This is a genomic window from Serratia marcescens, from assembly GCF_006715005.1.
In the GTDB taxonomy this organism is placed as follows: Bacteria; Pseudomonadota; Gammaproteobacteria; order Enterobacterales; family Enterobacteriaceae; genus Serratia; species Serratia montpellierensis.
On sequence record NZ_VFMJ01000002.1, the window covers coordinates 1 to 55,801 of the forward strand.

The following is a 55,801-nucleotide window of genomic DNA, read 5'->3' on the forward strand; positions in this document are numbered from 1 at the left end:
GCGCAATATAAACGCCAAATACGCGGATCAGCGTCAGCATGGCGTTCGCGGCATCGGCCGCCACGCCAAAGGTACCGACATCCACATAGCTGATGGCGTCGAAGGTCGCCCCCTGCCACCCCACCTGTCTGGCGGCAGCCCCGATCATTTGATCTAACCCCGCCAGCCCGCCGCACAGCAGCAACCAGGCGATAACCTTCCCTCCACCGGCGGCCTGCCCCGGCGACTTGCGCGAAGCACTGGCGTGGTGGGCCAGAAAAGTTATCGCGCCCACCACGGCAAACAGCATGGCCAGCGTAAACCCCAAACGGGTAAACGCCCCCTGCACGTTGTGGGCAAGATTAACCAGCAGCTGGATAGCATCACTTCCGTTAGGCATAGCACTTACCTCACTTCAGTACGCCTGCGCTGGTGCTGACTTCACGCGCCTGCGCATCTATGCCGGTGATCGTCACTCGCCCAAGCCGATCGCCCGCTTTGACCGCCCAGGTTTTACCCTGCCAGTACACCCACGCCATGCCATTTTGCACCGCATCAAGCCGCATGCCGGCAAGCGCAGAACGGACCCGGGGAACCGCACGGTCGTTAACCTGCGACACCACGGCTACGGGCTTTGCTTCAAGCACGGACAACCGGACAAGCAGTTGGTTGTTCTGCGCCTGCAGGTCTGCCATTTGCTGTTTCATCGTGGCCAGCGCGGTACTCTGCGTTTTAACCGTATCCGACAAACGGGAAATCGCCGTGCGGTTGGTTTCAGCAAAAGAACGGACACCTCCGACCATGGTAGCGACGTCGTTTTGCAGTTGAACCGAATCCGCGCTCCCGGCAGAGGTAACGGGTGCCAACGTCACTGGCGCCGGAGATTGCACATACTCAGATTCACTAAATGCGTCCGGTGTTGCTGCCGAACCGCTATCACCGCCATTCAAATCTGGGGCAAACAGATAAACTGCCGACAGTCCCAGTGTAAGAACGGCACCAGCCAGCCAGGGCAATGTGAGGCCAAACAGCAACTTGCGTTGCATTAAGCCAGGCTTGGCGGGCATAGGATGTGTTGGCGGAGATTCAGGCGGGGTGGATACTGTCGGGGCAGTTGAAAATTCACTCATATCTATTCTCCCGAGTAATCTTCTGGACCAGATGCTCATGTGCACACTCTGCGGCTTCCGGCCACGGGTTCATCGACGCCGCTTGCTCGAGGTTTACGCTGGGCAGGCCGTTGAAGTAACTCTCGAGCGCAACGCGCCCCTTTTCAAACCGATGATCGGTATGCATAAGACGGTACAACTCGGACACCCTATCTGAAGATACCCAGTCCTGAAGCAACCTGGGGGATATCACGTCAGGCTCACAGGCGTGCAAGCAGGCCAGCGCACAGTTCAGCGCCTGCCGTAGTTGACCTTCATTTAGCTGTTTTCGAGTAATGCCCGGATCAATTTTTCGTGCCATGGGATAGCCCTTATTGCTGTTGCAGCCTGCGCTGCGCTTCGATTCGTGCCTGTGTCTGTGACCGCCAGTCACTCTCTGTCCGCGGCATGCTTTCCGTCGGTGTCACCACCGGTGATGTGACCATGGGCGCCGCCGTTGTCCCCGCGTTGACCGCATCGGTTGAGTAAACCCCGCGCATGAACTGGATCGCGACCACCTGTTGCTTATCGACAAGGACCTGTTTCGGCGGTAACCGTGCCGCATCACTGCTCAGCACGTTTGCCGCCTGGCTGGCGGCGCCGCCGGCAATAACACCGGCAACGGCTTTACCATCCGGGGTACCCGGCCGCGTCGTCACTGCATTGAAGCCGTTCGTTACTACCTGCGTATTGGCTTGCGCATACATCTCGCCGATACCGCCGATCCCCTTCATCACCGCCGGCAATACAATGCGCGAGAAGTAATGGTTATTGACGTGGGAGGCGACGCTCGGCACCAGGCTCTCATCATTCAACGCATACGCGTCAACCTGATAGTTGACGCCCCCAAAGGCCATTTCGGTGAAGTGGATCACGACCCCATCTCCCGCCAACTTCGCGCCGGTGGGAGCTTTAAGTACCGCGCCGGCATAAGGCCCCGATACAAACTTCCCCAAGACAGGCGTCGTGCTGTTATCCGAATCCACACCGATATCAATCACACCCGGTCCGCGCCAGTAGGGAGGGATGACCACAGAAGGCGTGACCAGTGCCCCCCCCTGACCGGTATTCAGCGAGGCCATTTGCACCGATACGTTGCCTGGCAAACTGGCACTCCAGCTGCCAAAGCCCGAAACATCATCACCGCGTCCTCCGGGTGCATTACCCTCCCCGCCGCCAAGTGCCTGAGCCAGTTGTATACCGGCGGGTGGTGTTGTCGAATCCGCTCGCGGCGTCATCTGTGCCAGTAACGCATCCAGCGCTTTCTGACGCCGCTCGTCCTGCCGTTGCCTGTCAGCATCGGCCTGACGTGAATCACTGCGTCCCTGTCGGACAGTGGGGGCTGCCGATGGTTTTCGCGTATTTGCAGTCTGTGAGGGCAGCGTTACCGGCTCCTGCTCCAGCGGGATAGACGCGATAAAGCTGCTGTTGCGTTGCTGCGCGGCCGTCACGCCTTCCTGGTTGTACTGGCGCAGTAGCTCTCGATACGCCGGTGTCTCAGTCCCTTTACTGTGTACCGACGCCCCGACGCGATTGATATCAACCTGGGATGGCGCCGGCGGAGGCGTCGCCAGCCAGCTCCAGAGAAAATAAGTCCCCCCCACCAACGCCACCACGGCAGAGGCCACCAGAGTCAATGTCAGTTTTTTATCCCTTCCTGCATCATTTTCACTCGCCATGTCTTACTCCAGAGAAATGTTCAGCGCGGTGGTTTTTCCCATAACGGAAAACGTCACATAAGGCGTTACCGGCAACTTCCACAGGTGAGTGCCATCGGCAGAGGAAAGCGTCGCTTCAAACTCATCACGAATATCCGCGCGCGATCGGATGTACAAATCATCCCCCAGTTGCCATACCGTCGTGTCCGGTACGCCCCCCGTCACTTTGAGCCGCCGCGCCTCTTTAGGCGGAATGCCGTCAAGGAAGGTCTGCAGCGTACTGTCATGCAGGCCAATGCGACTTTCCGGGATCGCTGTCGCTTTGGCCGCTGGGCCGCGCCGTGGAACACGCATATCGAGCCGGCTGTCTACTGTCCAGGTTTTGGCAGCCGTATCCGGTTCGCCGCTGGTGACATTCAGCACGATGGGCACGGACAGCCCACTCAGATAAACGGTGATATTGCCGCTGACAAAAGGTTGCTTGGCATAGACCACCATTACCGGGCTGTCGGGCACCCAGTAAATCTGGAAGGCCGGATTACCGCTGATCGGCGCTGCACCCAATTTCCAGGGAGCACCGGTGCTGTCGATAAACGTCAGCGAACTGGGGTAGTTCATTGCCGTTCGCACCAGAGGCAAACTGGCCCCCGGCGCCAGATCGACGGTCAGCGCGCTGATGCGTGGTACCACCGCCACGGGAGGTGATGTCATCGCCCGGTTCACCTCGGACTGACGCGCCCGCAACTGCCTGATCTCATCCGGCGTCAGTGGGGATACGGCCTCCTCAGCCTGGGCATACAACGGTGAAGGCGGTGGCAGTGGATCGTTACCAGATAATCCGGCGCCATTCGGTAATGGTGGTTCAGATATCGGCCTCGCAGCCGGTGCCGCCGGCACCGCGGCCGTGGGCGCTTGACTTTGTGACCAACCCGACGGCGCAGAGGCAGCAGGTGCCTCTGCCCAGGCCGGCGCCGTCATCAGCGCCAGCAAAGTGCACATAAGGGTATTTTTCATGGGGAACCTCAGTTGGCGTTTGTCGAAATCATTTGAGTGACTTCAAGTCCCGCCGGCTTTTCCTGAACATCGGCGCGCTGGATGCGCAGAGTGAAGATAAAACGTTGGGCCGGCGTGCTGGTTTGCTGGCCATCAAGCTTGAGGGTAACCGGGTACTGGAATTCCCAGGTAAAACGATCGCCAAGTAACCCTTTGCTGCGTATGACGCCAGGCGCCACATCAACCGACAGGTTCATCCGCTGATTTTTCACTGCGGCAAGGATGTTTGACGATGTCAGGGCCTTGTTATAGCCCTCAAACCCCTGGTCGTTAAAACGCGGCTCCACGCGCGTCATCTGTGCGCGATAGTGAACAAAATCAAGCGTAAAGCCTTGACGTAAAGTATCGGCGCCAAATGCAGCGACATCCTCCGAGCTAAACGCCGGAATGTTTGTCGGTTTGGCAGGCGTCAGCCGTCCTTTCTCAGTTGCAAAGTATTTGACCGGGGGGTGTGCAACCTGCCACCCCAGATACCCGTTGAGGGAAAGTGACAGCACCAATGCCACGCACAACCACACCACGACGTTCAGGCAGCGATGAGCAAAAGCCGCGCCCAGCTCACGCTGGCGCTGCATGGACAGGGCGTGTGCATAGGCACGCGCCTCATCGTCTGAGGCCGGGGGTGCCATGTTCGGCGCCAGTGCCACCTCGGCAGAACTCTGTTCTTGCGTTTGCATGGGTCTCCTTAACGCCCCGTGAACTCTTGCCACGGGTCAATGGTGCCGGGGATGTAGTCGTTGATCTTGTCAACGGCCGCCTGACAGACCTTCTCGGACACCTGGTTCATGATGTCGGCAAGGCTGGGGAACGTGGGCAGTTGGATAGTGGTTGTACGTATCCGCGACAAACAATCCTGTAACTGGTCAGAGGCATTCTGTTCTCGCGACGCCCAGGCTTCGGCGGCCCGTCGAGCCTGCTCATAACCGGCTTTGCTGCCGGCTTCAGCCGCAGCCCCCGCACGGCAGGTGGAGGCAAAACTGGTAGCCGGCAGACAGCACAACGCCGCAAGCAGTGCGGCGCACACGCTTTTTTTAAACATAAAGAGAGTCCTTTGCGGTCAGTGAGTTATATCGGGCGAGGGTCGCCCGGCTGCGCCTTTGGCGCTGCCGCCGGCGCGGCCTTTGGGGAAGCGTTCTCATCGCGCCAACGTTCGTCAAAACCCAGTCGGGAATGAAGCGCGGGCGGTAAGCTGGCAGGAGCATCCAGTTTGCCAATTCGAACCTGGCTATCACCTTCCAGCTTGAAGGCGATGTTCTCGCGAGGTACTGGCTGGCCACTGCTGCGGTTGATCCCATTCCCACAGCCTACAGGTCTCGCCCCCTCAGGGGTGATCGTGTTGAACACCATGGGAGGCGCATCGTCTCTGCCTGGTAGCGTCACCAGCACATGCTGATATTCCCCCTGATGGCGAACCACCCCCTGCAGATATGGGCCATCGCTGCGCACCAGGTATAGATCAAGATGACCATCCTGCGTCCAGCTGCTGGCAACCGGCTCTCCCGCTCCCTTATCCATGGATGGCCGCGGTGCAGATAACACATCACCGGGTGTTTGACTGCCCTGACCATCTGGCCGCAGCCAGTACACCCCTTCCTGAGGCACTGCCGGCGGTGGCATATCAAGATGCAGCTGGTTGATGATGGCCGACTGGATTTTGGCAAATCTTGCCGCATCAAATGCCGCCAACTTGACCCCATCATCCTGACCGGTACGTACCGTATCACCCCCGGTAGGGGTCAGAGACCACTGATTGCGATGCGCTGTTTTTGACTCAAAGTGGGTAACCACCCCCTGATCGTCTTTCTGCGGAACCTGCACGGTTACGGCTTCTTTCCCCAACCAGGTAAGCGTGGCCATTCGCCCAGGCTGAATACGGGTTTCACGTAACAGCCCCGCCAACTCCTTACCCCAAAATGTTTGCTTTCCTTCCCGTGTCCGCAGCGTAATGAACGAGCTTTGTGATTCTCCGGGTTCAAAACGGAAAGGGGCGGTTCCACATTTGAGGACTTTGCCGGTGACACCCGCCGCCGCGGCTTTGTAGCTTTGGTGAATAGCGGCAGGAATACCGCTGTCAGGCTGGGCGGCATTCTCTTGCTGCCTGGCTGCAGGATGATTCCGTGTCTCAACAACAGGCTCAGCTTCTTGCGGTGCGGCGGGCGGTGTGGCAGCTGCAGGGCCGGAATGGTGCACCGGCGATGTAGCCGGTTGCGATGCGGGGGAATTTTCCGGCATTGGCACGGCATCACCGGTGACAGCGTCACGAACTGGCACTGGCGTAGCCAACTTTTTCCGCGCATCTTCCAACATGGCCTGCTGGGCAGGGACCTTCATCGTCACATTGATTTCATGCCGGGCAATCAGGGCGATCGCTTTTTCCTGAAAAGCGTCACTGCCGGTCAATTCAATACGGCCGCGGTAATACTGTGCCGCCGTCAACAACGCCGCCAGTACCTTCTCATCGCTTTGGCTGGCCCCCTCCGCCATATCCAATCGGGAACCCCGATCGATGAACGCGGGTTCGTTATCCAGTTTGTAGAGAACCGCATTGTCCCCCTGCTTTTCCCATGACAGCCGCTGAAGTAACGCATCCTTGTCTATCAACGCCACATCAGGATCAGCCGCCTCGCTGCTCGGACGTGGCGGGCCCACCCAGATGGCATCGACTGTTGATGATTTCTGAGCCTGTTCGGACTCAGAACGATGGGCCCATTGTGACGCCGGTATGGCATTTTCTAGCTGAGGTTCACTGTGTTGGCGAGGCGGCACACCCTCCAGGTCACTGACCGTATCGAATGGTATCTCCCGTGTCGGTTCAACAGCCTCAGGAATCGGTGCAATGTGTTCTGCAGCATCAACCGGTGCAGGTTCTGGCGCACTTCCTTCAGGATTAAGCCGTCCTGCCAGAGAAATAGGCGTGTCGCCGGAACGATCGGCTACATCAGAAACCACAGGGCCTTCTACAGGTTCGGCGCCCATATCAGGTAACGGTACGCCCGATGTCTCGGCTTGCGCGGCCCAGTACGCATAATCGTTAATATCGATCGGCGTTTCATCGACTACGGGAAGGTGATCCACAATCGGCTCAACAGGCCCGACATCGGCCTGAATAGAGGGCGGTTCTGTCGGCATCGGCGGCACTGCCTCAACCGGTGAAAACGGTGGTTCTTCCGGAATGGGCAGCGGAGCGCCATCGGATGGATGGTTCATTTTTTCTCTTTCCTCTTGGATAATATCCAGTGCACGGGCAATGTTGGCGGTCACGAGCAAACGTAGCCCATCCAGCCCTCGCGACTGGTGAAGGTCATTGAAATCGGTCAGCCCCAGTTTTTTTTCAGCATCAGTAAAGTCAGGCACAATTGCAGCACCGTAAGTCACTGATGACGCGGCCTGAGTAGCCATCATCACCCCTTTGTTCACCTTCTTTGCATGATCCAAATCGGCAAGGAAGATATGGGGGGTATCGGGATAACGCGCGTGCAGCACGTTGGCAATTGCGGCCATGTTGCCGGCATCAATGGTCATTACGACCGGCTGGCCAGTAGCAAGATTCAGGCTTCTGGCCGTGGCATACCCCTCGGCATACAACACTGGGGCGTCAGGCGTTAGCGGGCCGCCCACCACCAAGAAATTACCCTGCTTTGGCGCATCGCTGTAAAGCCGCTTATCACCGTCAGGCGTGATGTACTGCAAGGTGCGAAATTCACCCTCAGCATTAAAAAACGGCACCACCAGGGCACCGTTTTGAGTTTGTCGCAGCTCCGGCGTCGGGGATATCCCCTTTCGCACCAGATAAGGATGGGCAGGGTCTGCGCCCGGAAGCTTGTCGTATAGCGCCTGTGCTTTCGCTGTCTGTCGACGGTAATTGACCTCTCGCGCCCGTTCAGCTTCATCGTGCGCCTGCCGGGCAGCCGCTCGAATGTGCAGCCGGGCAACGGGATCGGCTTCTGTTCCACTGGCTTTCCAATTCGTGACAGATTTTTCCGTCTCAGCTCGGTGATAGTTGATGAACCAACCGCCAGGGCGCCGATCGAGGAACCCACGATAAACACCGCTTTTTTGCCCCTTCTTGTCCTCCAGCGTAGCGACGCGATGCCGCTTCCCATCCATCACCGGCAACCCCTTCACGATTAACCCCGCCTGCGTAAGGGCATCATGAAATTCTGCCTGAGCATCACCGCCGCCAGTGCTGATGGTCTTGTCGGGTAACCAAGCCTTCACGCGATCGATATCACTCCCCGGACGCGCATACCACAGAACGGCATCTTTATCCCAGGCCAGCGCCGAACGGCCATCGTCAAGTAGCCCTGCTGCTTTGCGAGCGTTTTCGCGTTCTTCATGGAGTACAGCCAGCCAAAGGCGGTGTTTGATTATTTGTCCCACAGTGTTCTCCTTAACGTTGAAATATATTTCAGCGTTCTAAAAACCTATTTGGGTAGATGAAAGGAAGGACTACCATAATGCATGAATTGTCTCAGCATGCCGACCATCAGCATTCACTCATTTATCACTTTGATGGTTTCATTTTCACAGAAATGGAAATCCTTATACCTAAAATGTTGGCAGCATGAATAAAAAACCAACCAGTACTAAAGAGACAGCCATAATGATGAGCACCTCAATACTTCCAGCATCCTTGAGCACCAATAAAATACAAATAAAAAAACTTATCAATGAACCAAGAGTGATTAATATCGCTAATCCTGTCACATCAAAAAAACACATGGCAATCGCGGTTATAATAAGAATAGCTGCATATATCGACGGAAACACCGGAATTGCATAGGATATAGTTTCCCATTCACGTTGCCACCAACCTGGAGAGCAATGTTCAGAAATAGATGAGTCGTTCGGTCTGTCTTGTCCAACGGTGGCTCTGACTAGTTTTAAACGCGTAATGACCGACTGGATATCAGTTTCCACTGGTGACGGCGCGCTTCTGTTGCGCCGCAATCTAAACTTTTCAACTCTTAGTAAGTCGACAATACAAGATATTTTAACGTAACTCGGATTCCCGGAGAGGTGTGACTCATTCATAACCTCCTTAAACAAAGTTAAAATGACAGGGGCAGACTCCAAGTGACTGTAAGTTTCTGCAATTACATGATAAGTGCTGCGTAGTTCATTACATATAACGAACTCATCAGGTGATTTATTTGACATAAAAACCTTGGGATTTAGCTAAGCTTGAGAAACTAACGTTTTTAAATCCAGTTCTGACCGTCATTCGCCCTCCGTAAAACGGCGGTACCACCACGGTCGACCCGACAGCAGTTTTCCTCGCAGCAGATAGACCAAGCGCGCAATAAGCACCGTCAATGTCCAACCAAAGGCCGACAGAATGCGGAAAAAAATGATGATGCCGCTGATCACATAAATCGTGTCCCAGGTGGGGAAGCGGAACCAGAACAGGTAAAGCAAAAATAACGGGGCCGGAACACCGTAAACATTGAGTCTGCGAGAAGCATTGCGCCAATAGCCCGGTGGCAAAGGTTCCTGCTCATCATGCATGTGAATGACCTCGCTCCAGTTCACGCAACTGATGGCTCGTCAGGGCAACGGCCAATTCGCTGCGGGCAATGCGCCCTTGTAAGTACAGGTGCCAGGCATGATCGGCAATGCGTCGTTTCTCAGTACGAATAATACCGTCAATGTGTTGGCCCCATCTGACGTATGGCATTTCCGATAGCCGTTCTCGCAAAGGGTCATCAAAAATAATGTATTCGCGCACGGCTTGCCGTTTGCCATCAGTTGTTCTTAGCAACTTCTGCACCACGATATACTGCAGCACACCGAGCATGTCATGCGCAATTGCCTCACGGATCTCCGCCTGGAATAGGTTCAAACAGCGAGGAATGGCCTCTCCGGGGGAGTGAATATGCAGTGTCGATAGACACAAATGGCCTAGCTGGCCAGCCTGTATCCCCGCTTCCACGGTTTCTCGGTCACGCATCTCCCCGACGCCAATCACCGAGGGGGCACGCCGCAGGTCAGCACGGATACCTTCAGCAAAATTAGCCACATCGCGACGGATCTGCAGCTGAGTCGCCGGTAAAATATCACCGCTCTTACCCAGAACAAACTCTATCGGATCTTCCGTCGTCGTCACTTTCCGGTCAGGATCATGATCGATACAGTGCCGATAGACCGATGCCAGAAAGGTACTTTTCCCAGAGCCGGTTTCACCGCCAATGAAGGCCAACCCCTTATGAGGCAGAACAACACTGCGCAGGTCATCCTCGATGCCCAACGAATCCAGCTCGGGGATCGCGGTCGGGATGACCCGCATGGTCAGTGCAATCGTCGTATCCAACCGCCCAGCCGTGGCCTGCACAAAATTGCAGCGAAAGCGCAACCGTTCACCGCGTTCCAGACCATAACGCTGGTACATGTCGCCATCGAGCTGCAGCGCTCTGTCGACTGGATAGCCGCCCCCGGCCGTTGCCCGGACCTCCGGTTCAAAGATCTCATCAATCAGTTTGGACAGGGTATCGTCAGCCAGCACAAAGGTGCTGGCTCGTCTCAATCGACCGTGGTGGCTGACAACCAGGTGATTGCCGCCCTGGATATGGATATCACTGACACTCTGCTTAGCACACCAGACAAAAAACGTTTTAAGTGCATTACCATCCAGGCCGGTCTCGAAGGTATAGGGAATAAACTCAGCAGATTCAGTCATTTTCTCCCTCTCTGTGTATGACCGGCTTCCATTTCGTCTTATCAGGCACAAATCCAGCGTGCTCCTTAAGACGACGAACTCGATCACCCGTGGTCAACTTGCTGCGATCGCCACTGACGGTTTGTTGCTGCTCAGTCACCACCGGAGAGGTGATATACCCCTGTTGCAACAAGCGTGAGTAAACCAACATGCCGCGGTAATCTCGGGTAAGGCGATTGAAATTGGCTTCCAATGTATGGTCAGCACTCTCTCGCCCTTCTTCCCATCCCTTTCGTACCGCCGCCTGCCACAGCGCTTTCTGGGCGCCGTTGGCTGGAATCACTGCAGCTTCAGGCCCATCAACAGCCGAAGTGGACAAGCCGGCGTTAAGCCAACTCCGCCAGGATGGCGGGTTACTGACAAAACGCTCCGGTGTGAGAATTTCATACACATGCGTAGCGGTTCTTATCTGATTCGGTGTGATATGGGCCACATCCTGCGCTTCACTGATCACCGGTGGTAGCCATCCTTGACGACTGATCAAGGTTCGGAAGTCATATAAGGCATCCAAGTTTTTAGACACAGCATCAAGGGTTTGACGTAACTCCCAGGCACGCTGCGCTTTTCCTCCTCGAAACCCCAATGTACGTCCAGCTTCTTCGAGCAGTTGGCGACGGGTTTCCGAAATATCCGACGATGACGGTTGTGAAGGGCTGAGATAACTGCTCATATCTGGCGGAGCAGACTCTAAAGGGGGTTGTGCCGCCGCAGCCGCATGGCCGTACAGCACCCCATTAACGAAAAGCAGCGTCAGAAAAGATCTTTTCATCTGCGCCCCCTCGGTTTTTCGGGTTGGGAAAAGGCTAGAGTGAGTTGCCCTGGAAATTCATGCAGTGTGGCCCGCCAGGCGGTTTGGACTTCGAGCATTCTCAGCAGGTTCTGGTAGGTCACCCCGTTGACGTGCACATTGACCGGCAGGGGGAGCCGTACACCGGTCCAGTTAAAGGTCAATCCTCTCTGCCGGGCCAGATGAGAAAGCAGCTCGACAGCATCACCATCCCAGTTGACGGTTACGCGCTGAGAATTGGCACTGATACCGGGTGTCAATAAAGGCGTTCGAACTTGGTTTATCGCGCCAGACAAATACAAATTATTCTGAGCGTTACTAATCTGCTCAGCATTATATTGAATATCTGTGTTTTTTAGCGGCATGACTGCGGTACTTTTAGCCGGAAATTGACATCCACTAAGCACCACAGGCACAAAGAGTAACATGCAATAAAGTTTCATGTTTCTTTATCCTGTATATCTGACTATTTCGATTAATTTGAATTTAGAATGGAGTTAGCAAAGAAAATAAAGCAAAGGGGCATCGCGCCCCTTTTATTAACTACACTACCTCATGCCTTACTGGCTTTTGTTTTCTCAGACTTACTGGCCTTTCAATAAACTTATACGACAAGTAGGCCAACCCGATGGAGATAACGCATGACAAAACAAACCTTGGTAAACCGTCAGGCACACCAATACTTTCAAACCGGTTTCCTATACCACCATTCATTAGTGTGTGGATAAGATAGAGAGAGAATGATATCTCCCCCAAAGTAATAAAGAATCTCGGCATGTATTTCGTTATGACCTCATCATTTAAGACTACAGCAATAAACAAAATTGACAGATACCACCCTGACATCGTTAGTCCATGACCCAATGATGGCATAAAGAAAATGAAGTAGCCTGTAACAATTATTGCAATAACTAATATTACTAAGCGTAACTGACCATTTAAGTTTTTTGTATAGGGATAGATAAGACCAAACCCAACGCCCACCAAAAACTGCCATATGATAGGGTTGGTCATTAAATTCAAGTAAGCTGAATTGAATTGATAGCCACTAACCCCCAAGGTTGGTGGTTGCCCTGCTAACAAAGGAAAAACAATAAGGCTTAACGAAAACACGCCAAACAACAGTAGCCATCGGTATTTTGATATCAGACAAACTGCCATGACCAGGTAGAAAAAAACTTCGTAATTCAATGTCCATCTAATACCATAGACACCACCATCATCTACATAGAACGGAGCATTATTGGCATCAATTGGAGAGAAAGTGAGTGCGCTTGCAAAATTACTCACTTTCTCTGGGTAATGGAACGTGCTCATGGCCCCAGATAAAAGGAAAGTAATTAGCAGGATAATAAAGTAGGTTGGAAGTATTCTCCTTGCTCGGTGTTTCAAAAACACCCCTGTCGCCGATAATCCTGGTTTTAGTTTCTTCGCTGAAAGCGTGATAACAAACCCACTTATTATGAAGAAAACATCAACGCCAATAGCCCCCCAGCCGAATAACTCATCTCCTAAGCTAGGATAGGAAAGATTTATATTCCATCTAAAGTGAAATAACATGACAAAAAGAGCAGCCAGGCCTCGAAGAGCCTGAACACTATCCAACCTGTTGTTATTCATACAAATTAGCCATAATTGCAACAAAGAGTGGGAATACTACCAAATGGAGGAATGCAATAGCTATCATTTTGCGCATAGTGCAACGGCACGCATACAACCTCCTGCATCACCGGGAGGTGAAACACGCCATGCATTAATATATGGGTCAGAACTCGATGTGTCTGGTGAATTTCGACCTTGATCCCAAGACCAACGGGTCATCTCCCACCCACCGGATAATAGCTTATAGCCGCTGGGGCAATAGGCGATTGATTGACCACTTTTATTATCGCATTTACTATCACCGAATGCGTTTACGGTCTCCGTGATCGATGATGTTTTCCATATAGCATTGACACAAGATAACACTGCCCCTGCTGAGTTTCTGCCCTGCAAACCATTAGGAGAGCACCCCTGCCCTTCTGTCGCTACACCATCCAACTGCAGATATTCACCAACCGACGCCCGGCCATCTGCCCGAACGGTTCCGCCTTTAAGCTGGCCGCTGGTATAAATCCCCTTGCCGTTCACCGATTTAATCCAGTCATTGTCATCCATGTATAACCCACCTCCGTGGTCTTCATTGAGCCAACCCTTACCATGTTTGGTAATTAACCAGCCGGTGTCACTGCGAACATCTCCATGAGCAGTGATCCAACCGCTCGACCAGACACTTTCACTGGCGATGAGACGCTTGCCATTTACATCCTGGCCTGCCCAAACATTCTGGGCCTCAACATTCCCGCCAAAACGCCCCGTCGTTGCATTAACATTATTCGCGTTATTCAAATCATTGGCGCCCATATCAATCGCAGTATGCATCTTGTTAAGATCGGGACGGCCATTAACCTGGAAGCGATACAGGCGATCACTTTCTTCAGCGCCACCGGCTAATACATCCGACGTCAGGTAAGCAGCAAGGTGGCCACTCTGCCCACTGAGGCCCATGCTAGCCAAATTGACTTGCCAGCCCCCGCCAGCACCGTTGGCAACATTGACGGGATCGATATACCCCCCAAGGCCAGAAGTGTTCTGAGCGATATAGCGTTGGCCCTTGAACGTAATATTTTGACCGCCAGCGGTCAACACAAAGGCGACCAGTTTGTCGGTTTGCGCAGGATTGCGTGTCACGGCAAGAATATAGGTTTGGGCGTTATTGTTGGTCAGGGAAAAACCCGCCGGCAAATACCCTTTATCCCTTAGGGTCTGCCCGGTTACAGTGACGTTGCCGCCCCCTTTGACCTGATTCAGTAAGGTGTCGTAATTATCTTTGACGTATCGGCGTGCACCCTGGCTCACCGTGCTCAGGTGTGTGGCCGTCACGACCCAGGTTTGCTCCTCTATATAGTTGGAGTATCTTTCCAGCCCGATAGGGGCGGCAATCAATACGATCCCCAGCACGATGGCCATTGAGATCAACGATACCCCCCGGTTGATACGAGGGTTGGCAACTTCAGCAGTCATAAAGCACCTGATAGGGTCAGTTGAGGGAAGCTTCCGGCCAAGGTCGCCAGTAAGGCGAACAGCCAGGGAGCATAAGGTTGAGCCGTTTTTTTCGTCAGCAACGCACCAACGATAAACAGCAAGAATGCACATCCACTCAGCACGCTGGCCAACTGCCAGGGAAACCAGGCACACAGCGCGGCGATCAGATGAACGTCGCCAAGGCCAAACCCTTCTTCACCCCGCAGGCGTTTGGCACCGTAGTGAAAGGCATAGAGGAACATAAACATGCCGATGCTACCTGTGAGCGCCTCCGTCAGGGTGATCGTGCTCCCAGGCAGAAAGGTAAACAGCAGACCAGTCAGCCAAAAACCGGAGGTATACCGCAGCGGTAGCCAGTAATTGCGCATATCAAGCAGCACCATGGGAATACCCCACGCAAACAGCCCCAGAATTTTGACCGTTCCTAACCAGGGGAAACCCGCGAGTGATGTCGTTGCGATCAGGACAGTACCGGTACCGGCGAAAACGATTGTGACGCCCCTGACCTGCAATCGGGTGAGTGGCGGGCCATCATGCTTAAGCAAGAATTTTTTCACCCCATGAACCAACGGCTGGGCACCAATAAACAGAGTGGCGCCGGCGCATACCATCAGTAACGAGAACTTCAGGAGATACAAAGCCATCAGGCGGCACCGCCTTTAAGCTTCATGTACATCGCATACACTTTTCGCGCGTAAATCATACGCCGCGGGCCGTTGTTATCAGCGAATCCGGCGTTATAGGAACCGAGGCATTGCCAATTTACCCCGCATTGTTTGAGGTGCTTTGCCAATATCCAGGCCCCGATCTGTACGTTGAGACAGCTGTTGGTCAGCAAATCCTGCTCACTGCGGATGATGCCCAACGCGCGCAATTGGGGAATATGTCGGTCATTGATTTGCATCAACCCGAAGTCACGGCTGGTAACTCGTCCGGCTTTATCGCGATTTTTGCCAATGGCTTGAGGATTTAGGCTGCTTTCGACAGTCGCCATTGAGCGAAGTAATAAAGGGTCGACTTTATAGCGCGCACCTGCCTCGTTAAAACAGAACGCCTGTGCCGGCAGCGAAAATAATAATGCCCAGCCCAGCACCAGACAGGCCAGGGCTCGTTGAAAGGAAAACAACATGAGAATGCACTCCAGATGGAGGCCGGCAACAGAACGTTGCCGGCTGCGATGGGCATCAGGTGTTGCTGGTAAAGGTAAGGGTGTTCTGTCCAACAGATCCTTTATCGGCAGTACACTGCGCCCCCACGGCGCTGGCAGCGATCGCGCCATTCGTCGATGTGCCATTGACCATGGTGGTAACAACACTCGGCGCCGCACTCAGTTTGGTGGCCAGAGTAATGCACGCCTCTTGAGGAACGGCCGCGTAAGTCAGAGAGAAGGAAGATTTCTGCCCACCGGCCGTTGCCACGGGTTGCACGGTGACAGCGCCCCCCCACAGGTTTTGCAACTTGGCGCTACCCGAGGATTTGGTACCGACAACCGTCATGTTGGCCGGCGCGCCCCCGAACTGGATCAGGGCGCCGGTCATGGCGTCAGCGGCGGCAAAATTATAAACACCGGATGTTTTCAACATGGTGCGGGTGTTGGTCAGAAGTTCTGCGGCATTATTGTACTCCGTACTGGCGTCGTTACGGTTAAACAGCCCTCCGCCCTGGGTAATGGCGATAGCTAATACGACGAGGACAAGAACAAAATAAATAGCCGCTTCAAGCAGGGTAATAACCCCACGGTTGATTGCTGACTGTCGAGTTTGTGTCAGTTCCATTACTGTTTCCTTTAGGTTTTGATGAGAGTGGGCGGCTTAACGTGTGCCCACGAGGTCGTTGAGGTTTTGTGTGGCCAGGAGGATCAGGATCATGTAGCCAGCGTTGGTGCCCAATGCGATGTATGAAAGCAAAGACGCCGTCCGCTTGATCCGGGCTACAGTTTGCACAAGCCAGGCCCGTGCAAAATTTTCAATAATGATTTCAGCGTTATCGCCGTCGGTCAGCAGGACCAGTTTGTCGATAGCACGCGGAGAGGGGAATCCGTAGCCGGCATTGCGCAACGCCAACCCAAGGTGGTCACCTTGCCTAACCTGACGCTGGGTTGCGGCCAATCGCTCATATAACCAGGGCGGTGCATAACGGCTCAGCATGTCGATGGCGTCTTCCGTCTTCACCTGAGCACGCATCAACGCACTGAAATTAAGTAAAAAACCCACTCCCAGCACGTCGCGATACACGCTCCAGGGCAATAGACGGTCCAAAACATGCTGCCGCACCGTTCCCGTCAAGTTCGGCATTGACCAGACGACGAAGCCAATCAGCAGGAGTACCAGCCCACCAAGAATAATTGCATGATTGACAAAGAATTCTGAGATGGTGCTGAGCCACCACAACGCCCCAGTCCAATTATCTCGGGCAGACAATGACTCCAGGCGGGGAAGGAAATAGACAGTGACCATCTTCATCATGGCAAACGTGGTTGCCAGCAACAGCATCGGGTAAGCCAACGTGGACACCAATGCTGATTTCATATCCGACATGCCCTGCACCACGGTGATCGCCCGGTATAGGGCAGCAGCCAGGTTGCCGTCCTGAACGCCGGAGCTAAGGATGGCGGCCTCCTGCCGGGGTATCCAGGACGCCAATCCCTGGTCGACTGACCGGCCCTGACGCAGGGCACTGAGCATATCCTCCAGGCAATAGACGACCGGCGGGCGTTTATTGCCATAGCTCCCTATCATTGAATTGATGGCTTTCTCAACTTTGAGGTTGTTGTCGAGCAGGAAAGCCAGATCCTCGTAGAGCGTCAGGCGGTCTGCGGTGGAGAACGTCTTTTGCGCCAACCAGCGCCCTACCCCTTCATTCATTCTTTCCGATGACGGCATCCTGCCCCGTAGCGCCGTCAACCGTTCGCGCAAACGGGAAATCATAATGCAGCCTCCGGGGGTAATAATGTCAGGCTGTCCTCGTCCAGCGGGCTGATATAGTCCGCATCAATCGGGTCGACCAGTCCGTCATGGAGATAACGCATCAGGTGCTGACCGCGCGTGATACCGCCCAGCGCGTTCACCCAATAACTGCGCGCAGCCAGTTTGCCCTCATGGCGAAACAGCTCCATGAATCTGGCATCGGGACGAATGACTTCAGCAATGACCCGCCGGCCGATTACGCCTTTGTAACAGTGCTCACATCCCTCAGGATGGCGAAAAGCCAGCTTTTCGACCTGACAAAAGCGTTCAAGCAGCGCTCTTTTCTCCTCTCCCAGACTTGCTCTGACCGCCTCCCAGCGTTTCTTGCAGTGAGGGCACAACAGCTGCACCAGCCGCTGCGCGATCAAGCCAATCATGACTTGAGGATCGGCCACCTGGCCCATGGGGATACCCAGAGTATCGGTCAGGCGATCAAGAATGCCGACCGCATCATTCGCATGCAGCGTGGTTTCCACCAGGTGTCCTGACTTGGCCGCCGTCAAAGCAGACTTAACCGAGTTGGCATCACGAATTTCGCCGACAACCATGGCATCAGGGTCCAGCCGTAATGCGGCAGAAATAGACCTGACCCAGGCACGGCTAACAGCGTCCGGATCGTTTTTATCGGCAATGATGGGGGTTTGTACCGCGCCCAAAATCAACCCTTCTGGAGGGTCTTCCAGCGTCATCAGTCGTTTTCGATGGCCGGTAAACGACAGGTACATTTCGCTGAAGGTGCGCAGGGAGGTACTTTTCCCAGAACCGGTAGGGCCGGACAGGATGATGACGCCTTCAGGGCGCGCCAGCATACGGCGAATAAGGGTTTGCTGTTCCGGTAGAAAACCCAGTTCGTCGAGCGTAGGCGGCGTTTTACCCTCATCGGGCAAAATGCGCATGACCACATACAGACCGAATTCTGCCGGCGTATGCGCATAACGCGCCCCGAAGAGCTGAAGCCCTTGCAGAAACTCTTTACGCACCCGCCCATCCTGAGCGCGATTGGGGTTAAAACTCTTCTCGGCCACATCGCACATCGACATCACAATCGTTGACGCCAGCGTCATCCCTTCCGCGCAATCCAGCGTTGTCACCGTTTCAAGATCGCCATGAACACGAAATTGCACCACCGTCACATCATTCATCCCGATCAGCAGATGAATATCACTGGCGCCTTTCATCTTGGCATCCTTGAAGAAGCTAATAATCTTCGCCTGTTGAACGGAATATTCGTTAGCGTTGGGGTTCTCAGTGAGCTGGCTTTGCTGCATCTCTTTCAGCTTATCGAGCTGAACCCGTTTAACCTGCAGCCTGGGGTGTTTTTTAAACGCGCCGGCAATCTCTGACGTGACGGCCAGACTATTATTGTGTGCGTCAGACACATACAGCGTCGGGGCATCAGTATTGGTCAGATCTAAATGGATATAGGTTGAACCACGTTTCTCATACATATGGGTTACCCCGCAAAGGAAAGAGAGACCAGTGTTTGGTTCTTCCCGGAGACCACGACTTCATTGATGTTGATCCGTTTAACAACGAACTCCGTACCCGGGATACGATTTCCCACCTGCACCGTAACCTGATTGCCGTTGCTGAGTGCCAGCACGGCCGTGAAGCCTTTACCCGCGCCGGTGATCTCCACAATTTGCGGCGGTGCAGCATCTTTCACCGCGCCCTTGACCTCGGATTTGTTGTCCTGAGAAGGTGGCGCCGGGTTGAAAGGCTGATCCAGTGCACGGTCATACCCGTTCTTTTGCAGTTCATTCAGCGCCTTGGCCCTGGCCAGCTGGGCCTCATACAGCACTGTCTCTGCCTGGATGGCTTCCAGTTGACCAAGATTTAACGCTCGCCCAGCCTCCGCGCGCGCGAACGTGGTCGGCAGAGGAAGATCCGCTGTCGTGGGTGGCTTCACCGGCGGTGAAGCGGGCGGAGCCGCCGGTATATCTGCGACCGGCGCGGCGAAGACACCAGGTGCAATCAGCACCAGGCACAACGCCCAGGGCGTTACTCTGGATTTAGCGGTTGGCATACAGAAGTCCCTCAATGGTGTATTCCAGACGGTTGTTTTTGAGCGTGGTCGTGATGCTGGACGCCCGTATTCCACTGCTGTTGAAGCGCGTTGGCGCAAACAACCGATCGGGCGGAATATCGGTAATGAACGTGAAGCTGTAGGTACGCCACGGCAGATTTTGTACGTCGCCCTGCGTTAACTGCGTGCTTACGTCCATTTCGCTTAGGCGCAAGCGCGCATTGATACGCTGGGCATAACTGGTTAGGTGCTGAATTTGCTGGCTGCCCGGGAGAAGATCTTCGGGATGTTCTGGAGGAGAAAGTGGCACCGGTAACGCAAAAGAGGCGTCGTCTGCGCTACCGGGAATATTAAAAACGGGTTGAATATCTGAACCATAGAGCACCGGCAATCGCAAGGCAAAATCCCCTACAGTGCCACCGTTCGGCAAGGTGTAGTGCAGTATGATTTTTCCCTGCGCATCACACGTTGCTGTATTGAAAACCCAGCCTGCAATAGAGATCTGCGCGTCTTTCCATACGCGACTGCAGGCGCTGAGCATCGGTGGAAACCGCGGTTGTGTAGCCCAGGGTTTCAGGTTGTCGGCCGGCGCCTGTTGTGCCATCTGTTGCCTGGCCATCAGCGCGGCCTGAGCTGCTGCTATGCGCGCATCTTCCTGGTGTTTCTCCCAGGCCGAATAACCCACATACCCGGCCCCCAGGGCCACCACTGCTATGCCCCAAAGCCACAGTACCTTCGGATCATGAGTCTGACTCAGCCGGGCCCGGCGCAAACCGACCTTGCTATCGACCAAGTCCGTGAGCGATTTATCTTCCGTGTCTTCCCCGGGAAAGAAACCGCCAGGAGCATATATCATCCACCCCGCAGCAGGCGCTGAGGTGATAGCCAGAAAATTGGAAACCGCAATGCGTATAGCCGTTTCATCCCCGACAATATCACCGAACGGGGAAAGCATGCCGTCACTGACAGCGACGAACCAGTATTGCCCATTGGATAACGGGAAAACGCCATAGCAAGCCTCTGGCAATGCCGGCAGAACCGCCAACGCCATCGAAGCCAGCCCGCCTCCTTTTCGAACCGCCTTGCCGGCGAGATTGACAGTGCCCAGTAAGGTACCTTGTGCCTGGCCGTCACCGGTTGGCAATGCTGCCCAATGCGTAGCCTTGGCCTCCTTCGCACGCAAACGCATGCTGCGGCGCCCACGCAGCGGCAAATACTGCCAGTGCAACCCGGCCACAAGCCAGGCGTTCCCATTCTGCAGCGTGTAGGTAGTCTGTTGTTTCATGGCTTATCCCAAAATGACCGGAGTGATAAGAATGACCAGCATGGTTTTGTTATTTTCGCCGTTGGCACCGCCGCCGAGTCCAAAGAAGCGGAAGCTGCCGACGCCCTGGCGATTTGCGGTGTTGTTGAGAGATTGGTAACCACTGAGAACCAACGTTTGTCCGGATTGCATAATGACGCGCTGGGTAAAGGTTTTGAGGCGTGTTTTCATTAACTCAACCGACGTTTTTTCGCTGGTGAACGTGCGCATGGTCGGGTCATCTGACATATTGATCGCAAACTGCAGCTGCATTTTTGGCGACTGGGGCATCAGGAACGGCAGCACGGTCATGTTGAAACCGGTTGTGATCGTGGATTTGGTGATACTGCTCGATGAACCGACGTTGGCCGTGTTCTCCGTAGTGACGTTGGAGGCATAGTCCTGCTGCAGCGCAACTTGGATCGGCACCGCTGACAGGTTAGTGGTCATGCTCGAGGCCTCTGTCATTACGCTGACATTCGCCTGTTCCGACAGGGCTTTGATAAAGGCTTTGGTGCCCGCCCCTTTGCCATCAAGGATAGAAACCCCACCGTTCAACGCATCTGAAGCCGCGCCGGTAAACGCGTTGGTCAGTGACAAGCCGACGCTGCCACTGTTGAATACGGCGTTCCAGTCGATGCCGTACTGATCCTGAGTGCGTTTTTCGACGCTGTAGACCTGCACGTTGAGTACGACCTGGCGGTTGAGTTCTTTATTGCGGTCTTCCAGATAACGGCCTATCTGCTCAAGAACGCGTGGCGTATCCGTCACCGTCAGGACGCCGGCGGACAAATTCATGCGACCGGTACCGGGCGTTAACATCGACTTAATGGTATTGGTGACGTCCTCGTACAGGCTTGATTTGATTTCCATCTCAGTCGCCTGAGAGGTATTGGAGTCACCACTGAGCCCACCGCCGCTGCTGTCACCCGTTGCCCCCATCGATGAAGTGGTTCCGCTCACGGTTTTAGAGCCAAAACTCGCCTTGCTGTCCATGAACATGACCGGGAACGTCCGGGTGTCGAGATAGAAAATGGCGATCCGGCCCTGCTCATAGCGCCATGACAGCCCAAGACGAGTGGTGACATTATCAAGCAATCCGCCCAACTCCCCCTGCCAGAACACGCCCCTGAGCGCAGTGCCACCACTAACGACCGGCGCCGCGCGGGCAGATGAACCGCCCAACGCGGCTAATGGCACCAGCCCATTTGGGTCTGGCGCCGGAACCGGGCCACTTATCTGCTCAGTTTTGCCACCAGTCGGTGCCAAGATAGCCTGCGCATCAGGCGTCACCACAACCGGCAAGCGACAACGCTTACTGATGAAAGCACTGACTTCCGCCAGTGTGATACTCCCTGGACGATTGATGGCCACAGCGCAAGGAGGCAACAAACTATTGCCACCAGGCTGAGCATTTAACGGGTAAGGGTTGATCCACTGAGAGGTTAAATCCCGCACCACAGAGCCCTTTTTAAGAGCATGCAGATGTTTATCTGCCTGATTTTCGTCCCGTGAAACTTGATTATCGATCTTATCGATGCGCTCAAGCGGCGCACAGCCGGAAAGCAGCAAACACAACGTCGCCGCCAACCCGGTCAAGGGGAGGTGTTTTTTCATTGTTAACCTTATGAGGAGAGATTAGTTGAGGTACACCAGGCTGCCGTCAGTAATGCTCGCCGGCACATTGACCTGCATGTCATTGCCAACGCTGTCGATAAGTCGTCTTCCGACGACTTTGCCAACCAGCGCGGAATGTCGGCTCTGCGCCAACAATGCCGCCATCAACCCAGGTTGATCTGGCTGATAGACATACACACGACCAGCCTGCAAAACATTGCGCAACCCTCCAACGGATGACCAGCCGAAGGCGCTATCGGGGATCACACCGTCTTTTTGTGCAGGGTTGATATAGCGCCAGTCATTGATGTCATTGATGTAACGGACGGTTTGAATAGCGCGCTGACTCAGCGTGCTATCCTGCAGCTGAGTTCCAGCCTGGTCATGGGGAGAAATGTTGACCCACACCAGGAACCCCAGAAATACAGATAAAATCCAGTAAAACATCAGATTACCCTCCAAAGCACTATCCAGAATATGGTGCATAGGACGATCACGCCGACGTTCACTTTGCCGCGATAACTCATGCAAACCTCCAGGAGATAAGGCTGCGAATGCAACCTCTGAACAGAAGGGGAAGGGATCTTACTGAATGTCCATCAATGGATTTCCTTATCATCAACCGAGATGACACATTGGACATGGCGAATACCGGCATACAATGGCACTTTCGCCGTACCGTATAAGGTGAACAGACTATTCAACGCATCCCGGAAACTGCCTTCAAACTGGAGTGGGGCGTCGATGCGGTAATTCACCGATGTCAACCAGGCGACAGTCCAGTTAGCGACACCAGGGGTAGAACACTTCTCTGCCGCCGCCCAACTGAAGAGGGTATCTTTCAACGTGCTCCCCGCTTCGATCCGCCAAACCTTTGGTTTAACGACCGATTTGGGCAGTGTTAACGAAGCTGTAGTTTTTACCGCCGGGGTTGGGCTCGAGGTGACAACCGGCTTGCTGCCACCAAATGGATTACGGCCAGATACCACACTGCCTTTCTTATCGGTTACCGCTGGGGTTGAGGTCGGGGTAACTGATGCGCTTTTAGGCAAATTTGCAGCCACGGCGCCGGGAGTAAATTCAACAGATTTGGCCGCGACGGAAATCCGTTGGGCTGACCAATCGACCAGTGCGACCTTGCCCTGTTGCTGCAGCACTTCATCCAGCACAAACGGCCACTGATCGTTACCACGCCATTGCAGTGAAGTGCGGGCATCCGGTTTAAGCTCTTGAGAGAAAGTCACTTGCCATCCAGGCGGGGTGATCTGCCGTATAGCCTGACGGAGCGTTGAAGCTTTGCCCGGTTTGGCAAGCGTCAGACTGGCTGGCCGCTCTCCGATATAGCGGATAGCCTGCAGGGTGGGTACCGGCTGACCTGCAAGCGCCCTGGGCTGAATGACCTCCGGCTGACGCCTCAACGATGTGGCTGCTGGCCTGGACTCAGAAACCGCTCGCACCGGTTTTAAACGAACCCGGCTGGCTTGGGCCAGATCCGCCTGTGCTCGCTGAATTATCGGTATTTGCTCCTGGATCAACGAAGTCACAAACTCTTGAGCCGGAACGCGCGGCGGCGAAGATGGGCTAATAGCACATCCACTCAACACCACCGGCGCCAGGGCAACGGGGAGAAATATTTTCAATAGAGTCACCTCAATTACGCAGTGGGATAAACAGGAAAAAAGACAGGGGATATTGCTGAATAACGATGTCAGGAAGTTTATTTAGTAACACTTCGGCAAAGAATATTTGCACAGGCCACCGCACGCTCAAAAGGCCGGGTGTGCGATGTAGGTAGAGAGGGGGTTATAGCGGAGGATGAGAGCCTGTACTTTTTCTTAACCTGCACTTTTGTATTGCCCAGATAAAATAACGTATCGCGTCTAACTCGCTTTCTTTTACGCGATCTGTTTATTTTCTCTATATCAGGGGCAATTTGTGGCGATAGTTCGGAGAAATCACAGGAAAAATTTTGTGATGAGTTTAACTTTCCTTTTGCCATCAACATCTCCTTATCCGAATGTAAACTGCTGTTCAGGCAAGCCCACTCGTTAGAATGGACTTGCACAAATCTCTTTTGCGTCAGCACCCTTTCACTGCCAGTGTTGCCCGTTCACGCCCATTCACCCCGCCCTCGCGGGTGGTGCTAATCTTCTCTACAGGCAGATCGTACCCATAGATACATTGCATTTTTGCATAGGGGTCTTAACAGTTACAGAATGCTGTCCGACTTTCCATTCGGGGTTACTCCCATTGAAAAATAACATAACCGCTAAGCGGATAATGTGTATAAGTAACCCCGGTTGTTAAAAAGCGGGCACCACCTTTTTTCAAAGGCCACGAGCACCCCATCCCAACGGACGAATTATTCATTTCGTGATAATACCTCACGGGCAATCACCCAAAATTCAAAAGATTCCAGGTAAAAGAATGCCCTGCGAGTTAACGCCATATATTTTTATAATCACTAAACAAACTAATAAAATAGAGTTCCCTGGTGTTGGATCTCTATAGGGTGCTACTTGGATTCATCAGAAAGGAAACGGCGGCCAGGCACCGCAATATCTGTAACTGTTTTTAGATGATCGGCAAGTCGAATTGTCGCCTCTTTAACTTTGCTACGACCTGAGCGCTTTGCGGCCTGAGTCAGCAACCGATTAACATCAGGGCTCATTTCGATAACGGTCTGTGCGGCTTTCCATTGTGACTTATCAGTCATTTATTATAATTCCCTACATCTTCAAAAGAATTATGGCGAGATTAATCCTTTATCCTAAAATGCGAAACCCCCTTTAAAAGGGGGTTGACGTATTTGTTAAAATGTGAAACTAAGATTCAATTTGGTTGCAGGGTGTCAATGGCTATCAACAACTCAAGGTTTAGCTTAAGCTGGATCGCCGTCCCCATCGTAGATATCGACGTTAAGTGCATTCGATGACATGCAGCTTTGAGAGAATCTTTGACAGTGTCCTCGGATACGTCTCGAAGCTGTGCAATCGTTCCCACAGGGATTCCTGTCGAATACATATAGGCGGTGGCCAACTGTGTGAGTGTTAAATCCGGAAAATACTTGTGTAATGCCTTAAATTGGCTAGGATCGATGGCAGCCATGGCAGCCTCCCGTACAGGTTGTTATGGTTAGCTGGTTGTACAGGCCTTCAACCCTGTACAATCAGCGGCTAATAATATGATTTACATTAATTATCTCGCTTTACTTTTTATCTACTGCTCTGTTTAAGGACGTGGTCCCCAATACGAATTCACTGTTGGTGCATCATCGTCGCGATCGTCAGCTTGACGAGATCCAGCAGGAGCGTCATAACCCATTTCTGGTCTAACGTGGCGATGCTCGAGAACCTCGGAGCGACCGCGCTGCCAGTTGTCTGTCGGCCCGAACACCTCTTTTTCTTGCTGGTAATTCAGGCGACAGCCCTCAAGCAGTACGCGGTCAACGAAATCGTCGGTGCCAACAATTTCAACTCGCTCACCACTTTTCGTGCCGGCAATCTCTGCAGCCAGGTGGTAATTCGCGGTGTCCTCGTAATCCTCGAACCCCGGCTTAATCTCAACCTGGTCACCACGATCGACTACACCGACAACCCCATCCCGCAGGTATTCAATTGTACCATTCCGGTGCAAGCGAGTTGCATGGGTAGACCGTTCGAGCACCGGTGAGTCATCAGCAACACCAAACACCAATACGCTGTCTTTATGCTTATTCGGTACGGCGGCTTTCGCTTTACGCTTCTCACGATACGCCCATCCACGCAGTTGGCTAATAGCGGCAACATCACCCGTTAAAGCTTCGCGCTCCACCCAGGAACGGTAAGACAACGGGCGATATTGGCCAGACTCAAACAGCCTCTTACGTTCCTCACGGATCTGAATTCGTAGCTCCGCTGTTGCTTTCATTCGCTCGAACTCGGCAACGCGATACATCAGTTTTCGCAGCAGAGGGTCGTGGTAGCTATGGCGAACATTACCCTTCATTGCCTGATAATGTGCGGCAAGTTCCTGATAGCGTGCTTTCACGTTCAAGTCAGGTTTTACCCATGTATCGCGGTATTTTTTATAACGCAATTTGAGGTCATCGCGTGCAGCAGCCCTTTCTTCACGACGCTCTTTTCTCGCCTCCCGATCGCGCACCTGGAATGCGGGTTGGTAGTGATCATATATCGCATACGCCCCCTCTTCCTGGTCATCAGATTCAAAGGCTGGAGCAGATTCGTAAGGACCAATGTAGGGTTCCAATCTGAATTTAGTCAGCGTTGGATGCACATCAGAAGCCTTAACCACAATGCTATCTGGATGTGCTATATCGAATACGACTAACCCCCCGTTTTGCTCACGCAATGCCAATCCATTTGCATGCATCAAGAGGTGAAAATATTTCCAACTAGCTGTTTTGTTTTTTATGGCGTCGGTAATCTTGGTACGAGTCTTACGTACAGCATAGTGATAAAGACTTTCCTTGCCGGAATATATCTCACGTTTTGCGGCACCTTGAGGCGCATTACGAAAACGCCAAGGCGCACGACGCAAAGTATCATTATCACCCCACACCCAACTGCCGTTGTCTTGTTTGAAACCAAAACGTTTCTCCAGGACACGGCAACACTGTTGTAAGGTGTCTGCATCATTCCACAAATTGGCCGCGCGATACGTTTCAGGATTAACACGATTAACGGCGATATGACAGTGAATATTATCAGTGTCTCGGTGAATACCGGTAACAAACTGATGATGTTCCATCCCCAGCTCTTTCAGGCAAAAACGAGCACTATCAAAAATGTCTTCAGGCTTCGGATTCTCATCTTCTTGCCATGACAAAATGAAATGGTAAACAGGATCTTTGCAATGGCGATTGCTAGCAGAAACCATGCTCATCTCCGCTGCTGCTGTCTCCAGTGAAAAGCAATTTGTTTCACATTCAACGCCCCCGATAATGACTTGTTCTCGCCCATCAGGAAAGCTAGCGACAACCTGCATGGGTGAGAAATCATTACGCCGCTCAATATAGTCTACCAGGCGATCAAAAATGGCCTGACTGGAGCGTGAAGAGGTCTTTGCAATCTTATCGGGCGTGATAACGTCATCAGGTTTTTTCTCATCCCGCAGACTCAGGTAGCCGACCAGCTTCATAAAGCTGGTGCCGCCGTCTCGTCTTTTTGGTGGGATGATAACGTTCATAGTGCCCTTATTCGTTTGCTGGTACGAGATTCAAATCCAAAGCGATGATGGCCTTCTTCACTTCGACCAGTACATCAGAAAACTGCTTACTGAGTTCCTGGGTCATCTGGTCTTGCATTTGGGTGTAGAGGTGTTTTTGTAAACCACCCAAACGAAGAAGTTCGTTCATCAAGCGTGTGTCTGTTCGTGTCATTATCTTCCGGTTCAGCGCGGAGCGCCGCAGTAACTCGGAAGTGCTTATCCCTGCAGCCTTGGCCTTGCCTTTGATGGCCTCAGCCTCCTCTTCGGTGCATCGGATTTGGATGATTATTCCTTTCTGACGCGACTCGCTTTTCGACATAGCTCAACCTCTAACTACTCAACCGGGGTGTCAGGGCGTAGCCCTGACCAGGTGTTTTGCATTATCGACTGCGTGCAGGCGGTAATGACAAAACATTTCCTGTCCGTCATTTTACTACGTCTATCCTTTTTGATGCGAGCTATTTTTCGCCTGATTAGGCGTCAGAGAGGGGGCGGGCTTGGCCTATCAAAGGTGATATGGTTTAATAGAGTTACATCTAAATTGTTAAAATCAGAGGACTACATGGCAGGAACTAAATTTTACACTCAGGAGCAGCTAGAAGAGGCAAAACTGGCGCTAGAATCCTTACCTGATCTGACACCTAACAAAATCAGCAGAACTGAACTTTTGGAATCACTTAAAGAAAACATTATCAGCTTGGCAAAATCAAAAGGTTATACTGCCTCAGAGATTAAATCAGCGTTACAAATGGTAGATGTATCTGTAAGTGAAAAGGCAATATCAGAAATAATAAGGGCCTCAAAAAATCCAGTAAAGAAGAGAGGAAAAAGCCCTGTTAAACAGGTAAACAATCAATCACAATGATAATGGCGGGGTTACCCGCCATATTGATGATTAAATGTATTTTTTGTTATTAAAATTATTCAATCCATTCTTTTTTTGAATTCATCCGCAATCAACCACAACGCACGGTTCAGTTTTATATCACCATCGATACCGTTGACCGCTCGAGTCCGGGTATTTTTCCCGGTCGCGCTTTTACCGAGTAATCCACCTTTAATCATGTTTTCCTGCACGCGCTGGAATGTCGTCCACAAATCATTGCCGTAATCTTCACGCCGACGCGGACGCAAAACTTGCGACGGCGTGATTGGGGATTTATCTTCATACTCGTAGCGATAACTTAACGCCGCCCGCGCAAATAATTCCTGGTCGCGCTCTGACAGTGAAATGCATTTCATGGTATCGAGGTCATTATCGACGCGGTCAAATATGCCGAGCACTTCATACGCGCCCTCAATCACCTGCCCGACCACATCCCCTTTATGCGGAACACGAACATCACCGAACGATTGGCCAAAGACCATTCCATTGGCACAGACATAGCGGAACATGCCGGGGATCATTTGGTAACTGCTGCTCCCATCGTGGCTGTTCAACAATACGATTTCGGGTACTTCCTTATTGCCGGAGACAATCATATTTTCCCGCCGCAGCCGCAGCATGTGTTTGGTATGCCCGCGTTTACTTTCATCCCGAACGCGGGTCTGGCAGGCATAAAACGGCTGAAAACCTTCCTCGCGTAATTTATCGAGCAGCGTAATGGTGGGAATGTAGGTATATCGGTCACTGCGCGAATCGTGTTTATCTTCTGAAAACACGCTCGGCACCACGTTCATTAATTCGTCGTTGGTTAACGGGCGGTCTTTACGGATGGCGTTATAACGGCCAAAACGGGAAGTCAGACGCATGATATTCTCCTTTCTCTTTGAGTAATGCCGGGCAAATGGTTTTTAGACCGGCGATGAATTAACGGTATGAGTGATTGATAGCCAGCTGAAGGTGCAGCCGATAACGCGCATGTTCCCAGGCAGTGACGCCGGTCTTGCCAAAATATGCACCGGCCAAACGCTGCGCCTTAATCCAATGTTGCGCGACGGCATACGCAATTTTCGGTTTATCGGACGGCGAGTTATCGACGCCGTTAAACACCACCCGATCCGTCATCGTGTTAAAAATTTCATACAGCGATTGCGCCAGTTCTTCAGGGGACAAATACACGCCGTGTAATTCCTCCATAAATGCCAGTTGACGGATCATGATGCTTTCCGCGTCGGGGTATTTTCCCGCCCATCGTTTGGAAGATTCTTTGGTGGCGGTGTTGACGTTTTGCGTGTTCATCCTGCTCTTGCTCCTCTCTGGTGGTTATTCCATCGTTCGGTGAGTTCCCTGGCGGCAAAGGGCGACGGAGCAACGGCGTAAGGAGACACGCAAGGGGCGAGACGAAAAGTTTTTACCTGGAAAAAGTTTTCGGTGAAGTGCATTTCACCCCTTGCGGGGTGACGCGACGGTGCTACGAACAGCCCTCCGCCGGGGAACGGCCGTCCGATGGCGCACCGGAAACGCAGCGAGGAGGAACACGGCCGACACGGCGACAAGCCGGGGCGACCTTAGCGTTCCTCGCCTGGGCGAGAAACAGTGAAAAGCGGCGCCGGCATCGCCGGCTGCAAGCGTGCCCATCGCGTGACGGATGGAAGCCCGTCAGGGGGGAGACGGCGTGCCGGCTCCCTGCGCAGCACGACAGCCGGGCCCGAAGGGCACGCCCAGGCATCATGCGGAAACCCGATTCACCGCAGAAATACCGGCAGACGGCAAGGGAAAGATAGAAAAACCGCCACCAGGTCTTTGTGACAGCATACGAGAAGGGAAAGAATGGCCGGTGCCGCAGGCTCCGGCCTTTCGTTCTGTTCGTCCTTTACCGCGCGGTGCTGGCCGGAGTCACCGCCACCGGAAAAAGGGCGGCGTGCCCTCCTCCGTTTCCAGGTAGCACACGGCGTCGTCATCAAACTCCCAGTATTCCCGCCCCGATCGGTAAATTCGCCCGGTAACGGCAGCATGTCGTTTTCTGCCATGCGTTATCGGGCAGGATCGCCCTGCCCGCCTCGGTTGTTAGCGATACATCGGCCAGCGCGTGGACGTCACGCGATACCAAAACGGCGTATACATCTCGCGCTGATACTTCAGTGTCAGGCTGTTGCCGATCACCACGCGCGCCGGGATACCCAGCAGCGACAGCTGGATGTAACACATCCGCGCCGCCACCGGATCGATGTCCACGCAGTCGGCGCGCAGCTGCGTTTGCGGGTTATACCCCCGCGCCCGCATCACTTTTGCAAACGCGATCACCATTCCGCCCGCGCCGCAGGTCGGTTCTGACAGCGTGATATACGGCTCTTTATCCAACGCCGCCAGCCGATCACCGGCCACCAGTCCCGCCATCAGCTCGGAGAGATGAAACGGCGTGAAAAACTGGCCGATGTTGCCGCTGCCCAGCTCCAGCTCCATAAACAGCGAGCCGAGAAAGTCCCCCATGCCCTGATCCAGCCCGATGATCAGCCACGAATACAACTGCGCCATGCGCTGCTGGTCCGCTTTTTCATAACGCTGGATGGTGGCCAGATACTCCGCCTCGATGTCCGGCGACTTTAAAAGCAGATTTTCCAGCGCACAGGCCGTCAACTTCACAAAATCGCTGAATACTTCATAGCGATGGTGATAACGCGCCGTTTCACGAAACGTACTCAAAAACGCCTTACGCGGATCATCGCCGGTGATTGTCCGTTTCCGTCCCGGTACAGGGTCGGCGGTTTTTGACGGTTCGACCGCATCAGCCCTGACGTTTTTTTCCGCCGGGCGCACTGCATCGACGGGCACGGAAAACAGGGCGTCGAAAGAGAGTTGTGACATCAATTAGCCTCCGGGTCAGTGAATAGCCGCCCCGAAACGGGGCGGCTCGCGTTATCAGGCCATTGCCCGCGTTAACTCCAGCGCACGCAGAACGTGCCCCCACTCACTGCCGCGCATTGACGGCACCCGCACCGATTTTCCCTTGCGGACACATCCGGCGATATGACGCCCGAACGACCGCAGATCCGGATCGACGTCGGCCGCCGCTATATCGCCGCGCGCGATCCGCCGCTGGCGCTTCACGTGCTCGCACTCTGCCTGCAGGCGCTTTACATACTCGTCGGTTACTGTCATGATGCTTACATTCGATTTCATGGTTGATCTCCATGCTGATTGATGAATGCCGGCCAACTTTCCTAGGGCTAACCGGCACGAGAGAGCAGGCGAAAGCCTGCTTTTTCATTTCCGGTCTTGTGATGTGATTTCGGTCTGACACATCGTTTCTTCTCCTCTTGTTATGGTGGCTTGCCACCGGTTAAATGCGGGTCAACGTGCCGTAGTAAGGCAACGTGCGGCCATCGTCCCCGCGCCGCATCCGGCCATCGTCTGACACGTCGACGAAAACGCCGGTATCGAGACACAGCCAGATGAAGCCTTTTTGCACAAAGCGATAGCCTGTTGTGCTCAGGCAAACAGAGCGTACAGGCTCGACCTGTTCCACGGCGTACACCGTGCAACCCTTCGCACTGGTTTCGTGCACGAATCGCGCCACTGCATCAAACGGATTGCAGGCGTTGGTGATGTGGCTGCAATTGAGGTTCACCGTGCCCCCGATGCAGGGCGCCGAGAATTTGACAGAAAAGCGGCCGATCTCCTGCGTAACGAACAGGCATGCTTTTACATCCCAATCATCAGACGATCCGTTGACAATGGATTTTTTCCCATATCTTTCAGAGCGTTCCTTCGTGGCGGTTTTGACGTTGACGTTTTGTGTGTTCATGCTGCTTTCCTTCCTGGGTGGTTGATTTATCTCTCGTCGGAACCTTGCGCGGCGAAAAGCTGACGTAGCGACGGCGAACGGGGGAACGCAAGGGCGCCGCTTGCGGCGTGCATTTCACCCTTGCGGGCACGCGGGCGACGGTGCTACAAAAGCGGCCGCGTAAGGGCCGATGAGAGATAACCACCGGTAAGCTGAGCAAGAACACACCCGACACGGCGACAAGCCGGGGCGACCTTAGCGTTCTTCGCCAGGGCGAGGAACAGTGAGAAGCGGCGCCGGCCCCGCCGGCTGCAAGCGTGCCTTTCGCGTCAGCGATGGACGCCCGCAGGGGGGCGACGGCTTGCCGGCGCCATGCGCAGCACGACAGCGCGCCCGGACGCCCAGCGCCGCATCGTTTCGCCAGGCAAGTCGTTCAGAAGCAGCACATCCATGCCCGACCATCACCGCGGCTCTATCAACAGAAGTATTCTCCCCTGCTGAAGGATGAGGCATACCTGACACAGGAATGAGAGAGCAACAAGCCGCAGTGGCGAAGCCACTGCAGCCTGTTGTCTGGGGTTAGCGGCCTACCAGGCGATTCGGCAGCCGCGCCGCGTTATCGGTACGCGCTTCAGCGGACAACTCCGCGCTGATCAGACTGACCTGAAGACGCGCCTCCCAGAACGGCATGTCAGCCCAAAGATAACGATCCAGTTCGGCAAGGCACGGAAACCGCGCCGTCCACGCCAGCACCAGCCCGCTCAAATCATCCTCGGCCAGTCCCTGCTGCTGCGCACGCCGTACCCAGCGGTCAAGCTCGCCCGGCGTGATGAACGCCAGCTCGATTTCCGCCTGCGCCAGCCGCACCTGGTAACGTCGCCGCTTGTGCCGCCGGAGTGTGGCATCGATGCGCGCCTGACGGGTGTGTTTCATCGTCAGCCGGTGTTCGAATCGCTGACGGCGGCGGCGGTTCACTTCAGGGAACAGCGTGTCACGCGTGTCGCCCGGCAACGGGGAATAACAGTGCTCGCCCCGGCTGGCAATCAGCGTGTCGAGCGCGTCAATATAGTCTTCCTTGCGCGTGGCGCGGCGACGATCGCCGGGCCGGTAGGTCACGTCTATCATGCGGATGTCCTTGGCTAAAAGGGTAGGCCGCCCGGTTAACTGGCGGAAAAACGCCGTGGCATAGGGGTAAACGGGTAACCGCCTGCCTGCTTCACGCCGGGCTTCGACCTGTGCGATGGCTTGCCAGACGGCCTGCCGGTACGGGTGCCACGGCACCAGAGCGAGATGATTCGGGATCACAGGCAGTGCCCTCCCATCCGCAGCGCCACTGCCAGCTTTTCCGGCCGCCATAACCCCAGCCGGTAAAAGCCCGCCACGGTATGCAGCACCCGGTTGACCGTGGCCGGGGTGTAATGCTCATCCAGGTACAGCCACGCCAGCGACTGACCGCCGTCAAACGGCAGCGCCATTGACCAGTTCGGCACCTCCGCCCCCGCGCTGCACAAATATAGCGCCGTCGCCTCATCCCCAGCCGGGCTTATCCGGCACACCACCGGCACGCGCCCGCAGAACTCGCAGCCCTCTTCCGCCACCACGTGCCAGCCCTCCGGCACAGCCAGTTGACCCAGCACCGCGCAGTTGAGCATCACCCGATACTCTCTGCCCCGATCGCGGTACTGCTCCAGTTCGTCGGCGCTCATCGCCGTCAGTGTTTCCAGATTGAATGCATTTTTCATCGCTGTTTTCTGCCGCCCACAGGGCGGCAGCTCCCTGTCGGTTACGCGGCGGCGCTGTTGTCAGCGTCCTGTAAAGTGGTGGTGTCATCGGCCACCGGCAGCAGGCACTCCGGCACCCAGCCGCCGGCGGTCAGTTCATCCTCGGCCAGCTGCGCGGCGTCGCCCTTTTTCATCTTGAGCACCGAGGCCGCCTGCGCCACCTTCCCGGCATCAAGTAGTGCATCGCTCATCAGCTCCTTGCTGATGCGCCCGAAGTAATTGGCCTTGGTCGGTTGCCACCAGTCGCGCAGCGTGAAGTCCAGCGCGTGCTCGAGCGGCGTCAGGGCATCGCCGACTTTGCCATCCTTCGCAGGCCACAGCTGCACGGCATCGAGTGACAGGCCGACGCAGTACGACAGCAGCGCCACGACCTCGGCCTGTTCCCACGTCAGCAACCATGTGAAATCGGTATTCCACTCCGGCGGCAATTTCGCCTCCCACTGCGCGTGCAGCTCGGCCAGTTGGCGATCGGCGCGGCTCCCTTCCGCCGTCGGGGCTTTGGTCAGCAGCTCCCCACGTTTTGGGGTCAGGCTGGTTTGGAGCAGCGATCCGGCGTAACGCAAACCGAACACCTTCACGGCCAGCGTGTGGGTGTGCAGCGCCAGCGCCACGGTCGGGTTCTCGACCAGCGCGCCCATCACCGCCAGCGTGCGCTCCGCCGACAGGCTGGTGATCAGCGCCGCCGACAGCCCTTTCTCCTTGGTTTTCGGTGCAGCCGTTTCAGTGGTCGCTGCGCCCTCGCCGTTGTCATCAGCGCCATTCCCGGGGGTTGCTTCGCTCGCCCGCAGCACGATCCCGCGCTGATAAACCACCTCCCCGTCACGCAGAGACGCCACTACCCCGCCGCTGCTGCGCATCGCCTGCGGCCATGAACGGATGATCGCCTGTGCGGTCAACCGCGCAATATCGGCTTCGACAGCGTCGCTCTCGACGTTCAGCGCGTGGGTATCGGTATCGCCATCCGCCGCCTCGAATGCCGCTTCCAGCTCGCGGAACCGCGCTTTCAGCCGGGCGATCTCGGCCTGTTCGTCAGCGGTAAATTCCGGCTGCGGTTCGGCCAGCTCGCGATACAGCTCCGCATCCTCACCCCATGTTTTAATGGCCGAAATGCGCCCTTCCGCCCAGCTCCAGCCCTCGTCCTCGGCCACCTGCTGCGCCAGCGCGTGCAATTTTTCACGGGCAAGACGCTCCAGCATCGCCGGTTCGGTCAAAAAGCCCTCGTCGGTAAACAGGTCGAATTTGAAGGTGCCGCCCGCCGCCTCGTAGATCTCGCGCCCGACGAACGCCAGCTGGTTGTTGTCTCTGGCCGAGACTTCGCCTTTCAGCACCGCCTCGCGCAGGTGCTGCGGGGCAGCCGCCCAGCCGTGCGCGTTGTCCCACACGTCACACTGACGTTGATGATCTTCGGTGGCCGACAGTGCCTGCAACTGGTCGAGGGTGATCTGGTCGTCGGCGAGCGCATCGAGCAGCACCGGCGCCATTGTTGCCAGACGCAGACAGCGTTGAACGTGACGCGTGCTGAACCCCAGCAGATCGCCGATCTGTGCCGGTGTCTGCCCGTCCGCCGACAAATCGCGGAACGCCGTGACCTGATCGGCCGGGTGCATCTGCTCGCGCTGGCTGTTCTCCATCATCGACACCACGCGCGCCATCGCCTTGCTGACGACCAGCACCTCGACCGGGTAATCGTCGGTCACGATGCCGTCCGGGGTGGTCTTGTCGGCGTCGTTCTCCTGTTCCATCAACCAGCGCAGCGCCAGAGTGCGCCGCTCACCGGCGGCGACGCCGTACCGGCCATCTTCCAGCTCGAACACGACCAGATTCATCAGCAGACCGGCTGAACGGATGGAAGCGGCCAGCCCCTCGATCGACGTCTGCGAGGACTTTTTCTTGCGCACGTTCAGGTCAGTCAGCACCAGCTGGCCGAGCGTGGCGGTTTTGCGCACGGCCTTGGCCAGCGCCGCCTCGATTTTTTCCGCAAGCGCGTTTTTCTTGGTTGTAGATTTGGCCGGGCGGGTTGTTTTGCCCTTGGCCGGTAAGGTAGACTCGATGTTAGACATAGTGGTTTCCTCTCAGTTATCACGTGTTGTGCCAGTCCCGATGGCGTCAGGACTGGCGGTGAGAAAGCGGCTGCAATGCCGCTTTTTTATCGCCCGGTGCTCAGGCTCCAGTGGGTCATGGTCATCTGATCGCTGGCGGCCACCGGCCATCCCTTTACGATCCACACCGAAATGGTGTCAAAATCCCCAAAGTCCGCGAATACCTCTTCCGCACCTGCCGGTACGACCGGCGGTTCAATGGTGCCGGTCGAACGACCGCACACCGCTTTCACGTAGCAAAACAGGTCATACACCTGCGGTACGGTCAGGCCACAGTTGGTCTGTGCAGATGCTGCTGTAGGCTTCGTTGTCGCGCTGTTGACGTTTTGTGGGTGCATGTTGCATTCCTCCGGGTGGTTGATTGATGCCGCTGTGAGTATTCGCCGTCGCGAAAAGGCTGAGTCAGCGCGGCGGGGAGCGTCGGCAAGGGGCGGAGACGAAAAGTTTTTTGACCGCAGGGAGGAAAAGTTTTTGGCGGAGTGCATTTCACCCCTTGTCGTTAAGCGAAGCGCTGTGCTGTTATCAGCCGCGACGGGAAGGCTCACTGCAGCAGACGTACCACGGAAGAATGAACGGGCACCCACCCGACACGCCGGCGCGACAGCGGCCGGAGGGGCGACCTTAAAGCGCCTGTGGCGCGGTGCGTTCCCTGCGCGGCGCGGCAAATTTGCCGCTGCAAGCGTGCCCTGGCGTCAGTGATGGAAGCCCGCAGGGTGGCGACGGCAAGCCGGCGCCATGCGCAGCACAACAGCGCGCCCGGACGCCCAGGCACTACCGCATTCGCAAAGTGCCTGGTGAAACAGGAGCGGGAAGAGTAAGAAGAGGAAGAAAAACGATATTCTTGAAAGTACCAGGTAAGAAAGACAAGTCCGGTACATTCTCCGAATGGCAGCGTCGGCGGGCGGCGCAGCCGCGCGCCTCGCCTGCCTGCCGCTGCAAGCGGCACAAGGGGGTTTCGCGCTCACAAGTAAACCACTATGCCGCCCTACATACGCAGGACGACAACAAATCAGAGCTGATTAAGCAAGCCGTCGATGGTGTGCATGGCCTCCCGCTCATCCTCCGTCATTTCCTCGGCGCGGTCGCTATCAAGCCGGTTGGCGGCAAAATGTAACAACCGCTGTAATTCCAGTTTGTTGACCGTTACGCTGCTTGTTGCGGTTCGGGCTTCCACGATCCCCCGCATGACTTCGGCCACAAATTCATGACCTATACCGCGGCGCTGATATTCGTCAATGTCGGTACACCCCATGGTTTCCAGTAATGCCAATACATCCTGAGGGGTGGGGTTGTGCTTCTCCAGAGCATACCGCACTGACTGTGTGTCCCATATCAGCACGGTGATCGGTTCTTCGCTGCCGTACTCACGGAACAATTCCGCTGCCACTTCTTTAACACTGCCGAACATATTATTTTTCCTCATTATTTTTTACAGGGCGGCCATGCCGCCCTCGGTGAAAATCCTGTCAATCCAGCGCGCGAATGATGTCGCCGCGCTCCGGGTGCGTCTCGATGTAGTTCCAAAGTTGCTCTTCCCGCTGCATCAGCAGTTGCACCAGACCGGCATTGCCCCGATCGTGATGCACCCAGCATCGGCGGTTGATGGCCAACGCAGTCAGTACAATGCCGGCGGCGTCGCCGCTGACGGTTTTGTCAAACCAGTTGTCGGCGTTGATCAGGTGTACGCGGTCGCTATCGGGGGCCATATAGCCGCCGCCCTCCGGTAAACGGATGAAGTGCCAGAAACCGCCGCTGTACTGCGGCAGATAGCGATCGGCGAGCGAATACACCTGCATTTCGGCTGAGAGAAAATCATCGCCGAACATATCCGGCAGGAATGACAGACGATCGGATTCGCATACCTGCAGCGTGATGGAATGAGCATGTTGCATGGAACTACCTCCAGAGTTTCAGGGTTCGCGACACCGGCCGGTGCCGTACCCATTCGAAAGGCCGGCCTTGAGGGCGGGGAACAAGGGCGCAGTCAAAGCCGCAGCGCAAGCCCGTTGCGCGGCTGAATGCCCGTAACGGGCGCGAACGGGTGCCGACGGCGAGCATCGCGGCCCTTGTGCCACAACCGTGCCGGACTAGCGTTTGGGGACGGCACAGGCCGTCACCACACCAGAGCGTCAAAGGAAAAGAATTTAGAGAGGTGTGGGCAGGCCCAGCCTGCGCCCGTTGCGGCGCCGGCTTCGCCGGCAAGTGCCGCGTGGCGGTTCAACGGACGCGGGGCGTTCGATGCGCCCCGGCGTTCGCAGGCTTACAGCAAGGCAACCCGGGCAGGTTTCCCCTGCCCGATCGTATCCAGCCTGTCGTTCAATCCTTGAAATGGTGTTCCAGCTCGTTGATCGTCTTGTAAATTTCGACGTAACGATCGTGCGCGTCCCGCAGGATATGGCCGGCAAGGCGCTCTGCCAGCACGTCACTGTTCCAGTAATACGTACTCACCAGTCCCCGCAGCCGCAGGTGCAGATCACACATGTCGTTGGACAGTGCCGCTATCGCGGCGCGCAGCTCTTCATTTCCGGTGTAATTCATCGCTGATGCTCCTCGTTTACGCCGCGTTCAGGGTGCGCAGACGCTGCAAGCGCTGCTGACCGATAGCGTGGTACTGCGCCAAAAGCTCGATACCGATATAGCGGCGGCCGGCCTGGGCTGCGGCGACGCAGGTCGAACCGGAACCGGCAAAGGGGTCCAGCACTATCGCGCCGGGCTGCGAGAACGATTCAATCAGTGGCTGAAGGACCGAGACCGGCTTTTCTGTTGGATGATAACGATTTCCGGTGTACTCCCAGGGCTGAACGTCAGAGCGTGGTTGTGCCGGCAATGCCGGGCGCCCTTTCGCTAAGATATACGCACATTCATGCTGATAGCCGACAAAGGCCGATTTTGAGGCATAAGGTTTTGTAAACACCAGGTGCCCGACAACGCGGAAACCGGCCTGCTTCCAGGCAGCCATAAAGGTATCAACCCGGTTCCAGCCATAGAAACTTACCGCCAGACTGTCGGGCTTGAGCACCCGGAACATTTCACGAAACGCCGGGCGCACCCATTCATCGTTTCTGTCGTTGGCGATACTGCGGCCGCTGCGGTCGGTAAAACCGACCAGGTAAGGGGGATCGGTCAGCACAAAATCGATGCTGTTTGACGGAAAGCCGGCCATCACCTGCACGGAATCACCCAGGACATATCGGGACATAAGGAATACCTCGTCATTCAAGGGGTGCAGGAGGGGGCCAGTACGGCCCCCGTTCCCTGCTGCCCGATGTCATGGCAGGCAGGCACCGCCGCGTGTCAGGCCGACCGTGGAATACCGAGTTGGCGGGTGTATCGCCGGCGAGGCTATGCCGCGAAAGCGGCTTGAAGGCCGGGCACAGCCCGCCGCCACGCTCTCAGCGGGGGCTGCCAATATGTCATCGGGCTGCAGGTGTGCGGTAACCACCGCGGAGGGAAGATCCGGATAAATGATCGGCCGCCGCAAGGCGGTAAGGAAAACGGAGCGTAGCGACATCCTCAGCAGCTACACTTAACCGGGAGTTTGAACAGAAGAAAACCAACAGGATAAGACATGGCCACCATGAAAGACGTTGCGCGCCGCGCGGGGGTATCCGCGGCCACCGTCAGCAGAGTGATCAACAACACCGCCTTTGTTGAACCCGTAACCCGCGAACGGGTGGAGAAAGCAATGCGGGAGTTTAACTATCACCGGAATGCAGCGGCACTGGCGCTGGCAAAGCGAAGCGGCAATATGTTGGGGTTACTCACCGGTAACCTCGATGATCCGTTTTTCTCGCGCCTGGCGCGGGGCGTCGAAGATGTCACGCGAAAAGAAGGCGTCAGGTTGATGGTCTGCAGCGGGGGGCATCAGGCCGAGCTGGAAAAAAGCGGCCTCGACTTCCTGATAAACCAGGGATGTGAGGCTATCGTTGCGCACGTCACCCGAATGAATGAAGCGGACATATTGAGATACGCGGCCCACACGCCGGCCCTGGTTGTGGTCAATCGCTATTTACCCGCTATCGCCAATCGTTGCATATGGCTGGATAATGTCAGCGCCGCGCAAGCCGCAACCACGATACTGATCAACAATGGCCACAGAAAGATCGCCTGCATCACAGCCGATCTGCCGATCGACGATAAAAAACATCGTCTCGAGGGGTACCGTATGGCCATGGCCGGCGCCGGCATCCATGTCCCCGGCACCTGGATCATCAGCGTGCCCTTCAATGAAGAAGGCGGCGAACGTGCAGCTGAGAAGTTATTGGCCAGCGAGCAACATTTTACTGCAGTTGCCACATTCAACGATGTGATAGCCGCCGGCATGATCCGCACCTTCCATCAGAAACAGATAAGAATGCCGGATGACATATCGATTATAGGTTTTGATGACATCGCCCTGGCCAAGTATCTTCATCCTTCGTTGACCACGGTGCATTACCCCGTGGAAAAAATGGCAAGGCGTGCCGCCAGGCTCGCCCTTCAGCTCAACACAGGCATGAATACAGCGCCACAGAACAACCGCTATACCGCTGAAATCATCCTCAGAGATTCCGTAGCACCATCGCAAACAATGACCTGAGCCAACAAGACAAGCGATTTATCTGAGATCTGCATCACATTAACAAACCTCATGAAACCGATTACATGAACACCCATCCGCGCTCACATCCCCTACGAAACTTATTAGTTACGCTTGAGTAATTACCCCCTGACTGGAGTTGTACATGGATGACAAAAAAACGCTGAGCCTGAGTTTAGCGCTGCTGCCCATTGTGGCCATGTTGTTGTTGCTTATTATTGGCTATGGGCAGTTTGGCCTGCGAATAGAGCCCCTTTTATTGGTTTCTGCCGGCATTGCGGCCGCACTGGCCTGGTGGCAAGGTTACCGCTGGGACGACATTATCGATGCGATCGTCTCCAAGCTCGCGAAGGCGATGCCGGTGATCATGATACTGATCTGCGTGGGCGGCCTGATTGGCACCTGGATGATCAGCGGAACCATACCTTACATGGTGTACTGGGGCTTAAAGCTGATCAGTCCGCAATATATCCTGATCGCGGCTTTCTTCATCACCAGTGTGATATCCGTATGTACAGGTACCTCCTGGGGCGCTGCAGGTACCGTCGGCGTCGCCCTGATGGGTGTTGCCGCAGGACTGGACGTTCCCCTGGCCGCTGCCGCCGGCGCGGTTGTCTCGGGCGCCTATTTTGGCGACAAGATTTCCCCGCTGTCCGACTCGACGAACTTTGCGGCCATCGTTGCGGACACCGACCTCTATAGCCATATTCAACACCTGATGTACACCACGCTGCCCAGCTTCGTATTGGCGGCTATCGTCTATCTGATCGCCGGACATACCGGCGTCGTTGGTGACGTGGCTACGCCAGAGAAAGTGACCGCGATAGTCAACGCTCTTGAAGGTCTGTATCACTTCAACCTGTTCTTGCTCCTGCCCCCTGCCCTCGTCTTGTGGGGGGCAGTGACCAAACGGCCGGTGATCCCCATCATGCTGGCAGCATGTGCACTGGCCATTGTCATCGGCGTCGCCGTCCAGGGTTTCAGCCTGCAGCAAGGTTTAAACGCGCTAATGGATGGCTTCAATCTCTCCATGTTTTCCACTCAGGGATTCAACGTAACCGGGATCGTTGACGATGTTCCGCGCTTGCTTAACCGCGGCGGTATGTTCTCTATGATGAGCACCATTCTGCTGGTCTTCTGCGCGTTCTCATTCGCCGGCGCATTAACACTGACCGGTGCCCTGACCATCATCATCAATCGACTGCTGAAGGTGGTACATACGACAGGCCAATTGATTGCCGCCACCGTCGCAACCACCATCCTCGTAACCGGCGCCACCAGTGACGGGAAACTTGCCCTGCTTATACCGGCTGAGCTGTTCAAAGGCGCGTATCGCCGCATGGGGCTGGATAATAAGAACCTGTCACGAACCGTTGAAGATGCCGGTACCGTCATCGAACCGCTGATCCCATGGACGGCGGCGGGTATTTATATGGCGACAACCCTGGGGGTCAGCACGCTGGATTTACTGCCATGGGCAGTCCAATGCTACGCCGCCGTTGTGTTTGCACTGATTTATGGCTTTACCGGCTTCGGCATTGCCAGGACACAGCCTCAAAATGACCTGCAGCAGAAGGATGCCTGACGTGAAGACCAATTTTAACCAGGTAATTAACCGCCATAACACCGGCTCGGTGAAGTGGGACTTTATCGAGCACTATCTCCAGTTGGATGGCAGCGATCTGTTACCCATGTGGGTTTCTGATTTTGACTTCAAGTGCCCCCCTGAAGTCCAAAATGCCCTGCATAGCCGGGTTGACCACGGCATATTTGGCTACAGCGAACGAGACGATCACTATTACCAGGCTGCCATGGATTGGTTCTCAAAGCGGCACAACCTGCAGCTGAAGCGAGAATGGTTTACGTCGGTCGAAGGTGTCGTTCCCGGCCTGGCTCTCCTTATTCAGATGCTCAGTAACCCGGGCGATGCCGTTGTGATACAAGGGCCCTACTACGGATCATTCGCCAAGATCATTACCATGAACGGTAGAAACGTCGTCGAGAATCCGCTGACAGAAAGCCCTCAGGGATATCAATTCGACTTCGCCCAGCTTGAAAGCTGCTTCCGGCAACACACGCCCCCGCTGTTACTGTTGTGCAATCCGCACAACCCTACCGGACGCTGCTGGACACATGACGAACTGACGCAGTTGATGACGCTCTGCCGCGCCCATGGCGTGACCGTAATCTCTGACGAAATTTGGGCAGACCTGCTGCTGCCCGGGCAGACGTTCACATCGGTCCTGCACCTGGATAAGGACTGCCAGGAACAAGTGATTGCTGCTACCGCTGCCAGCAAAACATTTGGATTGTCGTCACTGCGGATCTCGAATTTCCTGATCCCCAATGCCCGGATGCGAGGGGCGTTCATCGAACGCCTCAACGCCCATGGCCTGGATGTCTTTAATGCGCTGTCGATGACGGCAGCCACTGCGGCTTATCAGCACGGCGAGGCCTGGCTTGACGATTTGCAGCGCTATCTGGCTGAGAACCGGCGCTGGTTTGAACAGGCGTTAAGCTATGCCGCGCCCTGGTGCAAAATGACACGGGCGGAAGGCACTTACCTTGCCTGGCTGGATTGTCGCGCCCTGGGGTTGGATGACGATGCCTTACAACAGTCATTGATCCACACATCGAAGATCGCGCCCTCGATGGGCTGCAGCTTTGGCTCCCAGGGGAAGGGATTTATCCGCATCAATCTGGGCTGCCCTCGTCAGTACCTGGAAGACGCAATCAGAGGGTTGGCCAAACTTACCCCTTAAACAACAGGCACCCGACGGCGCAGACCATACAACTCGGGGCCAGATAATAATGATAGTTAGTGCCCAGCTTTGCGTGGGCACACTCAACACCAGGGAAGTCATTCAGGACCCGCATCGACCAAGCATAGGTTCGAGCGGGTACTGACCATCAAGGAACTGTCAGACCACTGACAGGCCGTGGACCACTAGATGGAAGGCTAAAATGGCTGCTGTTGAGACTGCACAATTTGCGCGTTACTTCGAATTATTCCCCGAGTTGACGCCGACACAAGCAATGACCTGTATCCTGTACTCCATGGGATTGGCCATCACGACCATTGCAGACCTGCGCGACGTATCGCCAGAGACCGTGCGTAAAGTGCTGCAGGAGGCGCGCCAAAAACTCGAATTATCCAACCTGGTTGCCGTCACCAGCGCCGTCCAGGTGAGGCTGACTATGGCCATGATGGGACTGCACATTGATCTGCGCGAGGAACGCCCACGAGTGGCGTAACTGTTACTGATTTCTGTATTTAATGAAATGTTATTTTCATTAAATACAGATAATCGTAATGATAGCGTTTCAAACGGTACGCAGGGAGCTACGGCTCGACAGCAATGATGAGTCGTAACCTGCCTGCCCTACCGTCTCATCCTAAACGCAAAAGCGTTTAATCTTAAAATCGCATAATCGTAAAACATTAAATACAGAATTACTCTTTTCCGTATTTATCATATAACAGCTCGCGCACCTCATCGGCGATCTTGGTGCCCCTCAGGGCACAGGCAGACTTGATGGCCTTATGCAGGCTCTCCGGGATATCTATCGTGAGTCGCTTCATTTTCTCGACCGGCTGCGGTGGCGCTTCTTCGACAGCGCGGCTTTCCACCCAGGCATCCGCACTGGGTGCAGGTTTGGTTGGCTTGGCACCGAAAGTCACTTTTTTCCCACTCATACTTATTGCTCCAAAATCTCGTTAACCAGGGCGCCGATCTCTTTTGACGCCGCCGAATCCGGCTCTAGCTCGAACACGGCTTTACCGACCGCCGCCGCTTCAGCGAAGATCACCCGCTGCGACACCGTGGCTTGCAACACCGGTGTTTCATACGTCGACAGCGCCTCGCCGACATCACGGCCAATCGCAGTATTTACGATTTTACGATTAACCGCAAATACAGATTTAAGGTTTTCTTTATAAATCTTGGCTTCCTGGATCAGCGTGACCACTTCCTGTGCCGCCCACACGTCATACGGACTGGGTTGAACAGGGATCACCACTAGGTCTGCCGCCATAATGGCGGAACGGGCCAGATCCGTGACGCGGGGCGGGCCATCGATGATAATGTGGTCATAATCCTGGGTGAACTTGCCGATATCCTTGTGCAGCGTGGCGCGCGGCAACCCTAGCACAGGGAAAGCGGACGCATCTTCCCGTGCTGCCGCCCAATCCAGGGCGCTGCCCTGAGGATCGGCATCAAGCAGCAATACGCGCGCGCCATCCGCCGCCAGACGGGCAGCAATATTGACGCTGAGAGTGGTTTTGCCAACTCCCCCTTTCTGGTTCAGTACAGAGATAATCATCAGGCACTCCTGGTATGGGTGGTTACGATTTTCAGTAAAACCGTATTTCTGCAAACTAACAATTACGATTCAATTGCAGTGTATGCATAAGCACGGGCAAGGTCAATACTGAAATCATCAAATACGCTTTTCCGTAAAATCGTATTTGCGATTTGTCGTAAAACCAGAGGGTTATCTTAGAGAAGGGAGCGCCAGCAGCCCCCGCGCCTCATCAACGGGCAGAGAGAAGGCCAGATCCGGCGTGACATCCAGGGCGAAGATCCGAGTATAGATTTCGGTATTTTCCAGGCGCTTGTGGCCCATCAGCGCCTGGACCTGTTTGACGTGCACATCGTTCATCAGAAGATGCATCGCATAGCTGTGGCGGAACGTGTGCGGGGTGATGGGGCGCACCGAAAAAGTCACGCCATCCTGGGCGGCCCGGCGAACCGCCGCCCGCAGCCAGTTACGCGGCGTCTCCTGGCTGGCCACATCCCACATCGGCGTCGCCCGGCGTGTCAGCAACTTGAATGTCGCAAAATAGCCCTGCAGCCGGCGAACATATCCCGCATCCGGCAGCGGCACCGCCCGGAACGGCGCCTCCCGCCGCTGCTGCTCTTCCTTGGTCGGCCGGCGCCGCGGCCGGGGCGCGCGTTGCTTCAGCGTGCGCAGCCGGACAAACGGCAGGTCGCCATTGAAGAACACATCCCCCGGCGTCAGCGCCAGGGCTTCATTGATGCGGGCACCGGTGTTCCACAGGGTTTCGATCAGCATGCGCTGGCGCAGATCGGGCAGGTAGTCGAGCAGCACCGCAATTTCCGGCGCCAGCAGGTAGCGGGGCACATCCAGTGAGGCGGCCAGGGCCATTTCGCGCAGCCGAACGGCGCGCGCGAAGCCGCCAGGCAGACTGATCGCGCTACGTGAAATCTGTCCCATCTCGAGGGGGATGATACTCAATTTTTCATTCTCCGCTACTTGCTCAATTTTCGGCCTGCAAAGCCCCTTATCGCAACCAAACCTGACCGGCCATCACTTCCGACCACTATTGTGCCGCGTCAGGCCCGGCGCAGTGAAGCCGAATAAATCGGTGATCGGTCAGGACAGCATCGCATAAAAATTGGGGAAAAAACGCAATGTGCGTAAAAAACACAATCACCCTTGACGCCGGTTGGCGCCGCCGCGACCGGCGTTAAGCGAACGCCGTCCCTAATCCGCTGTGACACAAGGGAAAATCGGCCGGGAGATGGCCGGGCAGGGCGGCTGGGGAGTCTACCGGTAATGCCCAATTTCCCGGTGACGACGTCACCGTCAGTTTGTAATGAAAGTGTAATTCCCAATAAAACAAGCTTTTTACCAAATGACAACATCAGCAGTATAATCATCCCATCATGGATAAATACAGGGCAGGGTAATGTTTCACTTATTAGTCAGTTATGCAGGGTGGAATGATGAGCACGGTTGGCAGGACAACTCAGGATCGCTCGATTTAGGGCGTTCCATCACCAACGCGCATACAGATCCACAACTGGTTGAACGGTTTCGCCCCAATGGGGAGTTTTCTATGGCGGAAATCACACAATATCCGGCTCTAATTATGACAGAACTGGAAGGAAGGGGAGCTCCTTTTGCTAGAGTGGGTAATATTACGAACGTTAAAAAAGCAGGCCGTGACGCGATAATAACATACCGTCTCGACCCAGCGATCCCACCTATATCAACCCAGTCAATAAAAAACTTCGCACGCGAGCTCGGACTGACTGATTTCCAATTAATCCATACCCATTGGTCTGTAAATAATGGGGATTTATTCGAAGTTTTATTCAGAAATAGTATAGGAGCCATCCCTAAACCAGACGTTTTTAATATTGACCATATTCATCATGTTGAACAACAACAATTGTCCGTCATGATGCCATTTGCTGGAAACTTCACTCCTGTGTATCAGGCCATACAGACGATGGCCGCGGATATGGGCATGGTATGTAACCGCGCCGATGATATATGGGACCATCAACACATTATGCAGGATGTGGTTTCGCTCATTTGTAAATCTTCAGTGGTAATTTGTGACCTTTCGGGAAAGAATCCCAACGTGTTTTATGAGGCCGGTATCGCACATGCGCTAGGTAAACAGGTGATCCTTATTACGCAGCATATGGATGACATTCCTTTTGATCTCCGGTCCGTACGTGCAATTCAATACTTCCCCAACGGAGAAGGTATTGATGCGATGATAAAAAAATTACGTCCCCGAGTAAGCAAATTAAGCGGTGGTCATTTTCACTAGCTAGCGTACCGTGGCATGGAAGCGCACGGATAATGACAGGATAGTAATAGAAGAAAATTAGTGATTAAAGGATTTTGGATGAGAAAAATATGAACAGTATCGACCTATCTCACCTGTCAGCCCTACAAATCAAGGCTGCACGCGAGTTCGCTGCTTTGAAGTTCGATATCGACATGAAAGCCAGGGATTGCCCAGAAAACATACCTGATGACCTCCATGGCCCAATGAGAGGGGGAGAGTATGGCCCTTATTTTGGAATGTGTTTCTTTAACAGTATCATGCCTTTCATGCCTCGGGATTCCGAAACACAAACACCAGAAACATTATTGATCCCGGTTGCTCAAACCCTTGGTTGTAGTTGGCGGTGGTGGCCAGACCGTTATCTATCAAAAAAAGATGAAGAAAAAATAAAATCACATATTTTTTCGGAATATGGAATAAGCAGTACCAGTTATACCTGCATACCTGAACTCGGTCTATTCCTACCTCATGAGGGAAAGAATCGCGTCAACTTTTGTCGACACCACAATATCGATGATATCCCTGCCAGGGTATACACACATCATTATCCAAAAGCCGAAAGAATGGCGATTTATATCGTAAACATTGCCGGCGGAAAGGATTTTTGGTCCATACTGGATGGTCGATACATCCAGAAAATCAGTCACTTCTCCTTTGCATGGCCTTTACTTCGTGCTTATGGCGTAACAATCAAGCACCAGTGGCCAACTGAGTTACCTCCTTTAAAGGATATATTGGCTCACTCCGAAACCTCTAAGGAAACAGAAATTTTTTACGAGCATGTTATTGATGTTGAAAAAATCAGGATAAGGCTTGAAAATAATTACATCCGTACCGGCATGATCGATTTCCCAATCCGCAACAAATATGTTTATCCGGCGCTATTTACAGTTATTTTTATGATAGCAATGACTGCTTTCGATTATTCAAGTGGTGGCCTAGCTGAAAGTATTTTTCTAGCCATAGGCGCTTTTTCTGCAGGCAGCTTGTTTACCCTAATAGCCCCCGTTTTTTGGACTAAAAAAAGGCATTTAGTAAACGAAAACCGCCCCTAAATCTCTAGAGCTAGGAGATTGAACAGAAAACTCTACGTGCTACGATGTCATCATGAAAACGACACCCACGCCTCACGACGCCTTGTTCAAGCAGTTTCTGACTCACCCGGAAACTGCCCGCGACTTTCTGCAGCAGCACCTGCCACCGGCACTGCTGAAAACCTGTGATCTAAGCACGTTGCGGCTAGAATCAGGCAACTTTGTCGAAGAAGACCTTCGCGCCTATTATTCCGACGTCCTGTATTCGCTCAAGACAGGGAAAGGAGACGGATACGTTTATTGTTTGATTGAACACCAGAGTTCACCAGACAAACACATGGCCTTCCGATTGATACGCTACGCTATCGCCGCCATGCAACGCCACCTTGACGCCGGTAATGAGCAATTGCCTCTGGTCGTCCCGTTGTTGTTCTACCATGGTCAGGTCACACCTTACCCGTATTCAATGTGCTGGCTGGATGAGTTTGGTGATCCCGAGTTGGCCCAACAACTTTACACTGGTGATTTTCCGTTGGTCGACGTTACCGTTATTCCAGATGATGAAATCATGCAGCACCGTCGTATGGCCATCTTGGAACTATTGCAAAAGCATGTCCGACAACGCGACCTGGCCGAATTACTGGAACAACTGGTCACCTTACTGTTGGCCGGATACACTACTAAAGAGCAGCTGGTATCATTGATGAATTACATGCTGCAGGTTGGCGATACGGCCTCTCCGGAAACCTTTATCCGCGAGCTGGCACGCCGGGCACCACAGCACGAGGAGGTTCTTATGACCATTGCACAAAAACTGGAACAAAAAGGCCTGGAGCGCGGGCTGGAAAAAGGCCGTTTGGAAGGACGCCAGGAAGGACGCCAGGAAGGGGTTCTCGAGGGCAAACTTGCCGTTGCCCGTACTATGCTGGCGAATGGCATCGACCGCGATTCAGTAATGAAAATGACCGGTCTGACTGCCGCCGACCTCGCGCAAATTCGCCATTAATCCATCGTGACAACCGGCAGGGTAGACGTTGTTAGATAAGACCAAATCCGTTTCTACGGATAACACCACCGCCGCACTCAGCCACCTGGCGTTCTGCGCCCTGGCAGCATTGGGGCTGGCCCGCCAGGACGGCATCGTTGGCACACCCTACGCCGAAAATCTGTTTCTGATCCGCTGGCTGGCCACCGCCCAAAAACAGAAGCGGTTCCCTAAAAGTGTTGCCGTGGATCTCACCTGGCTGCTCGAACGCGGCCGCAAACACGGCCCGGCCGGCAAACTGCGCCAGCATCTGGAATACCTGTGGCGCTCCTGCAGCGGCAATCTCGCCGCGCAGTCCGATTTATTCCGGCTCACTTACGCGACTGAAACCCTGAAAGATCGGGGCTGGGACAACTATGTGATGGATGCCCGCGAGTGGCGGTCGGAAACCACACCCACGCCGTCCCAGCACAACGGATTTTACGTCGAAAAAACGGCGCTCAATGCCGCCTTCTCTCAGGATGGCCATCACCTGCAGCCGGTCTCTTTTCGCATTGTCGGCGATGCCGATACGTTCATTCAGGTCATGGCAGAGTATGGACTGCAGGCCCGCCTTGCAGACAGCAAGCCGACATATCAGACGGTAACACTGGAGCCAGGCGAGCACAGCAACGCGCCAACCTGACATCCCCTACGGTAAAGGATAACCTATGGATACGGTTGAAGAATTAAACGGTACGTATTTCTACAAGGGATATACCCAGTTGACGCCCCAGCAGCTGTGGTGGCTTATCAGCGTCGATGCGCTCCGTGAGCATCTGGGGATCAGCGTTGCCGATGCCGTCCTGATCGCATCAGGACAACCCTGGCTTCCCACGCGCCAAAAGCCGGGGACCGCCACACCAGGCACGTCAATCGCCTCGCGACTGTCACGGAAATACCTGGACAAGCCTTTGCCGAAAGGTATCCGTTTACCGACACTGGTGGGCGAAACCCCACAGCGCCTGCACATCAGCTACGTGAATAACTGGGGCAAATTTATCGGCCGCAATGTTCCCTGGCTGGGGTATGCCCTGTCGGCCTGGACCATTTACGCGATCGGCCGCGATGTAAAAGACCGTTTCAACCTCATCGCCCGTCCGGCAGACAGAATTCAGTGGACCTATTTTTGATGATGAAGACGCCCGCGCAAATAGAGCAAGAGATCATTGATTATTACTATGAAAATTTCAGCCCGCGGAAGTATGTCTTCTGGGGCCCGAAAGTGCCGGTCACCCTGGACACACGCTTGCGGGAAGATCTCAAGATTGGTTGGGATGACGGTGACGATGCGATCAACACCTACCTGTCCATATGGCAGGTCGATCCGGCCGGCATGGAATTCACCCATTATTTTGCCCCAGAGTTTTTCGGTTCAAAGGTGCCCGAACAGCCCCTAAAACCGCTCACCATCAGAATGCTGGTCGAGTCGGCCAAAGCAGGACGCTGGTTGTATTAGCCGGATTGGATGTCAACCGCCAGCGTTCTGACACGCTGCCGTAACGTATCTGCCGGCAGTGCGTCGATATCCGGCAACATCGCGGCCAGAGACAGGGCCTGGATGGCCAACTCAATCGCCCTCGGCGGATCAGCATGCTCATAGCGGATGTAGGTACGCATCGAAATCCCAAACTCCTTTGACGCCCGTTCCTGTGTCCATCCCAGTCCCGTTCGCCATAGTTTCAGCTCAAATCCCGTCATCAACGCTCCCTAAAACATGTCATATTGTCATATTATAGCAATGCAGTTTGGCAAACAATGGCGCCAGTAGCAAGTGACGATCACGCCTGGAAACACAACATTTAGTACCTCATTCAGCTGATTTAGACACAACATCTTGTGTCTCCCGGAGCTGGCTGGCAGATAACGATCAGACCCTCTGAAATCGTGCTAAATCGCAACAGTTGAGAGAGGGGTTTGAGGCCGTTAAAAGCGGCGTCAACGGCAGAAAATATATCAACGTGAGTTTTCGTTCCACTGGGCGTCAGACCCCGTGCCCCCCCATCGAATTACATGCATAAAAAACGCCATCCTGTAGGATGGCGTTATCTATAAATATTACTTGAAAATCCTGGACGTTAAAGAAGTTTAAACTTTTCCAATGTAGCTTTTACTTCCTTTCTTAAGCCAGATTCATCCAGTTCATAGTCCGCCCTATCAGCTTCAGGTTCAAAGCGTTCAGCTACCATGAATAACTCTTCACCACAATTTAGAACATTTTTATCTTGATCCTTAACACCGTATAGCTTCCGCCTTTCAACGCATATTTGCTCAGAAAATTGAATAGCTGTAACTTTTGAGGCCAAGAAATTTTTAGCCAGTTCAATTATCGACATTTTGTTCATAAGTCACCGGTCTCCAAATAAATTTTACCGTTCTCTGCATCAGGGTTGATTTTCCATCCTGACAGAAAATCACCATTAGGTTTAAGAACAACAACTCGCATAGTTTTAGGATTGAAATACACTTTAGACCCTTTCTCTCTTCGGTATGTCCCTTTCTCTACGGTTTCTTTGTCTGCTAAATGCGCTTCAATAGCATCCCTGAACTTAGTCAACGTTTCACGATTTTTCTTTGTGTCACTAACCCCAAAATCACCAGCATGTTTATACTTTCTGTCCAGTTGCTTACGCGTAAATCGCCCCGAGTCAAGAGGATCACTCAGCACTACATACACCGGTTCCACGCCCGTTCCCGCCGCATCCGGTCGCCAGTAAATAAAATCCTGTAGTCCATTGTGGTCTGCAACCGGCGTAGTGGTCACCGTGATGGTGTCCACCGGTTTCACTTCCGTGCCGGTATGAACGGGAGTCACCGGGACCGGAGGCGGTGGTGTACCGGTATTTGACGGCGCTGAGGGCGGCTGAGCCGGGTTAATCAGGATGGTCCGCGCAGGCACGCCTGCACCGGCAATTGCCGGTACGGTAATACGGTCCAGACCTGTTTTCGGATCACGCACCCCCGTCAGCACCTGCACCGCAGCCGGAATACCGCCGTTACCGGTTTTCAGCAGTTGCAACGCCAACTGCCCATTGCTCTTCATCAGACTCCCGCGCGCCGGCATATTCACGGTTTTCATCCCGGCCTCTATCGCCTTCGCATCCGCCAGCGCACGCGCCGGAAACGCAAACAGCGCAGGAACGTCGCGCCCTGGAACTTGATCACTGCCCTGACCTGCAGGTTTTGAATGGAACCAAAGAGTCGCCATCGAGGCCTTAAGAAGCCCCGGACTGACCGCCGGAACGGACAGTTTGGACAGCGCATTACTGAACCAGTTGGTAATACTGCCTGCCACATCACCGGCTGCCGTCCACACCCCGGCTCCGGCCAACGCCATCTGCGCCGTCCCCGGCGTCTGATTCAGCACCATCGCGCCCGGCGCTTTGAGCGCCTTATTCGCTTCTGCTACCATCGCCGGGGTATACACGGGAGCGGGTTTCACCCCGGCTTTGTCGAACAAAGCCTTACGGGCTTCCTCGGCCTTACGGGCTTCCTCGGCCTTACGGGCTTCCTCGGCCTTACGGGCTTCCTCGGCCTTACGGGCTTCCTCGGCCTTACGGGCTTCCTCGGCCTTGCGGGCTTCCTCGGCCTTACGGGCTTCCTCGGCCTTACGGGCTTCCTCGGCCTTGCGGGCTTCCTCGGCCTTGCGGGCTTCCTCGGCCTTGCGGGCTTCCTCGGCCTTGCGGGCTTCCGCTTCTGCTTTCGCTCTTGCCTGCGCGTTCAGTTCCCGTTGCAATCCTTCGTTACGTTGCCCGCTGAATACATGGAGAAATGGCGCAAGCCGCTGCATGTATATTCTTTTTGCGGTCGCCCCATCGCCTCGTCGACACGCATCCAGCAATTCACGATAATGCTTGTCGTTTTTTATATACGGGCAATTTTTCTTTCCGCAGATAAAACAAATATTATTGGCCAGGCATTCTTTGACTTTTTCATCCAGTCCGGGGATCGGAATAGAAGTAACCGTCAAGGTTTCCTCTCCATTTTCCCAATTCCAAGATCCGTTTTGCCAATATAATCCGGGTTCAGGTGGTACCCCGTTATTATAATTATACGGATCGTATTTAACTTCCCATTTATGCTCCATAAAATCTCCTTTTTGATATCTGTCATTTTGCACACAAACACTGTGTATATATATAGTGTTTGATGCTAAACCCTCCTCTCAAAACCGTCAATCAAATGATAATCATTCTCGTTTGTGCCAAACATGACACAAAAAAGCAGCCGGCTGCGACGGCTGTCACAGTGACAAAGGTGGGTTAATCCCGGCTGTGCGTCCGTTCCCACTCCAGTTTCTGCAACCTGTCATACTCGCGGGGGATATTCTGAAAGGAGATTAGAGAGCATTAAATTTCAACTTAAACAATGAATTATATCCTTAACGTACGTTTTCGTTCCATTGGCCCTCAACCCCCTGAGACAGAAAAAAATCCACTTCAAAATGAGCGAGTTGTTCCTCTAATAGCTGAAAGTCGCGCCCTATCGCTTGTCATTCCCCCTCAGATTTATATTATACTGGTTATGCATACAGTATAATTATAATAACGCATTCGGTTTCCGACCAGAGGAGAACATAAAATGAGCAACGCATCACGCACTCGCACATCGCAGGACACGGCCGGCACGCAGGAAAGTCGCGCCAAAGCCCTGCAAAGTGCCATCACCGCCATCGAGAAGGCGTTCGGCAAGGGCGCCATCATGCGCCTGGGCGACAACCATGGCATGGCCGTCGAACGTATCCCGACCGGCTCGCTCGGCCTCGACATCGCACTCGGTGGCGGCCTGCCGGTCGGCCGCATCACCGAAATCTACGGCCCCGAGTCGTCCGGCAAGACCACCGTCGCCCTGTCGGTCATTGCCTGTGCCCAGCGCGCCGGGCTGCAGTGCGCCTTTATCGATGCCGAGCACGCGCTCGATCCGCGTTACGCGCAGCAACTGGGCGTCGATATCGGTGAACTCCTTATCTCCCAGCCCGACACCGGTGAGCAGGCGCTGGAAATCTGTGACGCCCTGGTGCGTTCCGGCGCCGTCGGCGTGGTGGTGGTCGATTCCGTCGCCGCCCTGGTGCCGAAAAACGAACTGGAAGGCGAGATCGGGGACGCCCAGATGGGGCTGCAGGCTCGCATGATGAGCCAGGCGATGCGCAAGCTGAAGGGCAGCATCAACACCACCCGCACGGTGGTGATTTTCATCAACCAGCTGCGCATGAAGATCGGCGTGATGTTCGGCAACCCTGAAACCACCGCCGGCGGCAACGCCCTCAAGTTCTACGCCTCGGTGCGTCTCGACGTGCGCGGCGCCGGCAACGTCAAGGAAGGGGAGACCATCATCGGGCGGGATACCAAGGTGAAGGTGGTCAAGAACAAGGTCTCGCCGCCGTTCCGCCAGGCGCAGTTCCGGCTGCTGTTCGGCGCCGGCATCTTCCGCGAGGGCGAAGTGCTGGATCTGGCCGTCGACGCCAAATATATCCTCAAGACCGGCGCCTGGTACGAGTATCAGGGGGAGAAAATCGGGCAGGGGCGCGAGAAGGCCGCCGGCTGGCTGCGCGACCGTCCCGACGTGGTGGCCACATTGACCGCGCAGCTGCGCACGCACTACCTGCAGGCGGCGCAGCCGGCCGCTGCTTCAGCCGACGCGGACACGCCCCCGGATGACGATGCCTGGCAGAGCGCGCCGGAGGCCGTGTGATGCCGGTACGCCTCTATGACGCCGGCGTGCCCTGCGGGTTTCCGTCGCCGGCGCAGGACTATCTCGAGCAGCGCCTGTCGCTGGACGACATCTGCATCCGTCACCCGGAGAGCACCTACCTGGTGCGCGCCGAGGGGCTGTCCATGCAGGACGCCGGTATCCTCGATGGCGACCTGCTGGTCGTGGAGTGTTTCTACCGGGCGCAGCACGGCGACATCGTCATCGCCACCGTCGACGGCGAGTTCACCTGCAAGCGCCTGCAGCTGCTGCCCCGGCCGATGCTGTTGCCGGCCAATCCGGCCTTTGCGCCCATTCCGCTCGGTGACGACATCGAGACCGTGATCTTCGGCGTGGTGCGCCACGCCATTCACACGCTGTAACCCGACCCCGGTTATCGCCATCTGCCCATTCCGCAAAGCCCGGAGACCCCCGCCATGTTTGCCCTGGTTGACGTCAACAGCTTCTACGCCTCCTGCGAAACCGTCTTTCGCCCCGACCTGCGCGGCCGTCCTGTGGTGGTGCTGTCAAACAACGACGGCTGTGTCGTCGCGCGCAGCCGCGAGGCGAAAGCCTGCGGCATCAAGATGGGGGAGCCCTGGTTCAAAATCGCCAGGGACGCCGAGCGGCAGGGCGTGGTGGCGTTTTCGTCGAATTATGCCTACTACGCCGACATGTCGCATAGGGTGATGGCCATCCTTGGCCAGCTGACACCGCGACTGGAAGTGTATTCAATCGATGAGGCTTTCTGCGATCTGACCGGTATCCCGGCCGC

Annotated in this window: 63 protein-coding genes (1 of these 63 cut by a window edge); 14 read left to right on the forward strand and 49 right to left on the reverse strand. The window is 54.7% G+C overall.

The window, feature by feature from the left end:
• From traQ to mobA, 30 genes are all read right to left on the reverse strand, one after another.
• Positions 1–379: conjugal transfer protein TraQ (gene traQ / locus FHU12_RS26630; RefSeq protein WP_141973120.1), on the reverse strand; the 379-nt coding region annotated here is incomplete at its 3' end.
• Positions 380–389: 10 nt separating this feature from the next.
• Positions 390–1,109, reverse strand: a complete 720-nt coding sequence (gene traP, locus FHU12_RS26635; RefSeq protein WP_221627859.1) for a conjugal transfer protein TraP — start codon at positions 1,107–1,109, stop codon at positions 390–392.
• Positions 1,102–1,449 carry a hypothetical protein gene (locus tag FHU12_RS26640; protein WP_060441973.1) on the reverse strand — a complete coding sequence of 116 codons (348 nt, stop codon included), beginning with the start codon at positions 1,447–1,449 and terminating at the stop codon, positions 1,102–1,104. Before FHU12_RS26640 ends, traP begins: the two co-directional genes overlap by 8 nt.
• 10 nt (positions 1,450–1,459) lie before the next feature.
• Positions 1,460–2,806, reverse strand: coding sequence for a conjugal transfer protein TraO (gene traO / locus FHU12_RS26645; protein WP_089197767.1), 1,347 nt, complete (start codon positions 2,804–2,806; stop codon positions 1,460–1,462).
• Positions 2,807–2,809: 3 nt separating this feature from the next.
• Entirely contained in the window at positions 2,810–3,784 is a 975-nt protein-coding gene (locus FHU12_RS26650; protein ID WP_221627863.1) for a DotH/IcmK family type IV secretion protein, read from the reverse strand.
• 23 nt (positions 3,785–3,807) lie between these two features.
• A complete protein-coding gene (locus FHU12_RS26655; RefSeq protein ID WP_089186981.1) occupies positions 3,808–4,515 on the reverse strand; it encodes a DotI/IcmL/TraM family protein in 708 nt (235 codons plus the stop codon).
• Between the two features lie 8 nt (positions 4,516–4,523).
• Positions 4,524–4,877 (reverse strand): hypothetical protein, encoded by a 354-nt coding sequence (locus tag FHU12_RS26660; protein WP_060432360.1) that lies wholly within the window; start codon positions 4,875–4,877, stop codon positions 4,524–4,526.
• 26 nt (positions 4,878–4,903) lie between these two features.
• A complete protein-coding gene (locus tag FHU12_RS27310) occupies positions 4,904–8,218 on the reverse strand; it encodes an LPD7 domain-containing protein (protein WP_141973124.1) in 3,315 nt (1,104 codons plus the stop codon).
• Positions 8,219–8,386: 168 nt separating this feature from the next.
• The gene (locus FHU12_RS26670) at positions 8,387–8,872 is read right to left on the reverse strand and encodes a hypothetical protein (RefSeq protein WP_141973126.1); all 486 of its coding nucleotides are present in this window, start codon (positions 8,870–8,872) and stop codon (positions 8,387–8,389) included.
• Between the two features lie 186 nt (positions 8,873–9,058).
• Entirely contained in the window at positions 9,059–9,346 is a 288-nt protein-coding gene (gene icmT / locus FHU12_RS26675) for an IcmT/TraK family protein (protein ID WP_089186984.1), read from the reverse strand.
• Complete coding sequence (gene traJ, locus FHU12_RS26680; RefSeq protein ID WP_141973128.1) at positions 9,339–10,514, reverse strand: plasmid transfer ATPase TraJ; 1,176 nt, start codon at positions 10,512–10,514, stop codon at positions 9,339–9,341. Before traJ ends, icmT begins: the two co-directional genes overlap by 8 nt.
• A complete protein-coding gene (locus FHU12_RS26685) occupies positions 10,507–11,322 on the reverse strand; it encodes a type IV secretion system DotC family protein (RefSeq protein ID WP_141973130.1) in 816 nt (271 codons plus the stop codon). Before FHU12_RS26685 ends, traJ begins: the two co-directional genes overlap by 8 nt.
• Positions 11,319–11,783, reverse strand: a complete 465-nt coding sequence (locus FHU12_RS26690) for a DotD/TraH family lipoprotein (protein ID WP_260440792.1) — start codon at positions 11,781–11,783, stop codon at positions 11,319–11,321. Before FHU12_RS26690 ends, FHU12_RS26685 begins: the two co-directional genes overlap by 4 nt.
• A 100-nt stretch (positions 11,784–11,883) precedes the next feature.
• Positions 11,884–12,960, reverse strand: a complete 1,077-nt coding sequence (locus tag FHU12_RS26695) for an acyltransferase family protein (protein WP_141973131.1) — start codon at positions 12,958–12,960, stop codon at positions 11,884–11,886.
• A gap of 63 nt (positions 12,961–13,023) precedes the next feature.
• Positions 13,024–14,403, reverse strand: a complete 1,380-nt coding sequence (pilV, locus tag FHU12_RS26700) for a shufflon system plasmid conjugative transfer pilus tip adhesin PilV (RefSeq protein WP_141973133.1) — start codon at positions 14,401–14,403, stop codon at positions 13,024–13,026.
• Complete coding sequence (locus FHU12_RS26705; protein WP_141973135.1) at positions 14,400–15,068, reverse strand: prepilin peptidase; 669 nt, start codon at positions 15,066–15,068, stop codon at positions 14,400–14,402. The genes pilV and FHU12_RS26705 overlap by 4 nt, the downstream gene beginning before the upstream one ends.
• Positions 15,068–15,553, reverse strand: a complete 486-nt coding sequence (locus FHU12_RS26710) for a lytic transglycosylase domain-containing protein (protein ID WP_089186989.1) — start codon at positions 15,551–15,553, stop codon at positions 15,068–15,070. The genes FHU12_RS26705 and FHU12_RS26710 overlap by 1 nt, the downstream gene beginning before the upstream one ends.
• 55 nt (positions 15,554–15,608) lie before the next feature.
• Entirely contained in the window at positions 15,609–16,199 is a 591-nt protein-coding gene (locus FHU12_RS26715; RefSeq protein WP_060442022.1) for a type 4 pilus major pilin, read from the reverse strand.
• A gap of 36 nt (positions 16,200–16,235) precedes the next feature.
• The gene (locus tag FHU12_RS26720; RefSeq protein ID WP_141973137.1) at positions 16,236–17,351 is read right to left on the reverse strand and encodes a type II secretion system F family protein; all 1,116 of its coding nucleotides are present in this window, start codon (positions 17,349–17,351) and stop codon (positions 16,236–16,238) included.
• Positions 17,348–18,838, reverse strand: coding sequence for a GspE/PulE family protein (locus FHU12_RS26725; RefSeq protein WP_141973139.1), 1,491 nt, complete (start codon positions 18,836–18,838; stop codon positions 17,348–17,350). The genes FHU12_RS26720 and FHU12_RS26725 overlap by 4 nt, the downstream gene beginning before the upstream one ends.
• Positions 18,839–18,843: 5 nt before the next feature.
• A complete protein-coding gene (gene pilP, locus FHU12_RS26730; protein ID WP_141973141.1) occupies positions 18,844–19,416 on the reverse strand; it encodes a type IV pilus biogenesis protein PilP in 573 nt (190 codons plus the stop codon).
• A complete protein-coding gene (pilO2, locus tag FHU12_RS26735; RefSeq protein ID WP_089197778.1) occupies positions 19,403–20,701 on the reverse strand; it encodes a type 4b pilus protein PilO2 in 1,299 nt (432 codons plus the stop codon). Before pilO2 ends, pilP begins: the two co-directional genes overlap by 14 nt.
• A gap of 3 nt (positions 20,702–20,704) precedes the next feature.
• Positions 20,705–22,336: a PilN family type IVB pilus formation outer membrane protein gene (gene pilN / locus FHU12_RS26740; RefSeq protein ID WP_060442017.1), complete on the reverse strand. Its 1,632-nt coding sequence runs from the start codon at positions 22,334–22,336 to the stop codon at positions 20,705–20,707.
• A gap of 21 nt (positions 22,337–22,357) precedes the next feature.
• Positions 22,358–22,822: a type IV pilus biogenesis protein PilM gene (gene pilM, locus FHU12_RS26745; protein WP_141973143.1), complete on the reverse strand. Its 465-nt coding sequence runs from the start codon at positions 22,820–22,822 to the stop codon at positions 22,358–22,360.
• A 113-nt stretch (positions 22,823–22,935) separates the two neighbouring features.
• Positions 22,936–23,976, reverse strand: a complete 1,041-nt coding sequence (locus FHU12_RS26750; RefSeq protein ID WP_185742379.1) for a toxin co-regulated pilus biosynthesis Q family protein — start codon at positions 23,974–23,976, stop codon at positions 22,936–22,938.
• 77 nt (positions 23,977–24,053) lie between these two features.
• Positions 24,054–24,335 (reverse strand): hypothetical protein, encoded by a 282-nt coding sequence (locus FHU12_RS26755; protein ID WP_141973147.1) that lies wholly within the window; start codon positions 24,333–24,335, stop codon positions 24,054–24,056.
• 516 nt (positions 24,336–24,851) lie between these two features.
• Positions 24,852–25,052, reverse strand: coding sequence for a TraY domain-containing protein (locus tag FHU12_RS26760; protein WP_072270311.1), 201 nt, complete (start codon positions 25,050–25,052; stop codon positions 24,852–24,854).
• 116 nt (positions 25,053–25,168) lie between these two features.
• Positions 25,169–25,444: a hypothetical protein gene (locus FHU12_RS26765; protein WP_060442014.1), complete on the reverse strand. Its 276-nt coding sequence runs from the start codon at positions 25,442–25,444 to the stop codon at positions 25,169–25,171.
• Positions 25,445–25,567: 123 nt separating this feature from the next.
• Complete coding sequence (traI, locus tag FHU12_RS26770) at positions 25,568–27,523, reverse strand: TraI/MobA(P) family conjugative relaxase (RefSeq protein WP_141973149.1); 1,956 nt, start codon at positions 27,521–27,523, stop codon at positions 25,568–25,570.
• Between the two features lie 7 nt (positions 27,524–27,530).
• Complete coding sequence (mobA, locus tag FHU12_RS26775; RefSeq protein WP_060432402.1) at positions 27,531–27,863, reverse strand: plasmid mobilization protein MobA; 333 nt, start codon at positions 27,861–27,863, stop codon at positions 27,531–27,533.
• A gap of 243 nt (positions 27,864–28,106) precedes the next feature.
• Here mobA and FHU12_RS26780 point away from each other — a divergent pair, with 243 nt between their 5' ends.
• Positions 28,107–28,409, forward strand: a complete 303-nt coding sequence (locus tag FHU12_RS26780; protein WP_185742380.1) for a molybdopterin-guanine dinucleotide biosynthesis protein MobC — start codon at positions 28,107–28,109, stop codon at positions 28,407–28,409.
• 59 nt (positions 28,410–28,468) lie between these two features.
• Here FHU12_RS26780 and FHU12_RS26785 read toward each other — a convergent pair whose 3' ends face one another.
• From FHU12_RS26785 to FHU12_RS26845, 13 genes are all read right to left on the reverse strand, one after another.
• Positions 28,469–29,296, reverse strand: coding sequence for a DUF932 domain-containing protein (locus tag FHU12_RS26785; RefSeq protein WP_141973151.1), 828 nt, complete (start codon positions 29,294–29,296; stop codon positions 28,469–28,471).
• A gap of 58 nt (positions 29,297–29,354) precedes the next feature.
• On the reverse strand, positions 29,355–29,645 hold the full coding sequence (locus FHU12_RS26790; RefSeq protein ID WP_141973153.1) for a hypothetical protein: 291 nt from the start codon (positions 29,643–29,645) through the stop codon (positions 29,355–29,357).
• Between the two features lie 849 nt (positions 29,646–30,494).
• Positions 30,495–31,292: an N-6 DNA methylase gene (locus FHU12_RS26795; RefSeq protein WP_141973155.1), complete on the reverse strand. Its 798-nt coding sequence runs from the start codon at positions 31,290–31,292 to the stop codon at positions 30,495–30,497.
• A 54-nt stretch (positions 31,293–31,346) separates the two neighbouring features.
• On the reverse strand, positions 31,347–31,607 hold the full coding sequence (locus FHU12_RS26800) for a hypothetical protein (RefSeq protein ID WP_089197786.1): 261 nt from the start codon (positions 31,605–31,607) through the stop codon (positions 31,347–31,349).
• A 160-nt stretch (positions 31,608–31,767) separates the two neighbouring features.
• Entirely contained in the window at positions 31,768–32,232 is a 465-nt protein-coding gene (locus FHU12_RS26805) for a protein TraE (protein ID WP_141973157.1), read from the reverse strand.
• A gap of 558 nt (positions 32,233–32,790) precedes the next feature.
• Positions 32,791–33,567 (reverse strand): plasmid SOS inhibition protein A, encoded by a 777-nt coding sequence (locus FHU12_RS26810; RefSeq protein WP_089197788.1) that lies wholly within the window; start codon positions 33,565–33,567, stop codon positions 32,791–32,793.
• Positions 33,513–33,953 (reverse strand): conjugation system SOS inhibitor PsiB, encoded by a 441-nt coding sequence (gene psiB / locus FHU12_RS26815; RefSeq protein WP_141973159.1) that lies wholly within the window; start codon positions 33,951–33,953, stop codon positions 33,513–33,515. The genes FHU12_RS26810 and psiB overlap by 55 nt, the downstream gene beginning before the upstream one ends.
• A 41-nt stretch (positions 33,954–33,994) precedes the next feature.
• A complete protein-coding gene (locus FHU12_RS26820; RefSeq protein ID WP_141973160.1) occupies positions 33,995–36,052 on the reverse strand; it encodes a ParB/RepB/Spo0J family partition protein in 2,058 nt (685 codons plus the stop codon).
• Positions 36,053–36,138: 86 nt separating this feature from the next.
• Complete coding sequence (locus tag FHU12_RS26825; protein ID WP_070914217.1) at positions 36,139–36,429, reverse strand: ribulokinase; 291 nt, start codon at positions 36,427–36,429, stop codon at positions 36,139–36,141.
• A 671-nt stretch (positions 36,430–37,100) separates the two neighbouring features.
• Positions 37,101–37,499 (reverse strand): DUF1380 family protein, encoded by a 399-nt coding sequence (locus FHU12_RS26830; protein WP_185742381.1) that lies wholly within the window; start codon positions 37,497–37,499, stop codon positions 37,101–37,103.
• Between the two features lie 58 nt (positions 37,500–37,557).
• Positions 37,558–37,983 carry an antirestriction protein gene (locus FHU12_RS26835; protein ID WP_094887923.1) on the reverse strand — a complete coding sequence of 142 codons (426 nt, stop codon included), beginning with the start codon at positions 37,981–37,983 and terminating at the stop codon, positions 37,558–37,560.
• 424 nt (positions 37,984–38,407) lie between these two features.
• Entirely contained in the window at positions 38,408–38,629 is a 222-nt protein-coding gene (locus tag FHU12_RS26840; RefSeq protein WP_060432392.1) for a YubE family protein, read from the reverse strand.
• 16 nt (positions 38,630–38,645) lie between these two features.
• Complete coding sequence (locus FHU12_RS26845) at positions 38,646–39,290, reverse strand: DNA methyltransferase (RefSeq protein WP_141973164.1); 645 nt, start codon at positions 39,288–39,290, stop codon at positions 38,646–38,648.
• Between the two features lie 369 nt (positions 39,291–39,659).
• Between FHU12_RS26845 and FHU12_RS26855 the strand changes: the two genes are divergently transcribed.
• The 4 genes from FHU12_RS26855 (at position 39,660) to FHU12_RS26870 (ending at position 43,925) form a co-directional block, all read left to right on the forward strand.
• Positions 39,660–40,670, forward strand: a complete 1,011-nt coding sequence (locus FHU12_RS26855; protein WP_141973168.1) for a LacI family DNA-binding transcriptional regulator — start codon at positions 39,660–39,662, stop codon at positions 40,668–40,670.
• Between the two features lie 145 nt (positions 40,671–40,815).
• Positions 40,816–42,255: a Na+/H+ antiporter NhaC gene (gene nhaC, locus FHU12_RS26860; protein WP_141973170.1), complete on the forward strand. Its 1,440-nt coding sequence runs from the start codon at positions 40,816–40,818 to the stop codon at positions 42,253–42,255.
• A gap of 1 nt (position 42,256) precedes the next feature.
• Entirely contained in the window at positions 42,257–43,432 is a 1,176-nt protein-coding gene (locus FHU12_RS26865; protein WP_376698872.1) for a MalY/PatB family protein, read from the forward strand.
• A 202-nt stretch (positions 43,433–43,634) separates the two neighbouring features.
• On the forward strand, positions 43,635–43,925 hold the full coding sequence (locus tag FHU12_RS26870; RefSeq protein WP_070914201.1) for a helix-turn-helix transcriptional regulator: 291 nt from the start codon (positions 43,635–43,637) through the stop codon (positions 43,923–43,925).
• Between the two features lie 199 nt (positions 43,926–44,124).
• Here FHU12_RS26870 and FHU12_RS26875 read toward each other — a convergent pair whose 3' ends face one another.
• From FHU12_RS26875 to FHU12_RS26885, 3 genes are all read right to left on the reverse strand, one after another.
• The gene (locus tag FHU12_RS26875) at positions 44,125–44,367 is read right to left on the reverse strand and encodes a plasmid partition protein ParG (protein ID WP_070914200.1); all 243 of its coding nucleotides are present in this window, start codon (positions 44,365–44,367) and stop codon (positions 44,125–44,127) included.
• A gap of 2 nt (positions 44,368–44,369) precedes the next feature.
• Entirely contained in the window at positions 44,370–44,993 is a 624-nt protein-coding gene (parA, locus tag FHU12_RS26880; RefSeq protein ID WP_060432385.1) for a ParA family partition ATPase, read from the reverse strand.
• 171 nt (positions 44,994–45,164) lie between these two features.
• The gene (locus FHU12_RS26885; RefSeq protein ID WP_227499853.1) at positions 45,165–45,929 is read right to left on the reverse strand and encodes a tyrosine-type recombinase/integrase; all 765 of its coding nucleotides are present in this window, start codon (positions 45,927–45,929) and stop codon (positions 45,165–45,167) included.
• 454 nt (positions 45,930–46,383) lie between these two features.
• Here FHU12_RS26885 and FHU12_RS26890 point away from each other — a divergent pair, with 454 nt between their 5' ends.
• The 6 genes from FHU12_RS26890 (at position 46,384) to FHU12_RS26915 (ending at position 50,797) form a co-directional block, all read left to right on the forward strand.
• Positions 46,384–47,259, forward strand: coding sequence for a hypothetical protein (locus FHU12_RS26890; protein WP_141973174.1), 876 nt, complete (start codon positions 46,384–46,386; stop codon positions 47,257–47,259).
• An 89-nt stretch (positions 47,260–47,348) separates the two neighbouring features.
• Positions 47,349–48,335 (forward strand): hypothetical protein, encoded by a 987-nt coding sequence (locus tag FHU12_RS26895; RefSeq protein ID WP_141973176.1) that lies wholly within the window; start codon positions 47,349–47,351, stop codon positions 48,333–48,335.
• A gap of 52 nt (positions 48,336–48,387) precedes the next feature.
• Positions 48,388–49,320 carry an Rpn family recombination-promoting nuclease/putative transposase gene (locus FHU12_RS26900; protein WP_063988489.1) on the forward strand — a complete coding sequence of 311 codons (933 nt, stop codon included), beginning with the start codon at positions 48,388–48,390 and terminating at the stop codon, positions 49,318–49,320.
• A gap of 28 nt (positions 49,321–49,348) precedes the next feature.
• Complete coding sequence (locus FHU12_RS26905) at positions 49,349–49,984, forward strand: DUF2913 family protein (protein WP_063988490.1); 636 nt, start codon at positions 49,349–49,351, stop codon at positions 49,982–49,984.
• 25 nt (positions 49,985–50,009) lie between these two features.
• Positions 50,010–50,471, forward strand: coding sequence for an STM2901 family protein (locus FHU12_RS27275; RefSeq protein WP_185742382.1), 462 nt, complete (start codon positions 50,010–50,012; stop codon positions 50,469–50,471).
• Positions 50,471–50,797, forward strand: coding sequence for a DUF1493 family protein (locus tag FHU12_RS26915; protein WP_141973178.1), 327 nt, complete (start codon positions 50,471–50,473; stop codon positions 50,795–50,797). The genes FHU12_RS27275 and FHU12_RS26915 overlap by 1 nt, the downstream gene beginning before the upstream one ends.
• Here the strand turns inward: FHU12_RS26915 and FHU12_RS26920 are convergent.
• From FHU12_RS26920 to FHU12_RS27315, 3 genes are all read right to left on the reverse strand, one after another.
• Positions 50,794–50,958 carry a hypothetical protein gene (locus FHU12_RS26920; protein WP_230200727.1) on the reverse strand — a complete coding sequence of 55 codons (165 nt, stop codon included), beginning with the start codon at positions 50,956–50,958 and terminating at the stop codon, positions 50,794–50,796. The two genes, FHU12_RS26915 and FHU12_RS26920, sit on opposite strands and share 4 nt — an antisense overlap.
• Before the next feature lie 458 nt (positions 50,959–51,416).
• On the reverse strand, positions 51,417–51,683 hold the full coding sequence (locus tag FHU12_RS26925) for a colicin immunity domain-containing protein (protein WP_094887908.1): 267 nt from the start codon (positions 51,681–51,683) through the stop codon (positions 51,417–51,419).
• Positions 51,680–53,425, reverse strand: coding sequence for an S-type pyocin domain-containing protein (locus FHU12_RS27315; protein WP_221627860.1), 1,746 nt, complete (start codon positions 53,423–53,425; stop codon positions 51,680–51,682). Before FHU12_RS27315 ends, FHU12_RS26925 begins: the two co-directional genes overlap by 4 nt.
• Before the next feature lie 494 nt (positions 53,426–53,919).
• Here FHU12_RS27315 and recA point away from each other — a divergent pair, with 494 nt between their 5' ends.
• The 3 genes in view from recA to umuC are tightly spaced (at most 54 nt apart) and all read left to right on the forward strand, a layout consistent with a single transcriptional unit that may run on beyond the window.
• Positions 53,920–55,029, forward strand: a complete 1,110-nt coding sequence (recA, locus tag FHU12_RS26940) for a recombinase RecA (protein WP_141973179.1) — start codon at positions 53,920–53,922, stop codon at positions 55,027–55,029.
• Positions 55,029–55,409 carry a translesion error-prone DNA polymerase V autoproteolytic subunit gene (gene umuD, locus FHU12_RS26945; RefSeq protein WP_141973181.1) on the forward strand — a complete coding sequence of 127 codons (381 nt, stop codon included), beginning with the start codon at positions 55,029–55,031 and terminating at the stop codon, positions 55,407–55,409. The genes recA and umuD overlap by 1 nt, the downstream gene beginning before the upstream one ends.
• Positions 55,410–55,463: 54 nt before the next feature.
• Positions 55,464–55,801, forward strand: partial view of a translesion error-prone DNA polymerase V subunit UmuC gene (gene umuC / locus FHU12_RS26950; RefSeq protein ID WP_141973183.1) — the 5' end (the start) only. Its footprint extends 937 nt past the window's final position; 338 of the gene's 1,275 nt are visible here — the first part of the coding sequence; the start codon lies at positions 55,464–55,466; its stop codon lies beyond the right edge, outside the window.

What these genes read in the sequence shown, in the direction of transcription:
- FHU12_RS26805 (WP_141973157.1), bottom strand. Translation starts at nt 32,232, where the DNA reads ATGAACACACAAAACGTCAACGTCAAAACCGCCACGAAGGAACGCTCT.
- FHU12_RS26765 (WP_060442014.1), bottom strand. Translation starts at nt 25,444, where the DNA reads ATGGCTGCCATCGATCCTAGCCAATTTAAGGCATTACACAAGTATTTT.
- FHU12_RS26785 (WP_141973151.1), bottom strand. Translation starts at nt 29,296, where the DNA reads ATGCGTCTGACTTCCCGTTTTGGCCGTTATAACGCCATCCGTAAAGAC.
- FHU12_RS27315 (WP_221627860.1), bottom strand. Translation starts at nt 53,425, where the DNA reads ATGGAGCATAAATGGGAAGTTAAATACGATCCGTATAATTATAATAAC.
- umuD (WP_141973181.1), top strand. Translation starts at nt 55,029, where the DNA reads ATGCCGGTACGCCTCTATGACGCCGGCGTGCCCTGCGGGTTTCCGTCG.
- pilN (WP_060442017.1), bottom strand. Translation starts at nt 22,336, where the DNA reads ATGAAAAAACACCTCCCCTTGACCGGGTTGGCGGCGACGTTGTGTTTG.
- pilP (WP_141973141.1), bottom strand. Translation starts at nt 19,416, where the DNA reads ATGCCAACCGCTAAATCCAGAGTAACGCCCTGGGCGTTGTGCCTGGTG.
- FHU12_RS26810 (WP_089197788.1), bottom strand. Translation starts at nt 33,567, where the DNA reads ATGGCGGCCGGAAAAGCTGGCAGTGGCGCTGCGGATGGGAGGGCACTG.
- FHU12_RS26715 (WP_060442022.1), bottom strand. Translation starts at nt 16,199, where the DNA reads ATGGAACTGACACAAACTCGACAGTCAGCAATCAACCGTGGGGTTATT.
- traP (WP_221627859.1), bottom strand. Translation starts at nt 1,109, where the DNA reads ATGAGTGAATTTTCAACTGCCCCGACAGTATCCACCCCGCCTGAATCT.
- FHU12_RS26835 (WP_094887923.1), bottom strand. Translation starts at nt 37,983, where the DNA reads ATGCAACATGCTCATTCCATCACGCTGCAGGTATGCGAATCCGATCGT.
- FHU12_RS26820 (WP_141973160.1), bottom strand. Translation starts at nt 36,052, where the DNA reads ATGTCTAACATCGAGTCTACCTTACCGGCCAAGGGCAAAACAACCCGC.
- FHU12_RS26670 (WP_141973126.1), bottom strand. Translation starts at nt 8,872, where the DNA reads ATGAATGAGTCACACCTCTCCGGGAATCCGAGTTACGTTAAAATATCT.
- FHU12_RS26875 (WP_070914200.1), bottom strand. Translation starts at nt 44,367, where the DNA reads ATGAGTGGGAAAAAAGTGACTTTCGGTGCCAAGCCAACCAAACCTGCA.
- psiB (WP_141973159.1), bottom strand. Translation starts at nt 33,953, where the DNA reads ATGAAAAATGCATTCAATCTGGAAACACTGACGGCGATGAGCGCCGAC.
- FHU12_RS26790 (WP_141973153.1), bottom strand. Translation starts at nt 29,645, where the DNA reads ATGATCCGTCAACTGGCATTTATGGAGGAATTACACGGCGTGTATTTG.
- pilO2 (WP_089197778.1), bottom strand. Translation starts at nt 20,701, where the DNA reads ATGAAACAACAGACTACCTACACGCTGCAGAATGGGAACGCCTGGCTT.
- FHU12_RS26705 (WP_141973135.1), bottom strand. Translation starts at nt 15,068, where the DNA reads ATGGCTTTGTATCTCCTGAAGTTCTCGTTACTGATGGTATGCGCCGGC.
- FHU12_RS26895 (WP_141973176.1), top strand. Translation starts at nt 47,349, where the DNA reads ATGAACAGTATCGACCTATCTCACCTGTCAGCCCTACAAATCAAGGCT.
- FHU12_RS26855 (WP_141973168.1), top strand. Translation starts at nt 39,660, where the DNA reads ATGGCCACCATGAAAGACGTTGCGCGCCGCGCGGGGGTATCCGCGGCC.
- FHU12_RS26710 (WP_089186989.1), bottom strand. Translation starts at nt 15,553, where the DNA reads ATGTTGTTTTCCTTTCAACGAGCCCTGGCCTGTCTGGTGCTGGGCTGG.
- FHU12_RS26660 (WP_060432360.1), bottom strand. Translation starts at nt 4,877, where the DNA reads ATGTTTAAAAAAAGCGTGTGCGCCGCACTGCTTGCGGCGTTGTGCTGT.
- FHU12_RS26915 (WP_141973178.1), top strand. Translation starts at nt 50,471, where the DNA reads ATGATGAAGACGCCCGCGCAAATAGAGCAAGAGATCATTGATTATTAC.
- parA (WP_060432385.1), bottom strand. Translation starts at nt 44,993, where the DNA reads ATGATTATCTCTGTACTGAACCAGAAAGGGGGAGTTGGCAAAACCACT.
- FHU12_RS26695 (WP_141973131.1), bottom strand. Translation starts at nt 12,960, where the DNA reads ATGAATAACAACAGGTTGGATAGTGTTCAGGCTCTTCGAGGCCTGGCT.
- mobA (WP_060432402.1), bottom strand. Translation starts at nt 27,863, where the DNA reads ATGTCGAAAAGCGAGTCGCGTCAGAAAGGAATAATCATCCAAATCCGA.
- FHU12_RS26655 (WP_089186981.1), bottom strand. Translation starts at nt 4,515, where the DNA reads ATGCAAACGCAAGAACAGAGTTCTGCCGAGGTGGCACTGGCGCCGAAC.
- nhaC (WP_141973170.1), top strand. Translation starts at nt 40,816, where the DNA reads ATGGATGACAAAAAAACGCTGAGCCTGAGTTTAGCGCTGCTGCCCATT.
- FHU12_RS26780 (WP_185742380.1), top strand. Translation starts at nt 28,107, where the DNA reads ATGGCAGGAACTAAATTTTACACTCAGGAGCAGCTAGAAGAGGCAAAA.
- recA (WP_141973179.1), top strand. Translation starts at nt 53,920, where the DNA reads ATGAGCAACGCATCACGCACTCGCACATCGCAGGACACGGCCGGCACG.
- FHU12_RS26725 (WP_141973139.1), bottom strand. Translation starts at nt 18,838, where the DNA reads ATGTATGAGAAACGTGGTTCAACCTATATCCATTTAGATCTGACCAAT.
- FHU12_RS26800 (WP_089197786.1), bottom strand. Translation starts at nt 31,607, where the DNA reads ATGAAATCGAATGTAAGCATCATGACAGTAACCGACGAGTATGTAAAG.
- traI (WP_141973149.1), bottom strand. Translation starts at nt 27,523, where the DNA reads ATGAACGTTATCATCCCACCAAAAAGACGAGACGGCGGCACCAGCTTT.
- FHU12_RS26845 (WP_141973164.1), bottom strand. Translation starts at nt 39,290, where the DNA reads ATGTCCCGATATGTCCTGGGTGATTCCGTGCAGGTGATGGCCGGCTTT.
- FHU12_RS26925 (WP_094887908.1), bottom strand. Translation starts at nt 51,683, where the DNA reads ATGAACAAAATGTCGATAATTGAACTGGCTAAAAATTTCTTGGCCTCA.
- FHU12_RS26690 (WP_260440792.1), bottom strand. Translation starts at nt 11,783, where the DNA reads ATGAAACTTTATTGCATGTTACTCTTTGTGCCTGTGGTGCTTAGTGGA.
- FHU12_RS26755 (WP_141973147.1), bottom strand. Translation starts at nt 24,335, where the DNA reads ATGGCAAAAGGAAAGTTAAACTCATCACAAAATTTTTCCTGTGATTTC.
- FHU12_RS26720 (WP_141973137.1), bottom strand. Translation starts at nt 17,351, where the DNA reads ATGATTTCCCGTTTGCGCGAACGGTTGACGGCGCTACGGGGCAGGATG.
- FHU12_RS26900 (WP_063988489.1), top strand. Translation starts at nt 48,388, where the DNA reads ATGAAAACGACACCCACGCCTCACGACGCCTTGTTCAAGCAGTTTCTG.
- pilM (WP_141973143.1), bottom strand. Translation starts at nt 22,822, where the DNA reads ATGCACCATATTCTGGATAGTGCTTTGGAGGGTAATCTGATGTTTTAC.
- FHU12_RS26685 (WP_141973130.1), bottom strand. Translation starts at nt 11,322, where the DNA reads ATGAAAAGATCTTTTCTGACGCTGCTTTTCGTTAATGGGGTGCTGTAC.
- FHU12_RS26830 (WP_185742381.1), bottom strand. Translation starts at nt 37,499, where the DNA reads ATGTTCGGCAGTGTTAAAGAAGTGGCAGCGGAATTGTTCCGTGAGTAC.
- traO (WP_089197767.1), bottom strand. Translation starts at nt 2,806, where the DNA reads ATGGCGAGTGAAAATGATGCAGGAAGGGATAAAAAACTGACATTGACT.
- traJ (WP_141973128.1), bottom strand. Translation starts at nt 10,514, where the DNA reads ATGACTGAATCTGCTGAGTTTATTCCCTATACCTTCGAGACCGGCCTG.
- FHU12_RS26760 (WP_072270311.1), bottom strand. Translation starts at nt 25,052, where the DNA reads ATGACTGATAAGTCACAATGGAAAGCCGCACAGACCGTTATCGAAATG.
- FHU12_RS26795 (WP_141973155.1), bottom strand. Translation starts at nt 31,292, where the DNA reads ATGTCACAACTCTCTTTCGACGCCCTGTTTTCCGTGCCCGTCGATGCA.
- FHU12_RS26870 (WP_070914201.1), top strand. Translation starts at nt 43,635, where the DNA reads ATGGCTGCTGTTGAGACTGCACAATTTGCGCGTTACTTCGAATTATTC.
- FHU12_RS26920 (WP_230200727.1), bottom strand. Translation starts at nt 50,958, where the DNA reads ATGCGTACCTACATCCGCTATGAGCATGCTGATCCGCCGAGGGCGATT.
- FHU12_RS26650 (WP_221627863.1), bottom strand. Translation starts at nt 3,784, where the DNA reads ATGTGCACTTTGCTGGCGCTGATGACGGCGCCGGCCTGGGCAGAGGCA.
- FHU12_RS27275 (WP_185742382.1), top strand. Translation starts at nt 50,010, where the DNA reads ATGGATACGGTTGAAGAATTAAACGGTACGTATTTCTACAAGGGATAT.
- icmT (WP_089186984.1), bottom strand. Translation starts at nt 9,346, where the DNA reads ATGCATGATGAGCAGGAACCTTTGCCACCGGGCTATTGGCGCAATGCT.
- FHU12_RS26890 (WP_141973174.1), top strand. Translation starts at nt 46,384, where the DNA reads ATGTTTCACTTATTAGTCAGTTATGCAGGGTGGAATGATGAGCACGGT.
- FHU12_RS26640 (WP_060441973.1), bottom strand. Translation starts at nt 1,449, where the DNA reads ATGGCACGAAAAATTGATCCGGGCATTACTCGAAAACAGCTAAATGAA.
- FHU12_RS26825 (WP_070914217.1), bottom strand. Translation starts at nt 36,429, where the DNA reads ATGCACCCACAAAACGTCAACAGCGCGACAACGAAGCCTACAGCAGCA.
- FHU12_RS26840 (WP_060432392.1), bottom strand. Translation starts at nt 38,629, where the DNA reads ATGAATTACACCGGAAATGAAGAGCTGCGCGCCGCGATAGCGGCACTG.
- pilV (WP_141973133.1), bottom strand. Translation starts at nt 14,403, where the DNA reads ATGACTGCTGAAGTTGCCAACCCTCGTATCAACCGGGGGGTATCGTTG.